General features: G+C 72.9%; 52 protein-coding genes (1 of these 52 running past the window's edge). 21 read left to right on the forward strand and 31 right to left on the reverse strand.

The features are described 5' to 3' along the window. The coding region (locus tag VMF51_RS16790) for an integrase core domain-containing protein (protein WP_325475602.1) at positions 1–274 on the forward strand (274 nt) is incomplete at its 5' end. Here VMF51_RS16790 and VMF51_RS16795 read toward each other — a convergent pair. The 9 genes from VMF51_RS16795 to VMF51_RS16835 are packed head-to-tail and all read right to left on the reverse strand — an operon-like array spanning position 271 to position 9,499. Further along, positions 271–2,007 (reverse strand): N-acyl-D-amino-acid deacylase family protein, encoded by a 1,737-nt coding sequence (locus VMF51_RS16795; protein WP_325475603.1) that lies wholly within the window; start codon positions 2,005–2,007, stop codon positions 271–273. The genes VMF51_RS16790 and VMF51_RS16795 overlap by 4 nt on opposite strands. Next, on the reverse strand, positions 1,994–2,434 hold the full coding sequence (locus VMF51_RS16800) for a Zn-ribbon domain-containing OB-fold protein (RefSeq protein ID WP_325475604.1): 441 nt from the start codon (positions 2,432–2,434) through the stop codon (positions 1,994–1,996). The genes VMF51_RS16795 and VMF51_RS16800 overlap by 14 nt, the downstream gene beginning before the upstream one ends. Position 2,435: 1 nt before the next feature. Continuing rightward, positions 2,436–3,641: a thiolase family protein gene (locus tag VMF51_RS16805; RefSeq protein ID WP_325475605.1), complete on the reverse strand. Its 1,206-nt coding sequence runs from the start codon at positions 3,639–3,641 to the stop codon at positions 2,436–2,438. Further along, positions 3,638–4,111 (reverse strand): MaoC family dehydratase, encoded by a 474-nt coding sequence (locus VMF51_RS16810; protein ID WP_325475606.1) that lies wholly within the window; start codon positions 4,109–4,111, stop codon positions 3,638–3,640. Before VMF51_RS16810 ends, VMF51_RS16805 begins: the two co-directional genes overlap by 4 nt. 10 nt (positions 4,112–4,121) lie before the next feature. Then, the gene (locus VMF51_RS16815; protein WP_325475607.1) at positions 4,122–4,628 is read right to left on the reverse strand and encodes an FAS1-like dehydratase domain-containing protein; all 507 of its coding nucleotides are present in this window, start codon (positions 4,626–4,628) and stop codon (positions 4,122–4,124) included. A gap of 30 nt (positions 4,629–4,658) precedes the next feature. Further along, positions 4,659–5,948, reverse strand: a complete 1,290-nt coding sequence (locus tag VMF51_RS16820) for a CoA transferase (RefSeq protein ID WP_325475608.1) — start codon at positions 5,946–5,948, stop codon at positions 4,659–4,661. After that, the gene (locus tag VMF51_RS16825) at positions 5,945–7,165 is read right to left on the reverse strand and encodes a CoA transferase (RefSeq protein WP_325475609.1); all 1,221 of its coding nucleotides are present in this window, start codon (positions 7,163–7,165) and stop codon (positions 5,945–5,947) included. Before VMF51_RS16825 ends, VMF51_RS16820 begins: the two co-directional genes overlap by 4 nt. Continuing rightward, on the reverse strand, positions 7,158–8,300 hold the full coding sequence (locus VMF51_RS16830) for an acyl-CoA dehydrogenase family protein (protein ID WP_325475610.1): 1,143 nt from the start codon (positions 8,298–8,300) through the stop codon (positions 7,158–7,160). The genes VMF51_RS16825 and VMF51_RS16830 overlap by 8 nt, the downstream gene beginning before the upstream one ends. 8 nt (positions 8,301–8,308) lie before the next feature. After that, positions 8,309–9,499: an acyl-CoA dehydrogenase family protein gene (locus VMF51_RS16835; protein ID WP_325475611.1), complete on the reverse strand. Its 1,191-nt coding sequence runs from the start codon at positions 9,497–9,499 to the stop codon at positions 8,309–8,311. 155 nt (positions 9,500–9,654) lie between these two features. Between VMF51_RS16835 and VMF51_RS16840 the strand changes: the two genes are divergently transcribed. Continuing rightward, entirely contained in the window at positions 9,655–10,479 is an 825-nt protein-coding gene (locus VMF51_RS16840; protein WP_325475612.1) for an IclR family transcriptional regulator, read from the forward strand. A gap of 100 nt (positions 10,480–10,579) precedes the next feature. On the opposite strand, the gene VMF51_RS16845 is transcribed toward VMF51_RS16840, so the two are convergent. The 7 genes from VMF51_RS16845 to VMF51_RS16875 form a co-directional block, all read right to left on the reverse strand. Beyond that, positions 10,580–11,392, reverse strand: coding sequence for an enoyl-CoA hydratase-related protein (locus VMF51_RS16845; protein ID WP_325475613.1), 813 nt, complete (start codon positions 11,390–11,392; stop codon positions 10,580–10,582). 7 nt (positions 11,393–11,399) lie between these two features. Further along, the gene (locus VMF51_RS16850) at positions 11,400–12,905 is read right to left on the reverse strand and encodes an acyl-CoA carboxylase subunit beta (RefSeq protein ID WP_325475614.1); all 1,506 of its coding nucleotides are present in this window, start codon (positions 12,903–12,905) and stop codon (positions 11,400–11,402) included. Between the two features lie 4 nt (positions 12,906–12,909). Further along, positions 12,910–14,547, reverse strand: a complete 1,638-nt coding sequence (locus VMF51_RS16855; RefSeq protein ID WP_325475615.1) for a class I adenylate-forming enzyme family protein — start codon at positions 14,545–14,547, stop codon at positions 12,910–12,912. 16 nt (positions 14,548–14,563) lie between these two features. Further along, a complete protein-coding gene (locus tag VMF51_RS16860; RefSeq protein ID WP_325475616.1) occupies positions 14,564–15,388 on the reverse strand; it encodes an SDR family NAD(P)-dependent oxidoreductase in 825 nt (274 codons plus the stop codon). Beyond that, complete coding sequence (locus VMF51_RS16865) at positions 15,385–16,020, reverse strand: PaaI family thioesterase (protein WP_325475617.1); 636 nt, start codon at positions 16,018–16,020, stop codon at positions 15,385–15,387. The genes VMF51_RS16860 and VMF51_RS16865 overlap by 4 nt, the downstream gene beginning before the upstream one ends. A gap of 1 nt (position 16,021) precedes the next feature. Beyond that, positions 16,022–17,164 (reverse strand): steroid 3-ketoacyl-CoA thiolase, encoded by a 1,143-nt coding sequence (locus tag VMF51_RS16870; protein WP_325475618.1) that lies wholly within the window; start codon positions 17,162–17,164, stop codon positions 16,022–16,024. A gap of 109 nt (positions 17,165–17,273) precedes the next feature. Then, on the reverse strand, positions 17,274–17,984 hold the full coding sequence (locus VMF51_RS16875; protein WP_325475619.1) for a hypothetical protein: 711 nt from the start codon (positions 17,982–17,984) through the stop codon (positions 17,274–17,276). Positions 17,985–18,143: 159 nt separating this feature from the next. Here VMF51_RS16875 and VMF51_RS16880 point away from each other — a divergent pair, with 159 nt between their 5' ends. After that, the gene (locus tag VMF51_RS16880; protein WP_325475620.1) at positions 18,144–20,324 is read left to right on the forward strand and encodes a sensor domain-containing protein; all 2,181 of its coding nucleotides are present in this window, start codon (positions 18,144–18,146) and stop codon (positions 20,322–20,324) included. Positions 20,325–20,330: 6 nt separating this feature from the next. Here the strand turns inward: VMF51_RS16880 and VMF51_RS16885 are convergent, their stop codons facing one another. The 7 genes from VMF51_RS16885 to pilM all read right to left on the reverse strand — a co-directional run bounded on the left by VMF51_RS16885 (position 20,331) and on the right by pilM (position 26,734). Next, entirely contained in the window at positions 20,331–21,599 is a 1,269-nt protein-coding gene (locus VMF51_RS16885; protein ID WP_325475621.1) for a diguanylate cyclase domain-containing protein, read from the reverse strand. A gap of 109 nt (positions 21,600–21,708) precedes the next feature. Beyond that, the gene (locus VMF51_RS16890) at positions 21,709–22,494 is read right to left on the reverse strand and encodes a prepilin peptidase (RefSeq protein ID WP_325475622.1); all 786 of its coding nucleotides are present in this window, start codon (positions 22,492–22,494) and stop codon (positions 21,709–21,711) included. 5 nt (positions 22,495–22,499) lie between these two features. Beyond that, positions 22,500–23,309 carry a hypothetical protein gene (locus tag VMF51_RS16895; protein ID WP_325475623.1) on the reverse strand — a complete coding sequence of 270 codons (810 nt, stop codon included), beginning with the start codon at positions 23,307–23,309 and terminating at the stop codon, positions 22,500–22,502. Further along, entirely contained in the window at positions 23,306–24,196 is an 891-nt protein-coding gene (locus tag VMF51_RS16900) for a hypothetical protein (protein WP_325475624.1), read from the reverse strand. The genes VMF51_RS16895 and VMF51_RS16900 overlap by 4 nt, the downstream gene beginning before the upstream one ends. Before the next feature lie 95 nt (positions 24,197–24,291). Further along, entirely contained in the window at positions 24,292–24,894 is a 603-nt protein-coding gene (locus VMF51_RS16905) for a hypothetical protein (RefSeq protein WP_325475625.1), read from the reverse strand. Next, the gene (locus tag VMF51_RS16910) at positions 24,891–25,631 is read right to left on the reverse strand and encodes a hypothetical protein (RefSeq protein ID WP_325475626.1); all 741 of its coding nucleotides are present in this window, start codon (positions 25,629–25,631) and stop codon (positions 24,891–24,893) included. Before VMF51_RS16910 ends, VMF51_RS16905 begins: the two co-directional genes overlap by 4 nt. Continuing rightward, on the reverse strand, positions 25,628–26,734 hold the full coding sequence (gene pilM / locus VMF51_RS16915) for a type IV pilus assembly protein PilM (protein ID WP_325475627.1): 1,107 nt from the start codon (positions 26,732–26,734) through the stop codon (positions 25,628–25,630). The genes VMF51_RS16910 and pilM overlap by 4 nt, the downstream gene beginning before the upstream one ends. 182 nt (positions 26,735–26,916) lie before the next feature. Between pilM and VMF51_RS16920 the strand changes: the two genes are divergently transcribed. The 7 genes from VMF51_RS16920 (at position 26,917) to VMF51_RS16950 (ending at position 34,108) form a co-directional block, all read left to right on the forward strand. Further along, positions 26,917–28,020, forward strand: coding sequence for a PilT/PilU family type 4a pilus ATPase (locus VMF51_RS16920; RefSeq protein WP_325475628.1), 1,104 nt, complete (start codon positions 26,917–26,919; stop codon positions 28,018–28,020). Further along, positions 28,020–28,544: a hypothetical protein gene (locus VMF51_RS16925; protein WP_325475629.1), complete on the forward strand. Its 525-nt coding sequence runs from the start codon at positions 28,020–28,022 to the stop codon at positions 28,542–28,544. The genes VMF51_RS16920 and VMF51_RS16925 overlap by 1 nt, the downstream gene beginning before the upstream one ends. 2 nt (positions 28,545–28,546) lie before the next feature. Next, the gene (locus tag VMF51_RS16930; RefSeq protein ID WP_325475630.1) at positions 28,547–30,244 is read left to right on the forward strand and encodes a GspE/PulE family protein; all 1,698 of its coding nucleotides are present in this window, start codon (positions 28,547–28,549) and stop codon (positions 30,242–30,244) included. A gap of 73 nt (positions 30,245–30,317) precedes the next feature. Then, positions 30,318–31,595, forward strand: a complete 1,278-nt coding sequence (locus VMF51_RS16935) for a type IV pilus twitching motility protein PilT (protein ID WP_325475631.1) — start codon at positions 30,318–30,320, stop codon at positions 31,593–31,595. Between the two features lie 24 nt (positions 31,596–31,619). Continuing rightward, a complete protein-coding gene (locus VMF51_RS16940; RefSeq protein WP_325475632.1) occupies positions 31,620–32,837 on the forward strand; it encodes a type II secretion system F family protein in 1,218 nt (405 codons plus the stop codon). 139 nt (positions 32,838–32,976) lie between these two features. After that, on the forward strand, positions 32,977–33,399 hold the full coding sequence (locus VMF51_RS16945) for a calcium-binding protein (RefSeq protein WP_325475633.1): 423 nt from the start codon (positions 32,977–32,979) through the stop codon (positions 33,397–33,399). Between the two features lie 274 nt (positions 33,400–33,673). Continuing rightward, positions 33,674–34,108, forward strand: a complete 435-nt coding sequence (locus VMF51_RS16950) for a hypothetical protein (protein WP_325475634.1) — start codon at positions 33,674–33,676, stop codon at positions 34,106–34,108. Positions 34,109–34,154: 46 nt separating this feature from the next. Here the strand turns inward: VMF51_RS16950 and VMF51_RS16955 are convergent, their stop codons facing one another. The 3 genes from VMF51_RS16955 to VMF51_RS16965 form a co-directional block, all read right to left on the reverse strand. After that, the gene (locus VMF51_RS16955; RefSeq protein WP_325475635.1) at positions 34,155–34,457 is read right to left on the reverse strand and encodes a hypothetical protein; all 303 of its coding nucleotides are present in this window, start codon (positions 34,455–34,457) and stop codon (positions 34,155–34,157) included. A gap of 1,033 nt (positions 34,458–35,490) precedes the next feature. Then, complete coding sequence (locus tag VMF51_RS16960; protein WP_325475636.1) at positions 35,491–36,819, reverse strand: HNH endonuclease signature motif containing protein; 1,329 nt, start codon at positions 36,817–36,819, stop codon at positions 35,491–35,493. Positions 36,820–36,982: 163 nt separating this feature from the next. Continuing rightward, complete coding sequence (locus tag VMF51_RS16965; protein ID WP_325475637.1) at positions 36,983–37,402, reverse strand: hypothetical protein; 420 nt, start codon at positions 37,400–37,402, stop codon at positions 36,983–36,985. A gap of 35 nt (positions 37,403–37,437) precedes the next feature. Between VMF51_RS16965 and VMF51_RS16970 the strand changes: the two genes are divergently transcribed. The 3 genes from VMF51_RS16970 (at position 37,438) to VMF51_RS16980 (ending at position 41,368) form a co-directional block, all read left to right on the forward strand. Beyond that, positions 37,438–37,977 (forward strand): GNAT family protein, encoded by a 540-nt coding sequence (locus VMF51_RS16970; RefSeq protein ID WP_325475638.1) that lies wholly within the window; start codon positions 37,438–37,440, stop codon positions 37,975–37,977. A 101-nt stretch (positions 37,978–38,078) separates the two neighbouring features. After that, positions 38,079–38,765: a response regulator transcription factor gene (locus VMF51_RS16975; protein ID WP_325475639.1), complete on the forward strand. Its 687-nt coding sequence runs from the start codon at positions 38,079–38,081 to the stop codon at positions 38,763–38,765. Then, a complete protein-coding gene (locus VMF51_RS16980) occupies positions 38,762–41,368 on the forward strand; it encodes a DUF4153 domain-containing protein (protein WP_325475640.1) in 2,607 nt (868 codons plus the stop codon). Before VMF51_RS16975 ends, VMF51_RS16980 begins: the two co-directional genes overlap by 4 nt. A 79-nt stretch (positions 41,369–41,447) precedes the next feature. Here VMF51_RS16980 and VMF51_RS16985 read toward each other — a convergent pair whose 3' ends face one another. Continuing rightward, positions 41,448–44,834 (reverse strand): Ig-like domain-containing protein, encoded by a 3,387-nt coding sequence (locus VMF51_RS16985; RefSeq protein ID WP_325475641.1) that lies wholly within the window; start codon positions 44,832–44,834, stop codon positions 41,448–41,450. 1,104 nt (positions 44,835–45,938) lie between these two features. Between VMF51_RS16985 and VMF51_RS16990 the strand changes: the two genes are divergently transcribed. Beyond that, positions 45,939–46,454: a hypothetical protein gene (locus VMF51_RS16990; RefSeq protein WP_325475642.1), complete on the forward strand. Its 516-nt coding sequence runs from the start codon at positions 45,939–45,941 to the stop codon at positions 46,452–46,454. Between the two features lie 88 nt (positions 46,455–46,542). Further along, a complete protein-coding gene (locus tag VMF51_RS16995) occupies positions 46,543–46,950 on the forward strand; it encodes a hypothetical protein (RefSeq protein ID WP_325475643.1) in 408 nt (135 codons plus the stop codon). Between the two features lie 105 nt (positions 46,951–47,055). On the opposite strand, the gene VMF51_RS17000 is transcribed toward VMF51_RS16995, so the two are convergent. Next, positions 47,056–47,976 (reverse strand): methylenetetrahydrofolate reductase, encoded by a 921-nt coding sequence (locus tag VMF51_RS17000; RefSeq protein ID WP_325475644.1) that lies wholly within the window; start codon positions 47,974–47,976, stop codon positions 47,056–47,058. 39 nt (positions 47,977–48,015) lie between these two features. Between VMF51_RS17000 and VMF51_RS17005 the strand changes: the two genes are divergently transcribed. Continuing rightward, entirely contained in the window at positions 48,016–48,819 is an 804-nt protein-coding gene (locus VMF51_RS17005; protein ID WP_325475645.1) for an aminoglycoside 3'-phosphotransferase, read from the forward strand. Positions 48,820–48,889: 70 nt separating this feature from the next. On the opposite strand, the gene VMF51_RS17010 is transcribed toward VMF51_RS17005, so the two are convergent. From VMF51_RS17010 to VMF51_RS17020, 3 genes are read right to left on the reverse strand one after another with little or no spacing between them, the layout of a single operon-like run. Continuing rightward, positions 48,890–50,599, reverse strand: coding sequence for a pilus assembly PilX N-terminal domain-containing protein (locus tag VMF51_RS17010; protein WP_325475646.1), 1,710 nt, complete (start codon positions 50,597–50,599; stop codon positions 48,890–48,892). After that, on the reverse strand, positions 50,599–51,318 hold the full coding sequence (locus tag VMF51_RS17015) for a prepilin-type N-terminal cleavage/methylation domain-containing protein (RefSeq protein WP_325475647.1): 720 nt from the start codon (positions 51,316–51,318) through the stop codon (positions 50,599–50,601). The genes VMF51_RS17010 and VMF51_RS17015 overlap by 1 nt, the downstream gene beginning before the upstream one ends. Further along, entirely contained in the window at positions 51,315–52,622 is a 1,308-nt protein-coding gene (locus tag VMF51_RS17020) for a prepilin-type N-terminal cleavage/methylation domain-containing protein (RefSeq protein ID WP_325475648.1), read from the reverse strand. The genes VMF51_RS17015 and VMF51_RS17020 overlap by 4 nt, the downstream gene beginning before the upstream one ends. A gap of 225 nt (positions 52,623–52,847) precedes the next feature. Between VMF51_RS17020 and VMF51_RS17025 the strand changes: the two genes are divergently transcribed. The 5 genes from VMF51_RS17025 to VMF51_RS17045 form a co-directional block, all read left to right on the forward strand. Then, positions 52,848–53,297, forward strand: a complete 450-nt coding sequence (locus tag VMF51_RS17025) for a prepilin-type N-terminal cleavage/methylation domain-containing protein (RefSeq protein ID WP_325475649.1) — start codon at positions 52,848–52,850, stop codon at positions 53,295–53,297. Positions 53,298–53,375: 78 nt separating this feature from the next. Then, the gene (locus tag VMF51_RS17030; RefSeq protein WP_325475650.1) at positions 53,376–53,795 is read left to right on the forward strand and encodes a hypothetical protein; all 420 of its coding nucleotides are present in this window, start codon (positions 53,376–53,378) and stop codon (positions 53,793–53,795) included. After that, entirely contained in the window at positions 53,792–54,247 is a 456-nt protein-coding gene (locus VMF51_RS17035; RefSeq protein WP_325475651.1) for a hypothetical protein, read from the forward strand. Before VMF51_RS17030 ends, VMF51_RS17035 begins: the two co-directional genes overlap by 4 nt. A 78-nt stretch (positions 54,248–54,325) precedes the next feature. Then, positions 54,326–55,060, forward strand: coding sequence for a FliA/WhiG family RNA polymerase sigma factor (locus tag VMF51_RS17040; protein WP_325475652.1), 735 nt, complete (start codon positions 54,326–54,328; stop codon positions 55,058–55,060). A 93-nt stretch (positions 55,061–55,153) separates the two neighbouring features. Then, positions 55,154–56,885, forward strand: the 5' portion of a protein-coding gene (locus VMF51_RS17045) for an Ig-like domain repeat protein (RefSeq protein WP_325475653.1). 1,604 nt of this gene lie beyond the right edge of the window; 1,732 of the gene's 3,336 nt are visible here — the first part of the coding sequence; the start codon lies at positions 55,154–55,156; its stop codon lies beyond the right edge, outside the window.

The following is a 56,885-nucleotide window of genomic DNA, read 5'->3' on the forward strand; positions in this document are numbered from 1 at the left end:
CCGCTCCTACCTGTGGCGCGACACCTGCGCCGAGCTCGGCATCACCCCCAAGCGCACCCGGCCCTACCGGCCGCAGACCAACGGCAAGATCGAACGCTTCCACCGGACCCTGGTCGAGGGCTGGGCCTTCAAGAAGTTCTACAACTCCGAATCCGCACGAATAGCCGCTCTGCCAGCATGGGTCCACGAGTACAACCACCACCGGCCCCACTCGGCCATCGGCAAGCGCTCACCCATCACCAGGTTGGACAACCTGGCTGGGCATTACAACTAGGCGACCGTGCCCCCGGCCGGCCCCGCCTGCGGGCCGCGCACGAGGCGTCCGGGCAGCTCACCGGTGGCCTCGCCGTCGACGTACGTCTCGACCCCGGAGACGAACGTGTGCCGGTAGCCGTCGGCGCGCTGGAGCAGCCGCCGGCCGCCGGCGGGTAGGTCGTGGTGCATCTCCGGCTTGTGCAGGTGCATCCCGTCGAGGTCGACGACGAGCAGGTCGGCCTTGTGGCCCGGTGTGAGCAGCCCGCGGTCCAGCAGTCCCACGGCCTCGGCGGTCGCGCGGGCCTGCCGCGCGACCATCATCTCGACGGGGAACGTGCCGCGGTCGCGCACCCAGTGCTGCAGGAGCGTCGTCGGGAACGAGCCGTCGCAGATGGTGCCGACGTGCGCGCCTCCGTCGGAGAGCCCGGGGATGGTGAACTCGTGGCCCAGCATCTCGGCGCACCCGTCGAGCGAGCCGTCGACGTAGTTGGTGAACGGCAGGTAGAACATGCCGCGGCCCTCGTCCGAGAGCAGGATCTCGTAGGCCAGCTCCAGCGGGGTGATCCCGCGCGCGGCCGCGCGGTTGGCGATCGTCGAGGCGGGGTCCGGCTCGTAGTCCGGCGGGTCGGTGAGCTCGAACATGATCTCGAAGCGGTCCAGCAGGGCGCCGCCGATGACGTTCGCGGCGTCCACGATCCCCAGGTCGAGGATCTCCCGGCGCAGGGCCGGGTCCTGCATCGCGCGCGCCTGCTCGGCGACCGGCAGGTGCGAGATCCGCAGCCAGGCCGGGTTGGCGGCGAACGGGTTGAGCGTGCAGTCCAGGCCCATCAGGATGCCGATGCCGCGCGCCGCGACCTGGGCCCGCAGCCGCAGGCCGTCGGCGTTCGCCCGCACCAGGAAGGCCAGGGACTTCCGGAAGCGGTCGGGGTACGCCGGGCTCTGCGCCAGCGAGAACGACATCGGCCGGCCGGCCGCCGCGGCCATCGACGCGATCAGGTCGAAGTCGGTCTCGATCGTGTCGTCGTCCCAGTCGGTGACCAGCTGCAGCACGCCCTGGCCGGTCGCGCCGATGGCGCGGGAGATGGCGACCAGCTCGTCCCGCCCGGCGGCGTACGACGGGGTCAGCTCGCCGGCCCGGGTCTTGTGGTTGAGCGTCCGCGACGTGGTGAAACCGAGGGCGCCGGCCTCGATCGCCTCCGCGGCGAGCTTGGCCATCAGCGCGATCTCCTCCTCGGAGGCCTGCGCGTGCGCGGCGGCCCGCTCCCCCATGGCCCGCACCCGCAGGGCGGCGTGCGGCACCTGGGCGGCGAAGTCGAGGTCGTGCGGCCGGCGCTCCAGCGCGTCGAGGTACTCGGGGAAGGACTGCCAGTCCCAGGCCAGCCCCTCGGTGAGGGCGACGCCCGGGATGTCCTCGACACCCTCCATCAGCGCGATCAGCCGGTCGTGGTCCCGCGGGACCGCCGGGGCGAAGCCCACGCCGCAGTTGCCCATGACCACGGTGGTGACCCCGTGCCACGACGACGGCTGCAGCCGGCTGTCCCAGGTCGCCTGCCCGTCGTAGTGGGTGTGCACGTCGACGAATCCCGGGGTGACGAGTGCCCCGTCGGCGTCCAGCTCGCGGTGCCCGCGCCCGGAGACCCGGCCGACCTCGACCACCACCCCGTCGCGCACCGCCACGTCCGCGGACCGGGGCGGTGCGCCGGTCCCGTCGACGAGGGTGCCGCCCCGCACCACCAGGTCATGCTCGGCCATCGTGATCACCCTCCGGTCGGTAGCGCAGCAGCGTGGTGCCGCTGTCGGGGTCGTCGTCGAAGACGGGGACGACGCGCATGCCCACGCGCAGGTCGGCGGGGTCGACGCCGACCAGCTCGGTGCTCACCCGGGGCCCCTCGTCCCACTCGACGACGGCGAGCAGCTGCGGCAGGGCGTCGGACCAGGGCGGCGCGGTCGGGCGCTCGGCCACCGTGAAAGTGTGCAGCGTCCCGCGGCCCGAGATCTCCCGCCACTCCAGGTCGTCGGCGAGGGTGCCGGGGGCCAGCAGCCGCGGGTAGAACACCCACTGCCGCCCCGACGGGGACCACTGGATCCGGATCCGGCGCTCGCGCAGGCCGTCCCAGAACGGCTGGGAGACCGGCGTGGGCTCGGGCAGCGGCCGGGGCTCGACGGGTGACGGGGTCATCTCACGCTCCCTGCAGGAGCAGGGCGACCTGCTCGCTCATGATGCCGCCGTTACCGGTGACGAACGCCGTGTGGCAGTCGGCGACCTGCGCCTGCCCGGCGCGGCCCATGACCTGGCGTGCGGCGTCGACGACGTGGTGCATACCGCCCGCCATCCCCGCCTGGCCGAAGGACAGCTGCCCACCGGCGGTGTTGACCGGGAAGTCGCCGCGGAAGGTCAGGTCGCGCTCGGTCACCCACTGCATCGCCGTGCCCTTGGTGCAGAAGCCCGCGTCCTCCAGGCTCATCAGCACGGTGATCGTGTAGCAGTCGTAGATCGAGGCCATGTCGACGTCCTCGCGGTCGAGGCCGGCCATCGCGAAGGCGCGGTCCGCGGCCCGGGCGATCGGCGTACGCACCAGGTCCTCGGCGTACGTCGGGGTCTTGAACGCCACGTGCTCGCCGAAGCCGGCGATCCGCACCGGGCGGTGCCGCGAGCGGCGGGCCAGGTCGGCGTTGGCGACCAGCACCGCGGCGCCGCCCTGGACCCGCATGACGACCTCGAGCAGGTGGATGGGGTCCGCGATGACGGGGCTGGCCAGCACGTCCTCGACGGTCAGCGGCTTCCCGTGGAAGACCGCGTCCGGATGGGCGCAGGCGTTGGTGCGCTGGTCGACGGCGATCTTGGCCGTGGCCCGCGGGTCGTAGCCGAACTCGGCGGCGTACCGCCGTGCGATCTGGGCGTACGGCGCGTTCTGCCCGACGTTGCCGTACGGGATCTCGAACTCCGCCTGGGGCGAGCCGTACTTGCCGCTGGAGGCGCCGTACCAGGGCGGCGTCGCGGGCGCGGCGGCGCGGGACGAGCGCGGGAGCATCAGCGAGCCGGGGACGACGCAGAGCACGGCGTCGCAGATGCCGAGCTCCACGGCCGCCGCCGCGCGCCAGACCATGCCGGCCGAGGTGGCACCACCGAGGTCGACCCGCTCGCCGAAGTCCAGCGGCAGGCCGAGGTACTCCGACAGCGTCGCCGGCGCGAACATGTCGGACTCCTGGACACCGTGCGTGACCAGGCCGTTGACGACGGACGCCGGGAGCCCGGCGTCGTCGAGGACCAGCTTCGCCAGCCGGGCGTACTGGTCGAGGGTGAACATCGGCGGCCCGCACTGCTTCTTCTCCGCCGGCAGCTCGGCGATCCCGACGATCGCGGCCTCGCCGCGCAGCCCGGTCACGCGGCTCCCCCGGCTCCGCCGGCAGGCCGGCGCAGCGGCAGGGACACGGTGGCGCTGCCCGGCATCAGTACGTCGTCGCCGCGGCGGCCCGCGATCTCGAGGTCGACGAGGCCGCGGCCGTCCTCGACCCGGACCGCGGTGACCCGGCCGCCGAACGTCAGCGGCTGGCCGGGGAACGCCACGGCGCGGTTCTGGGCGGAGAACGAGACCAGCCGGCCGGCGCCGCCGATCCAGTCCGTCACGGCCCGCGCGAGCAGGGCCGACTGCAGCGGCCCCTGGACGAGCACGTCGTCGTAGCCCTCGCGGTCGCGCGCCCACTCCTTGTCGTAGTGGATGCGGTGGCCGTTGTAGGTCGCGGCGCTGAAGAAGAACATCTGGGTCTCGTCGACGACGACCTCCAGGTCCGGCAGCTCGTCGCCGACGGCGACGTCCTCGAGGTGCAGCTGCTCGGTCTCGACGGCGGTGCTCACAGGCCTCTCCTCACGGGCGCGCGATCATCGAGGTGGTGGCCTCGGCCACCAGCTCGTCGCGCTGGTCGGTGTACGTCGTGCGCCAGGTGACGAGCACGAACGGGCCGCTGCGACCCTGCTTCTGCACGATCGACTCCACCCGGCGCTCCATGGTCACGACGTCGCCGTGCCCGCAGTAGCGGTGGAAGGTGGTGCTCTCGCCGCCGGCCATCCGGCGGGGTGCGTCGGGGAAGGCCAGGTCGCCGGACACGGCCCCCGAGGAGCCGTCGGCGCGGAGCGTGTCGAGCGGCGTCACGCCGAGGACGGCGTACTGCAGGTAGAGCGGCGGGGCGACCACGTCGTCGTACCCCTGGGCGCGGGCGTGCTCGACGTCGAACCACAGCGGGTTCCGGTCGCCGACGGCGACGGCCCACCGCTGCCACTCGCGCCGGAGGACGTCCCCGGTCGCCGTGGCCACGAGCGCCCCCACCTGGGCGGCGGCCGCCTCCGGGACCAGGTCCTGCGTCTGCTGGGTCATCACTTCCCTCTCAGGCCGTCTCAGGCCGTCTCAGGCCAGCTGGTGGTCGGTCACGAGACCGCGCGCCACCAGGTCGTCGTACTCCTCCCGGGACCAGCCCAGGACGGTCAGGTACACGTGCTCGTTGTCCTCGCCGAATCCCGGGACCGGGCGGCCGAAGGCGAGGTCCAGGTCGTCGCTGCGCCACGGGTGCCCGGGGTAGCGGTGGGTGCCGATCGCGGGGTGGCTGCGCTCGCGCCACCAGCCGCGCGCCGCGAGGTGCTCGTCGTCGAGCAGCTGCGGCTCGCTGACCACCTCGGCAGCGGGTACGCCGGCGCGCTGCAGCGCCTCGACCACGTCCTCGGCCTCCTGGTCCGCGCACCACTCGGCGAGCGCGGCGCAGATCTCCGCGCTCCGGCTGCGGCGTACGTCGTCGCCCGCGTCCGGCCCGGGCAGCCGCGGGTCGCTCCCGAGGTCCGGGACGGTGTGCAGGCCGCGCCAGTCGCGGTCGTCGCGCACGGTGACGGCGACCCACCGGTCCTCGCCGGCGACCGGGACCACGTCCTGGACCACCCACGGGTCGGCGTTGCCGAGCACCGGCGGGTCCCGGTGGTTGAGCTGGTGGTCGAGGAAGAGCTCGCCGACCTCGGCCATCACGTTCTCCGCCTGCGCGAACTCCACGAGCCCGCCGCCCCCGGTCTCCTCCCGGTCCCACAGCGCGGCCAGGACGGCGAACCCGACGCCCGCCGGCGCCGCCTCGTCCATGTGGTAGTTCTCGCCGGCCGAGTCGGGGTCCTCGCCCTCGTAGCCGTCCATGGCCGCGATCCCGACCAGGCTGTTGAAGTTCGGCCCGTAGCCGAGGTAGTCGCTCATCCGCCCGGTCATGCCGAGCGGGGGCATCCGGACGACGACCAGGCGCGGGTTGACCTCGAGCAGCCGCTCGTGTCCGATGCCGAGCTTCTCCAGCACGCCGTTGGAGTTGTTCTCGACCAGCACGTCGCTCACCCGGACCAGGTCCAGGAAGGCGCGGTGGCCCTCCGGGGTGTCGAGGTTCATGGAGGCCGACAGCTTGTTGCGGGCGTGCCAGTTGAACAGCGCGGAACGGTCGTAGGGGCGCTCGCCCGGGTCCTTCTCGGGGTAGGTGCCACCGTGGTAGCCGGTCTTCTCGAATGACGCCTTGGTGACCTTCGACGACACCTGGCGGCTGAGCCGGTCGTTGCCCTCCACCCGGATCACCTCGGCGCCGAGGTCGCCCAGCAGGGCGGTCGCCCCCGGCCCGGACCAGACGACGGTCAGGTCGATGACCCGGATGCCCGACAGCGGCAGGTCCGCCGTGCTCATGCCGTCGCCTCCTCGGTCTCGCGGGCGGTCTGACGTGCGGCTTCACGGCGCACGTGGGCGCCGTGCTGGTCGAGCAGCGGCGCGGTGGCCCGGAGCCGGTAGCCGCGCTCCATCCGCCACGGCGGGCCGGCGTACTCCAGCCGCCCGGCGCGGGGGTGCTCGGCGGCGACGAAGGCGCCGCGCTCGCGGAAGTGCGGATGAGCCAGCACCTCGGAGACCGACAGGTAGGCGGTGACCGGGATCCGGGCCGCCTCGGCCGCCTCCATGACCTCGACCTTGGGCCGGGCGAGGATCCAGTCCGCGACGTGCGCGAGGAAGTCCTCGCGGTCCTGCCCCGCCACCGTCTGCCGGTCCAGGAACCGCTCCCGGAAGGTCTGGTCCTCGGCGCCGACGAGGTGCACGAAGCGGTTCCAGAACGCCTGGTTGGTCACGTAGACCATCACGAACCCGTCGGCCGCGCGGAACGGGCCGGTGAAGGTGGCACCGTGCCGGTGCGGGCTGCGGGCGCCGCGCGGCGCGGTGATGCCGGAGTACGACGCCGAGAGCAGGTACGACGCCCGGCGGTCGGCCCCGGCGAGCAGCACCTCCTGCCCGGAGACGTCGATGGTCGCGCCGCGCCCGGTCCGGCGGGCGCCGAGCACCGCGGCCAGCGTGGCCTGCCCCGCGCTGCGGCCGACGGTGTAGTGCTCCAGCAGGCCGGGCTTGCGCAGGGGTGCCCGGTGCGCCTGCCCGGTGGCGTGCATCGGCCCGCCGGCCGCCTGCAGCACCAGGCCGCTGGCCTCGTGGTCGCGGCGCGGGCCGGTCTGGCCGAAGGCGCTGATCCGGGTCACCACCAGCCGCTGGTTGAGCGCCCGCAGCACGTCGGGGCCGAGCCCGAGCCGTTCGAGGTGGCCGGGCCGGAAGGACTCGACCACCGCGTGCGCGTCGCGGACCAGCCCGAGCAGGAGCTCACGATCGGCCTGGTCCGTCAGGTCGAGCGCGACGGAGCGCTTGTTGGTGTTGAGGTGCAGGAAGAGCGCGCTGCGCTCGGGGTCCGGCACGTCGTCGGGGAACGGACCCCAGCGCCGGGTCAGGCTGCCCTCGCCCGGCTTCTCCACCTTGACCACGTCGGCGCCGAAGTCGGCGAAGAGCTTGGTGGCGTACTCCCCCGCGACCCAGCGCGACAGGTCGAGCACCCGCACCCCGGACAAGACCTGGTGGGATTCGTGGTCAGCCACGGCCGTTCGCCTCCTCCAGCCAGCGGCCGGCGACGTCGGGACCGCCGCCGAGGGAGCCGAGCAGGCGCGCCCGCTCCGACCACAGGTGCAGGTCGGTCTCGACGACGTAGCCCATGCCGCCGTGCAGCTGGTGCCCGTCGAGCGTCGCCCGGCGGTACGCCGTCGCCGCGTGCAGCACCGCGATCGCCGTCTCGCGCAGCGCGGGCCGGCCGCGCCCGTGCCAGAAGACCGCGCTGCGGGCCGCCAGCCGCGCGCCCTGCACGGCGATGTGGATGTCGGCGACCAGGTGCTGGGCGGCCTGGAAGGACGCGATGGGCCGGCCGAACTGCTCGCGGCCCCGGGTGTGGGCCACGGTCCGGTCGAGCACGGCCCCGGCCCCGCCGACCATGTCGACGCACTGCAGGGCGCGGACCAGCAGGGCCGCGCGGCGTACCCGCTCGAGCGAGAGGCCGGCGCCGCCGGGACCGGCGAGCACGTCGTCCGCCGGGACGCTCACGAGGTCCAGGTCGACCTGCTGGAGCCGGTCGCCGTCGCTCGTGGGCAGCGCGGTCAGCGCGACGCCGTCGGCCCGCGGGTCGATCAGCAGCCCGACGAGTCGGTCCGGCTCGCCGTACGTCCGGAGCGCGGCGGTCGCCAGCACCCGGTGGGCCAGGTCGGCGTCGAGGACGTGGTCGAGGCGTCCGCTCACGGAGACGGTGCCGTCGGCCATCCGCTCGGCGCGCAGCGCGGGCCGCACGTCGGCGGCGTCGTACGGGCTGGCCAGGGCGACCGCCCCGCGGAGCTCGCCGCGGCACAGCGCCGGAAGCACCCGTCCGCGCTGCTCGTCCGTCCCGAGGGCGTCGACCGCCAGACCGAGGTGGAGCGTGCTGAGCACGATCGTGGGACACAGCGCCCGGCCGGCCTCCGCGTACGCCGCCGCCAGGTCGTCGAGCGTCCCGCCGGCGCCGCCGACGTCCTCGGCGAACGGCAGGGCCAGCACCTCGGCCGCGACGAGCGAGGCCCAGAGCTTCTCGGGGAAAGGGTCGGCGCCGGGCGCGCGCAGCGAGCGGACCAGCTCCGGCGGGCAGTGCGTGGTGAACAGGTCGCGGAGGCTGGCGACGAGGTCGCGCTCCTCCGCGGTGACGACGAGCTTCACAGGTCTCCTCAGCGTCCGTAGGACGGCATGGCGTGGCCGCGTTGGGCGATGACGTCGCGCAGCACCTCGTTGGTGCCGGCGCCGAAGCGCAGCAGGGGCGCGATCCGGTAGAGCCGCTCGAAGCGGCCGTCGTCGGGCGCGGCCGGCGTGCGGTGACCCAGCAGCCCGTCCGGCCCGAGCAGGTCGAGCGCGACCTCGGCGATGCGCTGGCGCAGCTCGCTGGTGAAGATCTTCTCGGTGCTGACCTCGACGCTCGGGATCACGCCGTCGGCGAGCAGCGAGGCGGCCTCGAAGCCCATCAGCGTGGCGACCTCGACGTCGGCGTCCAGCTGCGCGAGGCGGCGGCGTACGGCGGGGTCGTGGGCGGGCACCTGCCCGTCGCGGCGGGGCCGGTCGGCCAGCGCGACCAGGTCGTCGACCGCCCGGCGCAGGTCGCCGGCGTTGGTGAGCGCGCCGCGCTCGAGGTCGAGGGCGCCGGTGATGTAGCGCCAGCCCCGGTCGACCTCGCCGACCAGGTTCGTCGCGGGCACCCGCACGTCGTCGAAGAACGCCTCGTTGGTGCGGTAGCCCGACCACGCGGTGAGCGGCCGGATGGTCACGCCCGGGTGGTCGATGGGCACGATGATGACGGAGATGCCGCGGTGCTTCGGGGCGTCGGGGTCGGTGCGGACGCAGAGCCACTCGTGGGTGGAGCGCTGGGCGCCGCTGTTCCAGGTCTTGGCCCCGTTGATCACCCACTCGCCGTCCTCCATCGTGCCCTCGAGGACGGCGCGGGTGCGCAGGCTGGCCAGGTCGGTGCCGGCTCCGGGCTCGGAGTAGCCGACGGCGCAGACCATCTCGCCGCGCGCGATCGGGGGCAGGAACTCGGCCTTGTTCCGCTCGGTGCCGTGCCGCATGATCATCGGCGCCACCGAGGTGACCGTCAGGTCCGGGCCGGGGACGCCCCAGTACTCGAACTCGCTGACCAGCAGGTGCTGGTGGACCGGGCCGAGACCGAGGCCGCCGTGCTCGACGGGCCAGTTCAGGCCGAACCAGCCCTTCTCGCCGATCCGGCGGCGGAACGCCGCCAGCTCGCCGTCCCGCTTCTCCAGGTCGTGCTCGGCCAGCTCGGCGCGCAGCGCCGGGGTGACGTGCTCGCGCAGGAACGCCCGGACCTCCTCCCGCCACGCGCGCTGATCGGCGTCGAGCTCGAAGTCCACCGGCGAATCCGCCTCCTCGTCAGTACGATCCGAACTATGTCTAATCGGCATATACAGTCAAGAGCACGGCGCAGACCCTGTCAACGGGGGTCTTACCGTGGCAGAGTGACCAAGCACTTGCTAGGTTTGCGGGGACGACGAACGGGAGGTGCGGCATGACCCTGGTCCAGGAGCGCGTCGGTACGACGGAGGATCTGGACGGCCCGCGCACGTCCGTGGTGGCCCGGGTGACCCGGATCCTCGACGTGTTCGCGCAGGCCCCGGGGCACCTGCTGCTGGAGGACGTCACGGCGATCGCCGGGCTCCCCCGCTCGACCACCTTCCGGATCATGGCCCAGCTCGTCGAGCAGGGCTGGCTGGCGCACGGCTCCCGCGGCTACCGGCTCGGCCCCCGCGCGCAGGGCATCGCGGCATCCGGCGAGCAGGACCACGGCCGCCTGCGCCAGGCCGCGGCCGGCGTACTCAACGACCTGCAGCTCGCGACCGGCTCCGTCATCCACCTCGGCGTCCTCGAGGGCGGCATGCTGGTCTACCTCGACAAGCTCGGCGGAGCGGCGCTGCAGACGGTGCCGTCCCAGATCGGCGGCCGGGTCCCCGCGGACACCACCCCCATGGGCCGCGCGATGCTCGCGACCCTGAGCCCCGAGCACGTCGACGCCCTGCTCTCCGCCACCGCCGACCTCCCCCGCCGCCGGCCCCTCGACCTGGACGACCTGCACACCCGGCTGCACGCCTGCCGCCGCCGCGCCGGGATCGACGTGGTGCTGCAGGCCGACCGCCGCAACATCGCCGCCCTCGGCGCGCCTGTGTCCGGCGAGAACGGCCTGCTCGCCTCCATCGGCATCGCCTCCCGCGGCGGCCGGGTGGTCCCCGAGAAGATGGCCCCCCTGCTGCTCTCCGCCGCCCGCCGGCTCACGCACGAGCTCGGCGGCGCGCCCCGGGGTGTCGCCCGACGATCGGCCACGCGCCGCCCGGCGTAGGCGCGGACCCTGGCCGCGGCACGCGCGCCGTACCGCCGCAATTGCGGCTGTAGGACAGGTCCGCGACGCCAGAGTGTGTCCAACGGCTGCAATTGCGGCCTCAGGACGGCCCGAGCAACCCCTCCGCCGGCGGCAGGTCGCTGACGCGACCGGTCCAGCGCGGCGGCCTGCGCTCCAGGTGCGCGCGGACGCCCTCGCGGACGTCGTCGTGGTCCATGAGCCGGCGGTGCCAGGCGGTCTCGAGGCGCTCGACCTCCGCCGCGTCGAGGCCGAAGGACGCCCAGAGCAGCTCCTTGCTGGCGGCGACGGACATCGGGGCGGTGTGGGTCGCCACGTCGCGTGCCCACTCCTGGGCGGCGGGGAGAACCTCGTCGGCGGGCAGCACCCGGCCGGCGAGGCCCAGCTCGTGGGCGCGGTGGCCGTCGAAGGTCGCGCCGGAGAGCAGCACCTCGGCCGCACGGGAGACCCCGATCATCCGGGGCAGGACCCAGTGCGACCAGGCGTCGCCGAGCACGCCGCGGCGTACCTGCACCACGCCGTACGACGCGTCGGCCGCGACGAAGCGGACGTCGCACTGCAGGGCCAGGGTCAGCCCGATCCCCAGGGCATGTCCGTTGACCGCGGCGATCACCGGCTTGCGGACCGCGAAGGCCGGGAAGCGCACGCCCGCGGCGCTGAAGTCCGCGTCGGTCCCGGCGAAGGTGGACTCCCCCGCGCTCAGGTCGGCGCCGGAGCAGAACGCGGGCGGGGTGCCCGTGAGCACGACCGCACGGATGTCGTCGTCGGCGTCGCAGCGCTCGTACGCCGCCGCGAGCTCCCGCCCCGTGGCGGCGCCGAAGGCGTTGCGCTTCTCCGGGCCGTGCAGCGTCAGGGTCGCGACGCCGTCGGCCACCTCGACCAGGACGGTGCTCACCGGAGGCTCACGGCAGGTACCCCGTGTGCACGACGGGCTCGGGCCGCGCCGGCTCGCCTGCCAGACGGAGGCCGGCCAGCAGCGCGTTGCGCAGCTCGCGCGGGTCGATGACCTCGTCGTACGTCGCGCTCGCGGCGAGCCGCCACGGTCCGGCCGCCTCGTTGGCAACCAGCGCCTCGCGGGTCTCCGCGTCGGCCCCCGAGGTCGCGCCGCCGACTGCCGCCGGGATCCCGCCGAGCATCGCGCCGGGGAAGGCCAGCGAGAGGGTCTGCCCTCCGAAGGCGTTCTGCCCCATCACCGAGCTGCCGAAGCCGAAGGCCTTGCGCACCGTCACGTGCAGCTTCGGCACCCGCGCCCGGTGCTGGGCGGCGAACAGCCGGGCGGCGGAGCGCAGGATGCCGGCCCGCTCGGACGCGCTGCCGGCGAGCACCCCGGGGTTGTCGGCGAGCTGCACGATCGGCAGGTGGAAGGCCGCGGCCCGCTCCACGAACCGCGCACCCTTCTCCGCCGCGGCGACGTCGACGGCCCCGGCCAGCACCTCCGGCTGGTTCGCGAGTACGGCGACCGGCCGCCCGCCGAGGCGCGCGAGGGCGGTGATCAGCGAACGCCCGTGCCGGGCCTGGACCTCCAGCAGCGAGCCGCGGTCGACGAGCTCCTCGAGCAGCAGGTGCATGTCGTAGGGCCGGCGGGGATTCGGCGGCACCACCTCGAGCACCCGCTCCAGCAGCCGCTCACCGGTGTCCGGGCCGGGCGCGGACGGCGGGTTCGACCAGGCGTTCGGCGGCAGGTAGGACAGCCAGCGGCGGACCGCCCGGAGCGCGTGGTGCACGTCGGGCGCGACCTCGTGGACCAGCCCGCTGACCTCGGCGTGCACGGCGCTGCCGCCGAGCTCCTCCTTGGTGACGACCTCACCGGTCGACGCCTTGACCAGCGGCGGCCCGGCGGTGAAGAGCGACCCGTCGCCGTCCACGAGGACGACGTGGTCGGCGAGCGGCGCCGCGAGGGCTCCGTGCCCGGCCGACGGGCCGGTCACCACGACGGCGGTCGGGACCAGCCCGGCCAGCTCGACCAGGGCCTGCAGGTCGTTGGGGGCCGGGCGGTGGACGGCGAGCGCGTTGGTCGCGCGGTGGCCGGCCCCCTCCAGGACCAGCACCAGCGGCACCCGCTCCTGGCGGGCCAGCGCGGCCAGCCGGGCCCGCTTGGTGGCGCCCGCCGTACCGATCGAGCCACCGGCGACGGTGAAGTCCTCGACGCCGACCAACACGGGTCGGCCGTCGACGAGCCCCGAGCCCGCCACGAAGGCGTCCGCCGGCGTCGACCCGTCACCGGCCAGCGTCCCGAGCTCGGCGAAGGTGCCCGGGTCGAGCAGTGCCGCCACCCGGGCGCGGGCGTCGAGGCGACCCGCGTCCCGCACCTTCGCCAGCTTCTCCGGGCCACCCATCGCCCGGGCCGCGGCCCGCCGACGCTCCAGGTCGGCCAGCAACGGCTCCCACTCCTCGCGATGCCCGGTCATCGCGTCACGACACCCGGACGGCGCGGCGCATGACCTTGCCGGTGGCGTTGCGGGGCAGCGCCTCCGAGGTCAGCGTCCAGCGGGTGGGCACCTTGTAGCGCGCGATCCGCGCCTGCACGTGCTCGCGCAGCTCCTCCGCGGTCGTCGTCGCGTCCGGCCGCAGCACCACGACGGCGGCGACCTCCTCACCCAGGTCGGGGTGCGCGACGCCGAGCACGATGCTCTCCCGGACGTCGGGGTGGGTGTCCAGGGCGTTCTCCACCTCGGCCGGGTAGACGTTCTCCGCCCCGCGCAGGATCAGGTCGGAACGGCGGCTGGAGATCCGCAGCTGGCCGCCCTCCATGGTGCCCAGGTCGCCGGTGCGGAAGAAGCCGTCCGGCGTGGTCACCGCGGCCGTCGCCTCCGGGTCGCGCCAGTAGCCGGTCATCACCAGCGGCCCCCGCAGGCAGATCTCGCCCTCGACGCCGTCCGGCACCCGGCTGTTCTCCGCGTCGCGCACCTCGACCTCCATGGTCGGCACCGGCCGGCCCACGGTGTGCGGGTTCGCCGCGAGGTCGGCGGGACCGGCGAGGGTCGCCGCGCTGGAGGACTCCGTGAGGCCGTACGTCGTCCCCAGGGCGCGGGCGGCGCCCGGCAGCACCTCGCGGATCCTCTGCTTGAGCGTGGGCGCCGACGGCGCGCTGTTCACCGTGAAGGTGCGCAGCGACGAGAGGTCGTAGCCGTCCAGTCCCTGCTGCTCCGCGTGCTCGACCAGGCGGCTCGCCATGGTGGGTACCGCCCCCCAGTTCGTGACCCGCTCCGCCTCGACCAGGCGCAGCACCCGGTCGATGTCGAACTTGCCGAGGTGGAGCACCGCGGTGTCGCCGACGACCAGCCGGATCACCGCGATGTTGTGCAGCGCGGCGATGTGGAACAGCGGGGTGGCCAGCAGCCCCCGGCGCGGCGGCGGCGCCATCCCGAGCTCCGTGGCGACCGCGTCGTTGAGCAGGTGGAACCAGACCGCGGCGATCACGTTGCGGTGCGAGTGGGTGGCCCCCTTCGGCCGGCCGCTGGTGCCGCTGGTGAACAGCACGACCGCCGGGTCGTCCTCGTCGACGACCGTGTCGAGGTCCGCGGGCAGCGCTGCGCCGGCGTACCGCTCGAGGAGCGCGGGAAGGTCCTCCTCGACGGAGAGCACCGGGATCCCGGGGTCGTCGAGGAGCGCCCGGCGGGGCGCGTCGGCCACCAGGATGGTCGGCTCGGTCCGCCCGAGGGCGTAGGCCATCTCGGGGCCGGCCCACATGGAGTTCATCCCCACGACGACCGCGCCGAGTGCCTGGGCGGCCCAGAACGTGACGATCCACTCCGGGCAGTTCGCCGCGCAGATCGCGACCCGGTCCCCGCGACCGACGCCGTACTCGGTGCGCAGGGCGGCGGCGAGAGCGGCCACGGCGTCCAGGTGCTCGGCGAAGGTGAGCCGGGAACGCTCGGTGACCAGGTACTCACCGTCCCCGTGCCGCGCGGAGTCGGCGAGCAGCCGGCCGAGGCTGCGCTGGCGGTGGGCGAAGACCTGCAGCTGCTGTCCGCGGACGTCCTCGACCCGGATCTCGAACGGCCGGCCGGGCGCGGTCAGTCGCGCCACGGCCTCGTCTCGGGTGGTCATGCGTGCACTCCTCGGCTCATCGGATGGTCAGCTGTCCGCCGTCGACGTTCCAGGCCTGGCCGGTGACCCAGGCCGCCTGGTCGCTCGTCAGGAAGACCACGGTCTGGGCGACCTCGCGCGGGGTCCCGGCACGCTGCAGCGGCACGGTGGTGCGGACGTAGGCGTCCCAGGCGTCGGCGTCCCGGTCGTCGAGCCGCGAGGTCTCGACCACGCCGGGGCAGATCGCGTTGACCCGGATCCCGGCGGGGCCGAGCTCCTTGGCCATCGACGAGGTGAGCGCCTGGACGCCCGCCTTCGACGCGGAGTACGCCGCGGTCCCCGGCCCGGCGAGCTTGCCCCCGATCGAGGACACGTTGACGATCGCGCCCGACTGCTCGGCGGCCCGGCAGTGGCGGGCGAAGGCCCGGCTCATCAGGAAGGTGCCGCGCAGGTTCACGGCGACCACGGTGTCCCAGGCGCCGGGATCGAGCTCCGTGACCGGGACCCGGTCCTCGCCGCGGGCCGCGGCCGCGTTGTTGACGAGTACGTCGACGCGCCCGAGCTCCGCGAGCACGCGCTCGTACAGCGCCGCCACCCCCTCCTCGGAGGAGACGTCGGCGACCAGCGGGAGCGCCCGGCGGCCGAGGGCCCGGACCTCCTCGGCGACGGACTCGACGTCGCGCCAGCCGGCCGCCTGCTCGTCCGCCGGATAGCGCTCGGGCGAGCGCCCGGTCCCGGTGACGACCACGTCGCAGCCCGCCCGGGCGAGCTCGACGGCGACCGCCCGCCCGATCGAGCGCATCCGGCCGGCGCCGGTGACGACGGCGACCTTCCCGTCCAGCCCGGTCAGCTCGTAGCTCATGCGCGCCGGGTCCGGTCGACCGCGACGAAGAGTCCGGTGGCCTCCAGGGTGCGCCGGCCGTCGTGCTCGATCCAGCCCTCGATCCAGGTCTTGCGGCCCTCCCGGCGGGCGACCCGCGCGTGCAGCGTCAACGGCTCGTCGAGCGGGGTGCGCGCCCGGTAGTCGATCTCCAGCCGCGCGGTGACCGCCGGCTGGTCCTGCGCCTGCATGATCAGGCCGAGCATGGTGTCCATCAGCCACGCCCCGACGCCGCCGTGCACGGAGTCCATCGGCCCCTCGTGCAGCGCGTTCGCCACCAGCGTCGCGTGCGCCTCGTCGGTGCCGAACTCGACCTCCAGCGGCACGCCCCAGGGGTTCATCGCGCAGATCCGGTACGGCAGGCCGGCCGCCCGCGCGATCCCGGGCGCCTCGAAGCCCACGCGCACCACCCGGTCCCGGCGGCGCTCGCCGAGCTCGGTCGCGAGGTCGTCGAGCACCGTCCGGGCCCGGAGCAGGGTCGCCTCGTCCAGGTCGGTGGTGGCGACGGCGAGGTTGAGCCGGTGCGTCGCGTCCACCAGGTCGAGGACGGCGGCGCGGTGCCCGGCGTCCAGGTCGACGGCGTACCGGGTCGGCGCGGTGGGGGTGGACGTCATCTCAGAGCCTCTCGATGATGGCGCCGGTCGCCATCGCCCCGCCGGTGCAGATGGCGACGAGGGCGAGGGTGCCGTCGGTGCGCTCCAGCTCGTCGATCGCGGTGGCGATCAGCCGGATGCCGGTCGAGCCGACCGGGTGGCCGAGGGCGATGGCGCCGCCGTTGACGTTGAGCCGCTCCGGGTCGACGCCGTGCACCTGCGCGAAGGACATCGGTACGGCGGCGAACGCCTCGTTGACCTCGACCACGTCGATGTCGCCGATGCTCATCCCGGTCCGCTCCAGCAGCCGCTCGCCGGCGCGCACCGGCCCGTCGAGGAGGTACGTCGGCTCCGCACCGATCAGCACCTGCGCCCGGATCCGCGCCCGCGGGCGCAGGCCGAGCGCCCGCGCCCGGTCGGCGTCCATCACCAGCGCGGCGGTGGCGCCGTCGGAGATCTGCGAAGCGGTGCCGGCGGTGTGGATGCCGCCCTCGCGGATCGGGGCGAGCCCGGCCAGGGCCTCGGTGCTGGTCTCGCGCAGGCCCTCGTCGCGGCTGAAGGTGCTGCCGTCGGGCAGGGTCACGGGCAGGATCTGCCGGTCCAGCCGGCCCTCGCTCCAGGCCCGGGCCGCCCGCTGCTGGGACTGGAGGCCGAACGCGTCGACCTGTTCGCGGGTGAAGCCGCGCCGTGCGGCGATCCGGTCGGCGGCCTCGTACTGGGCCGGCAGGTCGACGCTCCATCCGGGCGGGCGCGGGACGCCGTACGGGCGCTCCTCGCCGGCCAGGTTGGCCAGCAGCGGCACCCGGGACATCACCTCGACGCCGCAGGCGAGGCCGGCGTCGATCTCGCCGGCGGCCACCTGGGCGGCCAGCAGGTGCACGGCCAGCTGCGCGGAGCCGCACTGCGCGTCGATCGTGGTCGCGCCGGTCTCCTCGGGCAGTCCGGCATGCAGCCAGGCCATCCGCGACACGTTGCCGGACTGCTCCCCGGCCTGGGTCACGCAGCCGCCGACGACCTGGTCGACGAGCGCGGGGTCCACGCCGTTCCGGTCGAGCAGGCCGTGCTGGGTGCGGGCGAGCAGCTCCACGGCGTGGAGGCCGGCCAGGGCCTTGCCGCGACGGCCGTAGGGCGTGCGAGCGGCGTCGACGATGACGGGGGTCGGCATGGTGGTGGCTCCCAGGGACGGGTCGGACGGTCGGGACTCCCGGACGCTAATCGCGCGTCCGGCCGCCGGACCGGAGATTCCCGCTCAACGAAACCCGCCCCGGCCGGGATCAGGCCGCCGGCGGGAACAGCACGACCGCCACCTCCACCGCAACGTCCACCGACGCCTCCACCGCCCGGGCGGCCAGGTCCGCGAGGTCGCCCGCGTCCTCGAAGGAGACCAGGCTCCCCGCTGGGAGTGTGTGGTCGCCCCGCACGAGCGCGCCGGCCAGGATCACGACGTACCCGGCCTGCGCCGGCAGCGCGTCGAGCCGGAGCTCCTCGCCGGCGCCGAGCCGGGCGCCGTACGCCCGGGCGCCGCGGCCGGAGCGGGCCAGCTCGACGAGCCCGGCGCCGGGCTGGAGGCGCTGGTCGAGCGCCACGGTGAAGTGCTCGCCGCGGCCCGCCATCCGGCGCCGCTTCTCCCGCTCCTCGGGCATGTAGTTGAGACCCGTGGTCGGGTCGCGGCGCAGCGTCAGGTACGAGATGCCGACCGCCGGGTCGGTGCGGATCGGCCCGTACGACGTGAAGGCGTCGGTGTAGTGCACGACGCCCCGGCCGGCGGCGTCCCGGCCGATCGAGCCCGCGCCGCCGACGACGACCTGGAACTGGTCGACCTCGTGGAAGTGCGCGCGCAGCTCCGCCGCCTCCTGCTGGACGAGGTAGGCCTGCTCCCCGGGAGCCACGGCCGTGTGGCTGCCCAGGTAGTCGGTCATCACGTAGCGGGCTCCGGCGTGGCCCCGAACCACGGGGCTGGTCTCGGCGGGGGTGACGGTGCGCATGCTCCTGTGTGGCACACCCCACCCCCGCCGCGGAGGCCGTTCCCGTCCACCGGGACCGCCTCGGCGTGCTCAGCCGGTGGACTGGACAACCCCCTATTTGGGGTACGTCGCGCCCCTCCAGCCCCTATGGTCCCAACAGTCTGCTCGGAGGTGACCGGTGTGACGACAGGACCATTCGCGACGACACGACAGTCCCAGACCGCTGGCGGCCCGGGCCGTGATCACCTGCCCACCCAGCGCCGCAGCTCGATGCGCGGTCGCCGTCAGCGCCAGCGTCGCCAGGAGCAGTTCTTCGAGTCCGTCTCGCAGCGCAGCAACGACCTCGCGGTGGTCCTCGACAAGCCGGGCCAGATCGTCTACGTCTCCCCCAGCCTCACCGGCATGCTCGGCTACAGCGTCACCGAGGTGCTCGGCGCCGAGGCGGCGACCTTCGTCCACCCCGACGACCAGGTCGGCCTCGAGAGCTGCCTGCGCAAGGTCGCGTCCGGAGGCGGCGCCGGCACCCGCCTTCGGCTGCGGGACCGCGGCGGCGCGTGGCGCTGGTTCGAGGGCGTCGTCAGCAACATGTTCGACAGCGCCGTCGGCGGCCTCGTCTTCAACCTGCGCGACGTGACCGACCGGGTGGCGGCCGAGCGCGCCGTCCGCGCGTCCGAGGAGCTGCACCGGGCGATCGCGGACCGGTCCACCGAGGGCATGTGGGTGGTGCTCGCCGACGGCACGACCTGCTACGCGAACGACCGGCTCACCGACATCCTCGGGATCGACGCGGCGGGCCTGGACGAGACCCTGCTCGGTGTCCTGCTCGGCGACGTGCCCGTGCCGCTGCGCTCCGCCGGCCGGGACGGCGGCGCGGACGTGCCGCGCGCACGCCGCGAGACGACGTACCGGCTCCCCGACGCCACGGAGCGCGTGCTCCGCGTGGCCGTGACCACCATGGAGCAGGTGGCCGGCGTCGGCGGGCCGGCCTTCCTCATCCTCGTCGACGACGTCACCGACGCCCGGCGTCTCGAGCTGCAGATGCAGCGGGCCGTGCTGCACGACACCCTGACCGGGCTGCCGAACCAGGCGCTGCTGCTGGACCGCCTCCAACGGGCCCTGGCGCGCAACCCGTCCGACACCGCGGCCCTCTTCGTCGACCTCGACGACTTCACCGTCTTCAACGAGGCCTGCGGGCACGCCGTCGGCGACCAGCTGCTGGTGGCCGTCGCCGAGCGGCTGCGCGGCTGCGTGCCGTCGACCGACACGGTGGCCCGCTTCAACGGCGACTCCTTCGTGTTCGTGTGCGAGCCCGCCGACGAGGCCCGTGCGACCACCCTGGCCGCCGCCGTCGCGTCCGCGCTGAACGAGCCGTTCCGGATCGACGACCACGTCCTGCACGTCACCGCCTCCATCGGCGTCGCCGTCTCCCCCGCCCCCTCGGCCCCGCACCTGCTCCGCGACGCCGGCGCCGCGATGCGCGCGGCGAAGGCCGCCGGCCCCGGCAGCGTGCGGTTCTCCGACGCGGAGCTGACCAGCCAGGCGCAGGAGGCGTTCGAGATCGGCTCCGATCTCTACCACGCCCTCACCGAGGAGGCCCTGCACCTGCACTACCAGCCGATCGTGGACCTCGGCACGGGCCTGGTGGTCGGCGTCGAGGCGTTGGCCCGGTGGGACCACCCGACGCACGGCAGCATCCCGCCGAGCCGCTTCGTGGCCGTGGCCGAGCGCACCGGGCTCGCGCCGGACCTCGACCGGTGGGCGATCCGTACGGCGCTGATGGACGCCCACCGGCTGCGCCAGCTGGGCGCCCTGCCCCGCTCGGCGTACGTCGCGGTCAACCTGTCGGCGCGCAGCCTCACGTCGCCGGGCCTGGAGTCCTACCTGACCACGTGCACGAGCTCGAGCGGGATCGACCCGAGCGGCGTCGTCCTGGAGGTGACCGAAGGAAGCGTGATGACCGCGCCGGAGGCGGCCCGGGCGACCCTCGCCGGCCTGCGCGAGCGGGGGTTCCAGGTCGCGCTCGACGACTTCGGCACGGGGCACAGCTCGCTGGCCCACCTGCGCAACCTGCCCATCTCCATCCTCAAGATCGACCGCAGCTTCGTGGCCGGCATCGCCGACGACCACCAGGACCTCGCCATCGCCCGGACGATCGTGAAGCTGGCCCGGACCGTCGGCCTGACCGTGGTGGCCGAGGGCGTCGAGACGATCGCGCACGCCCGCCAGCTCGCCGTGATCGGATGCGCGACCGGTCAGGGCTGGCTGTGGAGCCCGGCGATCTCGCCCGAGGAGGCGGCGGAGTCCGGCGTCTTCACGGGCAGCTACGGCGGCTGGCAGAGCCGCCGGCGACGTACCGGCTGAGCGGCCTCAGCCGCGCAGCACCCGCGCCCCCGGTGCGTCGTTCGTCCCGGCCATCGACGTCATCCCGGAGCCCGTCTGCTTGGCGGCGTACATCGCCGCGTCCGCCTGGCGCAGCAGGTCGGCGACGTCGTGCGGCGGGGAGAGCGCCACCCCGATGCTCGCCCGCACGACGAGCCCGCCGCTGGACAGGTGGATCGGCTCCTCCAGTCCTTCGTGGATGCGGGCCGCCACCCGCAGCAGGGCGACCTCGTCGGCCTGCTCGCACACGATCGTGAACTCGTCGCCGCCGAAGCGGCCCACGGTGTCGGTGGACCGCACCGCCCGGCGCAGCCGCCGCGCGACCTCCACCAGCACCGAGTCGCCCACGGCGTGGCCCTGGGTGTCGTTGATCGTCTTGAACCCGTCGAGGTCGAGGAAGAGCACCCCCACCCAGCCGCTCGCGGCCCGCCGCTGGCGCGCGGCCGCCATCCGGAGCCGGTCGTGGACGAGCTGCCGGTTCGGCAGGCCGGTGAGCGGGTCGTGGAGCGCCAGGCGGCGCAGCTCGTCCTCGGTGCGCCGGGCATCGGTCACGTCCGCGACCCGCAGCAGCCAGCGCGGCTCGCCGCTGGCGTGGAGCGAGGTGCGGGTCGTGTGCAGGAGCCGGATCGAGCCCGCCGGATGCCGGTAGCTCGTCTGCTGGTGCTGGGGGCCGGGCTCGAAGTCGCTCGGCACGGGACCGAGGCCGAGCAGGGCGTGCAGATCGGTGCGGTCGAGCTCCGCCGGCGCGCGACCGAGCAGCTCGGCCAGGCGCGCGTTGGACATCACGGCGGTGCCGCTCGTCCCGGTGACCGCGATGCCCTCGCCGGCCGCCTCGACGATCGCCTTGTAGACCGCACCGTCGATGCCCCGCACCTGCGGTGTCTTCTCGGGCGGCGGCGCGGGAGCGGGGGCCTCGCCGCTGTCCGCCCGGACGATCACGGTCAGGCCCACGACCTCCCGACGGGTGCTGCGCATGGCCCGCAGTGACACGGCAGCGTTGACGACGGATCCGTCCCGCCGGCGGCGACGGGTGACGTAGCTGGGCACGTCCTCCCCCGCGAGGACCCGGGTCACCGGCGAACCCCCCGGTCCGTCCACGAAGTCGGGGAGCAGCTCGAAGATCGACCGGGACACCAGGTCGCTGGGCGTCCAGCCGAGCACCGACTCGGCGGCCGCGCTGGCGTAGACGATGTCCCGGGCCGGGTCCACCAGCAGGAAGCAGTCGGGCGTCGCGATCATCGTGTCGCCTGGCGACATCCGGTCCCCCTCCCAGACCCCCGAGCTCCCCTACCCTCGCGCGGCCATCGCGCGGTGCGTCCCGACACGGTAGCGATTCAGACCACCCGGTCGGGGGCGATCGGCCACATCACAGCCCCGCCAGCGACAGGTAGGCGTGCCAGAGCGGCTCACCGGCGAACATACCGAGCGCCGCACCGCTGAGCAGGAACGGGCCGTGCGGGACCTGCGCCCGCCGCCCGACCCGCCCGACGGCGATCAGCGCGATCCCCACGATCCCGCCCACCGCGAAGCCGGCGCCCAGCCCCACGAGGCTCGGCCCCCACCCCAGCCAGCCCAGCGCGAGACCGAGGACGGGGGCGAGCGCGACGTCCCCGAGACCCATCCCGCGGCCGGCGGTGACCAGCCAGATGCCGCCGTACACCGCGAGCCAGACGACGGCGGACGCCAGTGCCGGGACCACGAGGTCCGGTCCGCGCAGCATGACGTCGAGCCCCAGCGTGAGCAGCACCCCCACCGCCGCCGCGGCGGTGATCGAGAACGGCAGCCGCCGGTGGTCGAGGTCGATGAGGACCAGCGCGACCCCGCTCGCGACGACGACTAGCGCGCCGGCGGTGTACGTCGTGAGCCCGAAGGACCAGCCGGTGACGACGAACAGCACCGCGGTCGCCAGCTCGACGAGCGGGTAGCGCGCCGAGATCGGTACGGCGCACGAGCGGCACCGCCCGCGCAGCGCCAGCCAGGAGAGCACGGGCACGTTGTCGAGCGGGCGCACCGGGTCGCCGCACGCGGGACAGGCCGAACCGGGCGAGACCACCGAGAGGCCCGCGGGCACCCGGTGGACGACGACGTTGAGGAAGGACCCGATCAGCAGTCCGAGGACGGCGAGCAGGCTCAGCAGGGGGACGGTGAGCACGGGGCTCACTCGCCGGGCGGGGTCTCGAAGGTCTGGGCCAGCACGCTCTGCTCCGCCGACCCGAGCAGCGCGAGCAGCTCGCGGCGCTGGTCGGCGACCGCGGCCGCGACGCCCGCGACACCGTCCACGGCGTCGGCGCCGCCCGGGACCAGGTCGCGCGCGAGGTCCCAGCGCAGCTGGACCGAACCGAGCTCGTCGTCGCCGGCCAACGACGCGGCCGCCACCAGGAAGGCCTCGAAGGTGGCCACGTCCGCCTGGCGGGCCATCCGGACCGCGGCGTCGTGCTCCTCCTCCACGACCAGCTCCCGCGCGACCGCCATGCAGTCGCCGGCAGCGCCGAGCAGCTCGACGACCAGCTGCTCGGCGGTGCGCTCCTCGAGCCGCTCGGCCGCGTGCCCGTTGCGGCGGCCCTGCGAGGGCTCCGCCTCGATCAGGTGGTCCAGCCGGAAGAACCCGTCGAGGACGACCTCGTGCAGGGAGTCGTCGAGGGCACCGATCATCGCCTCCCGGGCCAGGTGCACGACCCCGTCGGGCGCCAGGTCGAGCTCGACCTGGTCGGCGATCGCCTCGACGGCCCGTGCGACGGCCTCACCGATCGCGGCCATCTCCGCGTGCGGGTCGGCCGCGAGCTGGAGCCCGCTCTCCCACGCGACCTCCTCCAGGCGGTGCATCTCCACCGCCCAGGTGGTCAGCAGCGCGGACCACACCTCGCCGCGCCCGGCGTACCGGCGGGCCAGGTCGTCGAGGCGCTCGCGCACCGGCGCGGACTCGCCGGCACCGGGGATCGTCGTGGTGGCGGTGACGGCGGTCGTCATGAACGGCTCCCGGAGACGTGGTCGCGGCGGGACCAGCGGCTGGTACGGCGAGGGCCGACGCCGATCGGGGCGACGGGGCGGATCGGCTCGACGACCGGGAGGTCGGCCGTCGGCGGGCGGGGACCGGCGGAGACGGGGACCGGCTCGGGCTCGGGCTCACGGTCGGACTTCGGGTCGGGCTCGACGGCCGGCGCGGGTGCGGCGACCGGGGCGGCGACCGGAGCGGCGACCGGGGCAACAGCGGGGGGCGCGGCGACCGGGGCCGCGGCGGCCAGCTCGGCCGGGCGAGCCGGACCCTCCAGCACCGTGCCGGCCGGGACCGCGGGCAGCACCGGACGGTCGACGGAGCCGGCGGAGTCCAGCCGCTCGATCGCCGCGACGACCCGCGACATGGTGCGTTCGGGGGCCTCGTCGGCACCGGTCCGCCCGGCGAGACCCCGCAGGGTCGCGGCCACCTGGCGCCGGTAGCGCTGGCCGCCCGGCGCGGCGACGTCCGGACCGGCAGCGGCGTGGGTGGGTCGCCGCGGGGCGGGCATCTCGGCCGGCACGTCGTTCATCCGCTCCAGGGCCTGCTCGAGCGTGCGCACCTGGGCGCGCAGCGACCGGACCTCGACGGGGTCGGGGCCGTCCCGGTCGACGACCGCGCCCTCCAGCGGCGCCGGCTCGGCCGGCGCGACCACCGCGACGGGCTCGCTCGCCGTCGGCTGCGGCGCAGCGGTCGGCTCCGGGGCGGAGGCGGGGGCCTCCACCTCGGGCGCCGCCTCGGGCGCCACCTCGCCCGCCACCTCGTCCGCCGCCCTACGACGGCGCCGCAGCACCGCGAGCACGAACAGCAGTACGACGGCGGCGCCCGCGAGCAGTCCGCGCAGAAGCAGGTCGTTGTCCATCGGATCCTCCGGTCAGCCGGTCTCGCTGTTACTTCGGTCGGCCCGACCCGGCACTGAAGCCCGGACGGCCTGGTTCGTCGTTCGAGGTGCGCCGCTCAGGGCTCGGGCACCGGCTGGATGACGAACATGCTCCCGAGCACCGTGGTCGTGTAGGTCCCCTCCTGCCCGGTGAGGCTCACCGAGGTGACCAGGTAGGCCCGGTCCATGTGCTCGAGGTTCTTCAGGAACCGGACGGTCTGGTCGAAGTCGCCGGACACGCTGACGGTGACCTCCTGGCGGCCCAGCTGGTTCGTCGCCGCGGCGGGACTCGCGCTCACCGCGCCCGTCTTCGGGTCGGGGCCGCCCAGGGTCGGAGCGGTCGGCGACAGGGCGGTCACGCCGTCGGAGCCGATGCCGGCCTCGACCGCCGCCGCGGTCACGGCGGTGAACAGCCCGGGCTGGTCGGCGGTCGGCGGGATCTGCCGGGCCAGCAGGCGGGCGGCCTTGCGGGTGGCACCGAGGTCGTCGGCCTGCCGGCGCAGCCGGGCCAGCTCGACGGCGAGGGTGTCGTTCTGGTCCTGGACCTCCGCGACCTCGGCGCGGGTCTCGCTCAGCTGGTCGGTCCGCGGACCGATGACCAGCAGCCAGCCCACGGCAACGAGGAGCAGCAGGGCGACGGCACCGATCAGCTTCGTGGCCGCCGGACTCCGGGTGTTCACTGGTCCTCCTCGGGGAAGAGCTCGGCCGCGAGGCCGGCGTACCGGCCGCTGAAGACCTTCTCGGACAGGCCGACCGAGCCGCTGAACGCGACCTGGGTGGAGTCCGCGACCGTCGTGGTGGTGATGAACGGCTCCACGAACAGGCCGTCCTTCGACAGGGCGACGACGAACTCGCCGACGCCCGCGCGGCTCTCCGCCGTGCCGGCGATGGCCACGCAGCCCGCCACCACGAGGGTGTTGAACGGGTCGGGTCCGGGACAGGCCGAGGCCGTCACCAGGACCTTCTCGGTCGCCGCGGCGGGGTCCTTCGCACCGTCCGCCGCGACCGGCTCGCTCAGGGCGACCGTGAGCGTGTCCAGCTCGGCACCGGGCGGCAGCGCCCGCTCGACACCGGACAGCACCTCGGAGAAGAAGATCTCGCTCATCATCGTCTCCTGCGCGGTGCCCACCTGCGCGCGCACGCCGGCGACGTAGGTCTGCACGGGCTTCAGGTCCGCGACCGAGGAGCTCAGCTGTCGCGTCTGCTGCGAGGCCGCCTCGACGTCGCGCTCGGCGGTGCGGATCCGCAGCTGCTGCACCACGGCGACGGCGACGACCAGGGCCAGGACGCCGATGCCTGCGACGACGAACGTCCGGCGCAGGCGGCGTACCTCCAGCAGCTCGAACGCGGCCGGGGAGAGGAGGTTGACCCCGGGCAGCCCCGGAGCCGGGTGCTGGGACGACCGGCGGCCCATCATCGGGCGGACCCCACGCACAGGCCGGTGGGCACGGCGAGCGCCGACACCTGCTGCGCGTCGAGCTCGGCGCGTCCGACCCGCAGGTGCTCGCGCACGTCCAGCGACGAGACCGCGAGGCCGAGCCGGTCGCCGAGCAGGCCGTCCAGCCCGCCCAGGCGGGACCCGGAGCCGCTGAGCAGCAGCCGGTCGATCGACACCGTCTCCATCGCGCCGTCCAGGTCCGCGGTCGAGGTGCGGTAGTAGTCCAGCGTCGCCTCGATCTCGGCGACCAGCTGCTCCGCGGCGGCGGCGATGGTCGCCTGCGCCGGGTGTGGACCCTCGACGGCCGCGAAGGGGTCGGCGGGGACCGCGGGCCGCCCCTCGAGGCCGAGCGCGACCTTGGTGCTCTCGGCGTCGTCCCAGCTCCAGTCGTAGCGCTGCTGGACCGCGTGGGTGATGGTGTCGCCGCCCAGGCCGGCGATCATCCGGACGAAGCGCGGTACTCCCCCGGCATGCACGACGACCGAGGTGAGATCGGCTCCGATGTCGACGATGGCCTCGACGGGCCCGGCGGGCGTGAGGCCGTCCGGCGTCCGCGCCCGGACGAGGGCGAAGGGCATCAGGTCGACGGCGTCCACCTGCAGGCGGGCCGCCCGCACCGCCGTCACCAGCGAGTCCACGACGTCGCGGGCGGCCGCCACGAGCAGCACCCGCGCCTTGCGGTGCAGCACCCCCTGGGCGTCGGGGACCTCGGGCTCGCCCAGCAGGTAGTAGTCGAGGTTCGCGTCCTCCACCGGGAACGGCAGCACGTCCTGGACCTGGTAGCGCAGCGCCCTGCGGAAGTCCTCGGGCGGCATCCACTCCAGGTCCACCTGGCGCACCAGCACGCCGGCGTTGGCGATGCCCAGCACGACCCGCCTGCTGCCGAAGCGTCCCTCCGACCACAGCTCGCGCAGGGACTCCGCCAGCGCGTCGGGGTCGACGACGGCACCGGCCCGGACCACCCCGCGGGGCAGCGGGACCTCGGCGAACCGCTTCACGGCGAACGTACGGCGCTTCGGGACCAGCTCGGCGGCGCGTACGCCGGAGGTACCGACGTCGAGCCCGATCAGGGTGGGTGGCATGGCGTGTCCTCAGGTGGCGGGAGTGGCGGCCTCGTCGAGGTGCTACTCCGGTGTTCGGTGCCGCGGGCGCCCCGCTTGAGCCCGGCTCCAGGACCCGGGCGGAGGGCGCGGTCTCAAGTCGGCGCGGCGCGGACCCGATGCAGAAGACGCTGTCCATCCCCCCATGTCCGAGGAGCATCCGGGTGAGTCCACAGATCACTCCGTACCTACGTGCCGTCGTGCTGAACGGCGGCTCCGACCTGCACATCAAGCCGTCGCGGCCGCCTCGGGTCCGCATCGGCGGGTCGCTGGTGCCGCTCGAGGTCGAGGCGATGTCCCCCGCCGCCGTCGACGTCCTGATCCGCGAGACCATGACCGCCGAGATGGCGGCCCACTTCGCCGTGCACCACGAGGCGGACTACGCCCTGGTGGTCGAGGGCGTGGGCCGCTTCCGGGTCAACGTCTTCCAGGCCCGCGGCGAGGTCGGCGCGGTGCTGCGGCTGATCGGCGAGTCGCCCACCCCGTTGCACGAGCTCGGCATGCCCGACGTCGTACGCCGCCTGGCGCTGGAGCCGCGGGGGCTGGTCCTGGTCACCGGCCCGACGGGCTCGGGCAAGTCGACGACGCTGGCCGGGATGGTCGACGCCGTCAACGAGAGCAAGCCGGTGCACGTGCTGACCCTCGAGGACCCGATCGAGACGATCCACGAGGACAAGATGGCCAGCGTGACCCAGCGCGAGGTGGGCACCGACACCGGCGACTGGTCGACCGCCCTGCGGGCCGCGATGCGCCAGGACCCCGACGTCATCCTGATCGGCGAGATGCGCGACGCCGAGACCGTGCGCAGCGCGCTCTCCGCGGCCGAGACCGGGCACCTGGTGCTGTCCACGCTGCACACCAAGGACGCCCAGGAGACGGTCGGGCGCATCATCGAGTTCTTCCCGGCCGCCGACCACCAGCAGATCAGGCACGCCCTCGCCTCCTCCCTGCGCGGCATCGTCTGCCAGCGCCTGGTCACCCGCAGCGACGGCACCGGACGCATCGCGGTCATGGAGATCGCGGTCAACACGCCGCGTCTCGCCGAGGCCATCGCCACGCCGGACCGCACCGAGCTGATCCCGGAGATCGTCGCGGACGGCGGCTTCTCCGACATGCAGACCTTCGACCAGCACCTGGTCGACCTGGTGCGTCAGGGCGTGGTGAGCCTGGAGGTCGCGACCGCCAGCAGCAGCCGGCCGCACGACTTCTCCGTGATGCTCAAGCGCGCCGGCGGCGAGCCGGCCCGACCTGGTGCCAGGGTGTCGTGATGGCCGAACGGACGACGAAGAAGGCGGGACCGGTCCGGCGCGCGAGCCTGACGCCGACGGTCCCGAGCGCGGACCTGGTCGAGCTCGATCTCGCCCAGCTGCGCGCCTACCGGCTCCAGCTGGAGGCCGAGGAGGAGAAGGTGTCCTACTGGCGCCGGCTCGTGCACGCGCGCACCGACGTCCTGCAGGCGCAGTCGCAGTCCGGGCACTCCCTCTCCCTGGACGACCTGGCCCGCGCCCTCGGCGACACGGCGACCGGCCGGGTCCGCCGGGTGCTCCTGACCGTGAAACCCGCCGACCCGCTCCCGGAGCTGCCCGAGCTCGCCGAGATGTGGGTCGCCCGGGTCGACCCCGACGACCGCGAGGGGCTCGCCGACGCGTTGGCGCGCCTGGAGCTGGCCGAGCAGCAGCTCACGGCGTACCGCCGGGCGCTCCACGAGCGCATCGACGAGGCGACCGGGGAGCTCATCCTGCGCTACCGCGAGGACCCACGAGCCGCCCTGGCTCTCATCCCACAGGAGTGACCATGACCGCACCCGCACTCGCCGGCGAGACCACCCGCATCCTGCTCGACCACGGCCTGATCACCGAGGACGAGCTGGGCCGGGCGACGGAGCAGGCGGAGCACGAGCACCGCCCCGTCGTCGAGGTGCTGCTCGACCAGGGGTGCGTCGACCGGGCCGACCTGCTGCGCACGACCGCGGCGGCCGCGGGGCTGGGGTACGTCGACCTCACCGACTACACGGTCGAGGGCAGTGCGGCGGCGCTGCTGCCGCCGGACTACGCGCACCGGTGCGCGGTGCTGCCGCTGCGGCGCGAGGACGGCGAGCTGCTGGTGGCCGTGTCGGTGCGGCAGGTGGGCAACATCGAGCTCAAGGACGACCTGAGCCGGATCACCCGCAGCCCGATCCGCTTCGTGATCGCCAACCGCTCCGACATCGTCACGAAGATCGGCCAGGTCTACCGCGCCGAGGGCGAGCTGCAGGACCTCACCTCGGGCCTGGCCACCGACGAGGTCAGCCAGGAGGGCTCGCTCGCCGACCTGACCGAGGTCTCGGACGAGGCGCCCGTGGTGCGCTTCGTGAACCTGCTCATCGACCAGGCGATCAACGACCGCGCCTCCGACATCCACATCGAGCCGGCCGAGAGCGAGCTGCGGGTCCGCTACCGCATCGACGGGGTGCTCGTCGACGCCCACCGCTCCCCCAAGAACATCCAGAACGGCGTCATCTCGCGGCTGAAGATCATGGCCGAGATGAACATCGCCGAGCGGCGGGTGCCGCAGGACGGCCGGATGTCGATCAACCACCGCGGGCGCCGCATCGACCTGCGGGTCGCGTCGCTGCCGACGGTGTGGGGCGAGAAGATCGTGGCGCGGATCCTGGACAACAGCAACACCCGGCTCGGGCTGGAGGACCTCGGCTTCAGCCGCGGCAACTTCGAGCGCTACCAGGCGTCGTACTCCAAGCCCTACGGGATGCTCCTGGCCACCGGCCCCACCGGGTCGGGCAAGTCGACGACGCTCTACGCCACGCTGAACCAGCTCAGCCGGCCCGAGGTCAACGTGATCACCGTCGAGGACCCGGTGGAGTATCGGCTCCCGGGCATCAACCAGGTCCAGGTCAACCAGAAGGCGGGGCTGACCTTCGCGAGCGCGCTGCGCTCGATCCTGCGCTCGGACCCCGACATCGTGCTGATCGGCGAGATCCGCGACCACGAGACCGCGCAGATCGCGGTCGAGGCCGCGCTCACCGGCCACCTGGTGCTCTCGACGCTCCACACGAACGACGCGCCCTCCGCCGTCACGCGCCTGGTGGAGATGGGCATCGAGCCGTTCCTGGTCGGCTCGGCGATGGACGCGGTGGTGGCCCAGCGGCTGTGCCGCACGCTGTGCCCGCACTGCAAGGAGGGCTACCGGCCGGAGCCGGCCGAGCTGGCCCGCGTCGGGTTTCCGCTCGCCGAGGACGGCACGATCCCGACGCTGTTCCGGCCGGTGGGCTGCGCACGCTGTGCCCGGACTGGCTACCGCGGCCGGATGGCGCTGCACGAGGTGATGACGGTGAGCGAGGAGATCGCCTCGCTCGCGGTCGCCCGGGCCTCCACCGACGCGATCGCGCGGGCGGCGTACGACGGCGGCATGGTGGGTCTCAAGCAGGACGGCTGGGCCAAGGTCGCCGAGGGGCGCACCTCGATCGAGGAGGTCCTGCGCGTCGTCGTCATCTGACGACGCTCTCAAGTGGTCGTCCTCCGGCACCGAAGACGCAGGTGGTAGAACCCCATCGCCCGCCGGAGGAATCGTGTCCGACCTGATCCGGAGCCGTTTCGGCCTCCCCACGACCCTGCCGCGCACCGTGGCGCCGACCGCGGCCCCCGCTCCGGCCCCGATCCGCACCATGCCGACGCGGCCGCTGACCACCGCGACCGTGCCGGGCGCCGTCGCCACGCTCGACCCGCTTCCGCCGATGGAGGCATCGGCCGGCACCCCGGTCGTCCTCGACGACCTGCTGCTCGCGCTGATGAGCGCGGGCGGCTCGGACCTGCACCTGACCCAGCACGCGCCGCCGACGATCCGCCTGCGCGGCGACATGGTCGCGCTGCACGGCTACGCGCCGATGAGCGCGACCGACCTGCAGGACCTGCTGTACGGCGTACTCACGGAGCGTCAGCGCAAGGAGTTCGAGGAGGAGCTGGAGCTCGACTTCGCCTACGCGATCCCCGGCTGCGCGCGGTTCCGGGTCAACATCTTCCAGCAGCGTGAGGCGATCGGCGCGGTGATGCGGCTGATCCCCTGGGAGATCAAGGCTCTCGACGAGCTGGGGATGCCTCCCGTGATCGCCTCCTTCACCGAGCTGCGACGCGGGCTGGTGCTGGTGACCGGCGCGACCGGCTCCGGCAAGTCGACCACGCTGGCCGCGATGATCGACCGGATCAACCGGACCACGAGCGGGCACATCGTCACCATCGAGGACCCCATCGAGTTCCTGCACGAGCACCAGCGCTGCGTCGTCAACCAGCGCGAGGTCGGCGAGGACACCCACGGCTTCCAGTCCGCTCTCAAGCACGTGCTGCGCCAGGACCCCGACGTGATCCTGGTCGGCGAGCTGCGCGACCTGGAGACCATCCAGGTCGCCCTGACCGCCGCCGAGACCGGGCACCTGGTCTTCGCCACCCTGCACACCCAGTCCGCGCAGGACACGATCTCCCGGGTGGTCGACGTCTTCCCCGCCGGTCAGCAGCAGCAGATCCGCACCCAGCTGGCCGCCACGCTCCAGGGCGTCGTGTGCCAGAACCTCGTCAAGACCGCCGACGGCATGGGCCGGGCGGCGGCGGTCGAGGTGATGGTCTGCAACCCCGGCATCCGGGCGATGATCCGCGACGACAAGCTGAACCAGATCCAGGGCTCGCTCCAGGCCGGCGCCAAGGAGGGCATGCAGACCCTCAACGCGCACCTCGCGGCCCTCGTGAAGGCCGGGCGGATCACCTTCGAGGCGGGCCTGGAGGCCTGCTCGGACCGCCACGACTTCGAGACCCTCGCCCGGTCGGCCGCGGTGCGGCCGACGCCCGGTTGGTCCTGACCCCTTCGACATCAGGAGGCCGTGATGGCAACCAGCTCCACGACGTACGCCTACAAGGTCCGCGACCAGCGCGGGAAGCTGGTCGAGGGCCGGGTCGAGGCGCCCAACGAGAGCGCCGTCGCCGAGAAGCTGATGTCGATGGGGTACGCCCCGCTCGAGGTCCGGCTCGCCAACAGCGGCCTGCAGCGCGAGATCTCCTTCGGCCGGCCCAAGCGGATCCGGCTCAAGGACCTCGCGGTCTTCTCCCGGCAGTTCTCGACCATGATCAACGCCGGCCTGACCATGCTGCGCGCGCTCACGATCCTCTCCGAGCAGGTCGACAACGTCGAGCTGCGCAAGGTGCTGCGGGCGGTGAAGCAGGACGTCGAGGCCGGCTCCAGCCTCTCCGGCGCGATGGGCCGGCACACCGCCTTCCCGCCGATCATGGTCAACCTCGCGAGGGCCGGCGAGGCCGGCGGCTTCCTCGACCGCGCGCTGAACCAGGTGGCCGAGAACTTCGAGAAGGAGGTCAAGCTGCGCGCCAAGATCAAGTCGGCCATGACCTACCCGGTCGTCGTCTTCGTGATGGCGATCGTGATGTGCGCGGCGATGATGGTCTTCGTCGTGCCGACCTTCGAGGGCATCTTCACCAGCCTGGGCGGCCAGCTCCCGTTCCCGACGCGGATCCTGCTCGCGGTGGCGGACGCGATGAAGTACGTCGTCCCGGCCGTCGTCGTCGCCATCGTCGCCGCCGTGGCGTGGTGGCGCCGGTACAACCGGAGCGAGCGCGTCCGCAACGTCTGGGACCCGCTCAAGCTGCGGATGCCGGTCTTCGGCGGCCTGGTGCAGAAGCTGGCGCTGGCCCGCTTCGCCCGCAACCTCGGCACCCTGCTCGGCTCCGGCGTACCGATCCTGCAGTCCCTCGACGTCGTCGCCGACACCACGGGCTCCATCGTCGTCACCCACGCCCTGGCCGACGTCCGCGACTCCGTACGCCGCGGCGAGAGCCTCGCCGGCCCGCTCGCCGAGCACCCGATCTTCCCGACCATGGTCCAGCAGATGATCGCCTCCGGCGAGGAGTCCGGCGCCATCGACGAGATGCTGCACAAGGTCGCCGACTTCTACGACTCCGAGGTCGAGGCCACCACCGAGCAGCTCAGCGCCATGGTCGAACCCCTGATGATCGCCTTCCTCGGCGTCGTCGTCGGCAGCATGCTCGTCGCGCTGTACCTGCCGATCTTCAACGTCGGCAACCTGCTCTGACGATTGCCGTCGGCGTCTGTGCCGGCCGGGCCGGCTGATCCATCCGCCCGGAAGGTGCACATACCTCAACCTGGCCATTGTCGCCCGCGGGCAGCACGAGGAGCATTGGGGTTGCTCATCCTCGAGCTAGGAGGGCGCGATGTGCCGCAGGACGACGGTCGGAGTTCTCGTCGCTGCCTGCCTCCTCGCAACGCCATCGGCTGACGCCGACATCATCGGGAGCGACGGTGCCGACGCCATCGTCGGCACCGACCGTTCCGACGAGCTCGTGGGCCGCGGAGGGCGCGACCTGATCCGGGGGCTGCGTGGCGGCGACTCCCTCCGGGGCGGAGCAGGCGCCGATTCGATCGCCGCAGGTCCCGGCGCGGACTACGTACGCGGTGGGCAGGGGCGGGACTACCTCGAAGGTGGAAAGGGATCTGACCTGCTCTACGGGGGCAGGCAGGCTGACAGTGTCGCGGGAGGCACCGGCAACGACCTGATAGCGGCGGGCGTGCCGGAGATGAGCTCACACCAGGGAGCGGTCGGGACGTCGTCCGCGCCGACAGCGGAAGGGACTTGATCTTCGTGGACATCGACGGAGCCGTCGACCGGATCTCGTGCGGAGCCGGGGATGACGTCGTTGTCTATGACTGGGTAGGCGACGGGTCGCTCGGGGAGTCGGTTGACCCCGCTGACGTCCTCTGCGACTGCGAGACCGTCTATATCGACCCGAGCTGAGGTCACGCCCTGTCTCGTCGACGAGCGTCGCCCGTCGGCATGGTCGGTCACACGAGATCAGCACTCTCATGCCGATGAGCGGGCGGTCGCCCGGCACCGCTGGCAGACTCGCGCCCATGACTTCTTGGCGCGATTCCACGCCTGAGCACGTTCAGGCTCAGTTCGACGGGCTCTTCGGGCTGGGTCTCGACGCTGCGCTCGACATGCTGGCGAAGCGCAAGGAGTTCTATCCGTTCGGAATCGAGGCGCGCGGCGGTGAAGCTGTGATGGTCGGGAGCGAGCCTGGCCTCGGTGACGACCCCGAATCGCAGGCGGTGCTGGACCTTCTTTACGAAGGCGGCCGCCGTCGCAGCGCTGACATGGACGCTGTGGCGTATGTCTGCGACGTCCGTCTTCGCGAGCCTGACTCAGACGCCGTGCGTATAGATCTGGAGCACCGCGATGGCCACGCTCTGCAGATCGTCACGCCCTATCGCATCAAGAGGTTCGGCCGCGGCGTGGAGTCCGGACAGATGTCAGTGTCTAGCGGAGTCCGACGGATCTGGGGTTGACCCCAGCGCGAACCGATCGTTCGTGCCGATGAGCGTGCGGAGTCCATCATTCGGCGAGCTCCGCCACGACCGCGTCCCAGTCTGGCGCACAGACGACGGATGGCCACTGCGGGTCGCTCTCCCCGCGTCCGGTCAGGTGGACGTACGCCCATTGCCCGACCGCAGGAAGCCAGAAGACGACATCCTTCAGGTGGCGGCGCACCGCGACCGCGCGGACGTTCACCCCGTGCAAGAGGTGCCCATCCGGCAATTCACGCCTCAGCGCGTGTTCAATCTCTACCGCGTCGGATGACTCGACCTCCCACCATTCACCCGGTAGGCGGGCGAGATCGAATGGAGGAACGGCCACGAGGCGATCCTGGCACGCGCGCTGTCTACTGGGTCCCGCACGACTCTGCCGAGAGTCGGGCACGCTGAGCGGAAGTCTGGCCCACCGTTTTCGGGGTGACCGCCCGCGAAGGACGGTCACCCCTGGCGGCTGGCCCGACTCAAACGGTGCCGTCCCCCTTGGGTTCAGTGACGCTCGGAACCAGCGCCGAGCGTTGAGCAGCCTGGCTGCCCAGCCTACGCGAAGCTCGCTCGCAAGTGCCGCCCGATAGGAAGCGCGGTCATGCCGATGAGCGGAGACGTAACAGCGCGGACCTCTGGCGGCCACGCCCGAACCGGAGCACACTGACGCATGCGCACCCTCACACGTCGCCTCGCTCCGCACTCCCGCACTGCGTGGCTCACGTTCACCGCGGTCGCGGTGGTGGCATTGGTCGTCGCGGTCTCGACTGTCGTGCTGAACCACGGTGGCCGGACGGCTGTCGTCGCAACCGCGGCCACATGGCTGGTGGCAATGGTCGTCCTGGCCGCCTTCCTCGACGCCGTCCTAGTGCCAGCTAACCCCGACGCACGCCGTCGCGCCGGCCACACTGCCGGCTGGAGCGGCACTCTCGGTGCTGCGGGCTGGTCGGACGGCGGTGGCCATGGTGGCTCTGGCGACAGCGGTACATCCTGCAGCTGACCTGTTCCGGTCAAGTCGTGAGTCGGTCAACTGCGCCATCGGGCGATCCGTCGCCATGCCGACCTGCGTGGTGACGTCATCCAGACGCCGAGGGGTTTCGTCCCCTCGGCGAGGACGAAACCGGCGGTCACGTCATCGTGCGCCTTCGTAGAACACAAGAGAGTGCCCGAAGATCCCGATCCGCACTTCCCCGTGGAGCAGCCGTTTCCTTCCGCCGCCACACGTAACTTCCGCGTGCTCGCACGCCTGCAGCAGACGAGTCCGCGGACGCTGGGACTGTTCGCACCACGGCCTGGACGCCGACCCGACCGCGAGTGCGGATTGCAGATTGCGGATTGCGGCACTCTGCCGGTAGATGCCCGACACCACCGACCTACGTTCGTCGGTGAAATCTGACGCCGCCCTCGGGGATGCGTTCGGTGGCGTAGGTCGGGTCGTGTGCCCGGTGGTGATGGTGGGAGCAGAGCAGCATCCCGTCGGCGAGGTCGGTGCGGCCGCCGGCGGCCCAGGGGGTGCCGGCGTGGTGGGCTTCGCACCACGGTGCCGGGATGTGACAACCCTCGGCGCGGCATTCGCCGTCGCGGATGGCGAGGGCGCGGCGCTGGGCGCGATTGAAGAAGCGTTGACTGCGGCCGAGGTCGAGGACCTCGCTCTTCCCGCCGAGGACCGCCGGGACGATCCCTCCCGTGCAGGCCAGGCGGCGGGCCTCGGCGGCGGTGATCCGGTCGTGGGAGTCGCCCGGAGCGGGGTTGCCGAGGGTCGCGGTGGCGAGGTCTGCTCTAAGCGAGTCCAGGGACATGGTCACGACCAACGTCGTCGCATCGCCGCCGTGGATCGGGAGGCGGGTGGGGTCGAGGGTCTCCAGGAGGTGGCAGAACGCCTGGGCTGTCTTGCGGCCGTAGGGCACGGGGTTGCTGGTTGGCTCACTGGGTTTCGAGGCTCGCTTCGCTCGCACCTCAACCAGCGTTGAGTCGGCGTTCGGTCCCTCCTCAACCAGCGACGGGTCAGCCGGCGGGGTGGTGTCGTCGCGGCGGGGGTTGGTGAAGGCGTGCAGGTAGGTCGCGAGGCGGGCCGCGGAGGCGTCGGGGATCAGGCCACTGATCCTCGTGGTGCCGTCCCCGAGGGCGCGCAGGCCCAGGCGCATGCGGTGGTGGGCGGAGGCTTCGAGGTCGGCGAGGTGGCGGGCCTCGACGGCTTCGGCGATCTCCGGGGCGATGACGTCGAGGATGCGACGGCCCAGACGGGCCAGCTCGGTGGGGTCGAAGCGGTCAGCGTACCCCACCAGGGCGGCCTCGGCCTCGTCGACCACGGACGAGGACACCTCGGCCGGCAGCTTGGCCAGGGCGGAGGCGATGACGCGCGCTTGGTCGAGGTTCACCCGCCCCTCCCGCAACGCCGCCGCCAGCACCGGCCGCTCCCCCAGCGCCGAGGCCAACCGCAGGTCGGCCGCGCAGTCGCCCCGGCGGCGGTGCGTCGCGGACGCCGTCCAGGCGCCTGCGTCGCGGGCGCCGGTCTCCTCGGCGACGTCAGCGGCGTCGGCGGTGACCCGGAGACGGAGCTCGGCGACCCGTGCCTCGACCGCGGCCAGCTCGACCAATGCCGCCGCCTTGTCGGGCGCGGTCATGAAGGCGGGGTTCACGTCGGCGACTGACTTCAGCGCACCGGCGATCTCAGCCGCGGCCTGGCGGATCGGGTGGGCCATGCGAGCCTCCGAGAGCTCTACGAGATGACCATCCCAGTATGGTCGAACGCACGTTCGATCGCAACCGAGTTTCCACAATCCGAGGAACCGTTCGCTGCTGGTCCGCTCGAACTTTCCCGTTGTCCTCCCGTGCCCGTCCCCGACAGATCGCCGACCGCCGGGGTCACCACCCCCGCCGCAGTGCCCGCGCCCACGAGCCGAGCACCGCGACCCCCAGGAGGGGCGCCAGGACGGCAGCCGTCGCCACACCCTGCACGGAGGTGAGCAGCGACAGCACGAGAACGAACACGGGCAGTGGAAGGACGGTCATCACCGCTGACGCCCCCAGGAGCAGGACGCTCTGTGCGTCCGGCCGCCGTGGCGCGAGGACGAACGCCGCGGCGACCGCGGCGACCAGGGCGCCGACCACCCAGAGCCACCAGGCCTGACGCCACCGCTCAGGATCCTCCAGCGTGCCGCACGGGGCCTTCTGACAGGCGCCGCCCGAGTGGAACAGCTCCGGCTGCAGGGGCGCCGAGGCGCCGGCGACGACCATCACGACCAACCCCACCGCCCCCAGCAGCAGCCAGCCCCTCGACATCATGGCGTCCATCCTGCCCACTCCACGAGGATGTGCGGATGAAGTGGCCGCTGGATCTCGGCGCCGGGATCGGCGAAGGTGATCTGTCGCTGCGCCCCTACTCCTCTGACGACGCTTCGTCGCTCTTCGCCGCCCTGGCGGATGGGCGAGCCTGGGAGCACATCCCCCGCGTGATCCCGACCGACGCGGACGCCCTGGACGCGATGATCCGGGCCAAGCTGGTCGACGGCCGTCGCACGACCTTGGTCATCCGTCTCGATGGACGCATCGTCGGTATGACCTCGGTGCTCTTCGATCCCGCCGACCCGGCCGGCGTCGAGGTCGGCGGCACCCAGGTCGACCCGAACAAGTGGGGCACCGGTGTCAATCACCAGGCCAAACGCCTGCTCCTCGCGGCCTTGTTCAGCCACGGAGCTCGTTGGGTCCAGCTCCGCACGGACGAGCGCAACGAGCGGTCGGCGGCCGCGATCCGCAAGCTCGGCGCGCGCGATCTGGGGACGCACCAGGATGTCCGGGTCCGACGAGACGGTACGCAGCGGCGCAGCCTGCTGTTCCGTATCGATCGGCCCCCGAGCTAGAGGCGGCACGCGAGCGCGAGCTCCACCTGCGTCCACATCTGCACAGAACCTCCACACGTCGTCCCCCAGTCCTGCGCGCCCGCGCGCCTAGCCTTCGGGACATGCGCAGCACGAGCCGCCGGGTCCTCGTCGTCGAGGACGATCCGGTCATCAACCAGGCCGTCTCCGACCGCCTCGAGTCCGAGGGGTACGACGTCGTCCGGGCCTGGGACGGTCCCGGCGCCGTGGCCGCGGACGCCGAGCACCGTCCCGACGTGGTCGTGCTCGACGTGATGCTGCCCGGCTACGACGGTCACGAGGTCTGTCGCCGCATCCAGGCCGCGCGACCGGTGCCCGTCCTCATGCTCACCGCCCGCACCGACGAGGCCGACGTGCTGGTCGGCCTCGGGGTCGGCGCCGACGACTACCTCACCAAGCCGTTCCGGATGCGCGAGCTGGTCGCGCGGGTCGGCGTACTCCTGCGGCGGGTCGCGCGGGCCACCGAGCTCGCCGGTCGCCAGGCGCTCGAGCTCGGTGACCTGCGCGTGGACGCGCCGGCCCGGCGGGTGTGGTGTGGCGCGGAGGAGGTGCGGCTGACGCCCACCGAGTTCGACCTGCTGCTCTGCCTGGCGGCGACGCCGGGCGCGGTGGTCACCCGCGACAAGCTGCTCGCCGACGTGTGGGGCTGGGACGGCGCCACCGGCACCCGCACCGTCGACAGCCACGTCAAGGGCCTGCGCGCCAAGGTCGGCGCGGACCTGATCCGCACCGTGCACGGCGTCGGGTACGCCTTGGAGCTGCCGGCGTGAGCGGGCCGACGTCCCCGCGGGCCGAGCCCCTGGCCCGGGTCGCCTCGGTCAAGGTGAAGCTCGGCCTGCTCGTCGCCGTCAGCGTCACCGTCGCGGCCGTGATCGCCTCCGTCGGCCGCGCCGCCGGGGTCGCGGCCTGGCTCAGCATCCCCGTGACCGTCGCGCTCGCACTCGGCGTCACCCAGCTGCTCGCGGTGGGGATGACCTCGCCACTGCGCCAGATGACCGCTGCCGCGCAGCGGATGGCCAAGGGCGACTACGACGTCCGGGTCACCGACACCTCCAGCGACGAGGTCGGGGAGCTGGCCCGCGCGTTCAACCGGATGGCCCGCGACCTCGCCACCGTCGACCGGCAGCGCCGCGACCTGGTGGCCAACGTGAGCCACGAGCTGCGCACTCCCCTGGCAGGTCTGGTCGCGGTCCTGGAGAACGTGGTGGACGGCGTCGCCCCGCGCGACCCGGACACGCTGGCGGCCGCGCTCGCGCAGGCGGAACGCATGAGCGGCCTGGTCGAGGACCTGCTCGACCTCGCCCGGGTCGACGCCGGCAGGGCGCCGCTCACGCCGGCGCCGGTCTCGATCGGCGCACTGCTCGAGGCCGCTGTCGCGGAGGCGCGGGTCCTCGGACGCCAGGTGGAGTACGACGTCCGCGTCGACCCCGACGACCTCGTGGTCCAGGCGGACCCCGCCCGGCTCCGGCAGCTGGTCGCCAACCTGCTCGACAACGCCTCCCGGCACAGTCCCGCCGGCGGGACGGTCGTGGTGTCAGCGACACGGACGGGAGAGCGCTACCGGATCGAGGTCCACGACCAGGGGCCGGGCATCGCCGCCACCGACCGGGAGCGGGTCTTCGAGCCGTTCGGAACGCTGCGCGCGGTGGCCGTCTCCCCCGATGGCGGCACCACGGGCAGCACCGGGCTGGGCCTGGCCATCGCCCGCTGGGTCAGCGACCTGCACGGCGGGTCGATCCGGTTCCTGGATCCCGAGCCCGGTGCCGGCGGTGCGCGGGTGCGGGTGGACCTGCCCCTCGCGCCGCCGGACCGCCCGATCGACGACCCCGAGGAGCTCCCGGTGCCCGCACCACCTGCCGCGCCGTCGGCGACCACCCCCCTCCCCCCGACCTCGGTCGTGGAAGACCTGCTCGGCGGCTTCTGGCCCGAGCGGGGCGTCCCGGCACGGCTCGGCCTGCTGCTCGGCGCGCTGGCCACCGGCGTCCTCGGCAGCCTGGTCCTGCCCGAGCGCAGCCTCGGTATCGGCACCTTCCTGCTGCTGCTCGCCGCCGGCGGCGTGGTGCTCGCCGCCTGCCAGGACCCGCGCGACCGGTTCACCCGGCTCTGCGCCGGCCTGTGCGTGCTGCTCGCCGCCGTCCCGGCACTCCGGGCGGCGGAATGGATCGCCGTATTGTGCCTACTCGCCGGTGGGGTCACCTGCGTCGTCGGCGTGACCCGGGGTCGCACGGTGCCCGGGTTCGTGCTGAGCGGGCTGGCCTGGCCGCTCGCCGGACTCCGGGGACTTCCGTGGCTCGGCCGCACCCTCGGCGTGCTCCCCGGACTGGCGCAGGGCGCCGCCCTGCTGCGGACGGTGATCTGGTCGGCACTGGTGCTCGTCGTCTTCGGCGCACTGCTCGTCTCCGCGGACGCGTTGCTGGCCGAGTGGGTGGGCGCACTGCTGCCGGACCTGACCGTCGACACCGTCGTGCTGCGGATCTTCGTCACGATCGCGGTCGGTGGCGCGGTCCTCGCGGCGGCGTACCTCGCACTCAACCCGCCCCGCGTCGAGCGTCGGGACGCGACGCCGCGCCCGGTCGGCAACCGCTATGAATGGCTGGCGCCGGTCGCCGTGGTGATCGTGGTGTTCGCGGCGTTCCTGATCGCCCAGGCCACCGTGGTGTTCGGCGGTCACGACTACCTGCGCGAGACAACCGGCCTCACCTACGCCGACTACGTCCACCAGGGTTTCGGTCAGCTCACCGTCGCCACTGCGCTGACCCTGCTGGTGATCTGGATGGCGTCGCGCAAGGCGCCGCGGACCACGCCGCAGGACAGGCTCTGGCTGCGGGTCGCGGTGGGACTGCTCTGCCTCGAGACCCTGGTCGTCGTGGCATCGGCGCTCTACCGGATGCACGTCTACCAGGAGGCCTACGGCTTCACCCGGTTGCGCCTGCTGGTCGACGTCTTCGAGGGCTGGCTCGGGCTGCTCGTGCTCGCCGTGCTGGCGAGCGGAATCGCGCTGAGGGGCGCGTGGCTGCCGCGGTTCGCCCTCGTCTCAGGCGTCGCGGCGCTGCTCGGCCTGGCCGCGCTCAACCCCGACGCGTGGATCGCGCGGCACAACATCGACCGCCTGGAGGAGACCGGCAAGGTCGACTGGTCCTACCTCCAGGAGCTCTCCGACGACGCCGTCCCCGTCCTCGCCGAGCTCCCGGACGACCGAGCCGCCTGCGCCCTCACCGGCTGGGAGGAGAGCGACGACGACTGGCTGGAATGGAACCTCGGCCGGGCGCGCGCCGCCGACGCCGTGGTCGAGCACCTCGAAGGCGTCCTGATCCCCGGTACCTGGAGGTACGTCGAGGTCCGCTGCCCCGAGGCCGCCGTCGGAGACCGGTGACGGGGCATCCGGGCCCGACTGGCTGCCGTCGACGATGCTGACCGACGAGGGCACCTGGCCTAGGGACGCTGCCGAGGGGCTACCGCCGGCCGACCGAGTCGCTGCCCGGGCCGCCGGCGATCCGGTCACGACCAGGTCCGCCCACGAGCCGGTCACGACCAGGCCCGCCCAGGAGCCGGTCGTAGCCCGCGCCTCCCATCAGGACGTCGTGGCCCCCGCGGCCGGCGAGCACGTCGTGTCCCGCGCCACCGAGGATGCGGTCGTCCCCGGCGCCCCCGCGCAGCACGTCGTTGCCACCCAGACCCCGGATGATGTCGTCGCCGGCGCCGGCGCAGATCACGTCGCGGCCGGGGGTCCCGACGAGGACGTCGTCGCCGGGGGTGCCCTGGATGGTGCAGGGGCGGCCGCGCAGCACGGTCAGGGTGAAACTGGCGCTGGCGCGCGCGCCGGTCGCGTCGGCGACGGTGACCGTGATCTCGGCGGTGCCCCAGCGGCCGGCCGGCAACTCGAGGCCGAGCCGGCGCTCAGCACCGGTGCCGCTCACGGTGAGCGCCGAGCGTGGGACCAATCGGGTGTCGTCGGAGACGGCCCTGACCCGCAGGTCGGCGGCCGGCGTGACGTCGTCGTCCACCGTGAACGCGATGCTGCCGAGCCGGCCGCCGTCCTGCACGACCTGGTCGGAGAGGCCGCTGATGCTCGGGGCCTCGTTGCGGGCCGTCACGGCAAGGGTCACCGTCACGGGCGTCGAGCCCGCCGAGCCGTCGTGCGCCCGGTAGGTGAACGAGTCCGACCCGGCGTAGCCGGTGGCCGAGGTGTAGGTGAACGTGCCGTCGGGGCGCAGGGTGAGCGTGCCGTGCGCCGGCTCCGTCACGAGTACGGCGGTGAGCGCGTCGCCCTCGGCATCGGTGTCGTTGAGCGTCACGCGCGCCCCAGCGGCGACGGTCAGCGTGGTGTCCTTGGCGGTGGTGTAGGCGTCGGGCGCCGCGACCGGCGCGTCGTTGACCGGGGTGATGGTCAGTGCGACGGTCGTGGTGGCGGAGGTCGCCGTACCGTCGGAGGCGCGGTAGGTGAACGAGTCGCTCGTGGTCTCCCCGCCGTCGTGGACGTAGGAGAACGTGCCGTCCTCGTCGAGCGACAGGGTGCCGTGGGCGGGACCGGTGACCACGGCCGCGGACAGCGGGTCGTCGTCGGCGTCGGTGTCGTTGGCCAGCACGCTCGTGGCGCCGCCGACCAGGGCCGTCGCCGTGCCGCCCTCGGCCACCGACGCCGCGTCGGCCACGGCGACCGGCGCGTCGTTGACCGCCGTGACGGTCAGCGCGACCGCGGCGGGGACGGAGGTCGTCGTACCGTCGGAGACGCGGTAGGTGAAGGCGTCGGGGCCGGAGTATCCGGCGTCGGGGGTGTAGGCGAAGCTGCCGTCGGAGTTCAGGACGAGCCGGCCATGGGCCACGTCGCTCACGAGCGCGACGGTCAGTACGGCGCCCTCCGCGTCGGTGTCGTTGCCTCGGACCCCGGGCGCGGCGACAGTCAGCGTGGCGTCCTCGGCGACCGTGTAGGCGTCGGGGACGGCCACCGGGGCGTCGTCGACCGGGTTGACGGTGATCGAGACGGTGACGGTGTTCGAGGATCGGTCGCCGTCGCTCGCCCGGTAGGTGAACGAGTCGGTCGGGGTCTCGCCGCCGTCATGGGTGTACCTGAAGGTGCCGTCGGGGTTCAGCGTCAGCGTGCCGCGCGAGGGACCGGTGACCAGGACCGCGGTCAGGGACTGCTCCTCGGCGTCGGTGTCGTTGTCCAGGACGCTGGTGACGGCACCGCTGAGCGTGGCGGCCGTGCCACCCTCGGCCACGGTCATGCTGTCGCCCACGGCCACCGGGGCGTCGTTGACCGGCGTGACGGTGATCGTCACGGTCACGGTGTTCGAGGACCGGTCGCCGTCGCTGACACGGTAGGTGAACGAGTCCGAGGTGGTCTCGCTGCCGTCGTGCACGTAGGTCAAGGTGCCGTTGGCGTTCAGCGTCAGCGTGCCGCGGGTGACGTCACTGACCAGCTGCGCGGTCAGGGTGTCGCCGTCGGCGTCGGTGTCGTTGGCCAGCAGGCTGGTGGCGCCACCCGTGAGCGTCGTCGCGGTGCCACCCTCCGCCACGCTCAGCGCGTCGGCCGTGGCCACCGGGGCCGCATTGCCCGGCGTCACGGTGATGCTGACCTCGGCCGGTGCGGACTGGGCGTTTCCGTCGGAGGCCCGGTAGGCGAACGAGTCGGACCCGGAGTAGTCGGCGCTCGGCGTGTAGCGGAAAGTGCCGTTGGCGTTCAGCGTCAGCGAGCCGTGAGCGGGGTTCCGGGTGACCACGGCCGAGAGCGGAGTGTTCTCCGCGTCCGTGTCGTTCGCGAGCACGCTGGTGGCTCCCCCGACCAGCGCCGTCGCCGACCCGTCCTCGCCCACCTCGATGCTGTCGGCGACCGCCACCGGGGCGTCGTTGACGGGATCGATCGTGATGGTCACGGTCGCGGTGTTGGAGGAGCGGTCGCCGTCGCTGACGCGGTAGGTGAACGAGTCCGTGGTGGTCTCGCTGCCGTCGTGGGTGTAGGTGAACGTGCCGTCCGACTGCAGCGACAGGACGCCGCGGGCGGGGTTGCTCACCCGCTGGGCGGTGAGTACGCCGTTCTCCGGGTCGAAGTCGTTGGCCAGGACGCTCGTGGACCAGTTCGCCAGGTTCGTCGCGGTGGCGCCCTCGTTGAGCCGGATGCTGTCGGCGACGGCCACCGGCGCGTCGTTGACCGGGGTCACGGTGATCGTCACCGTCGCGACGTTGGACAGCGCGAAGCCGTCCGAGGACTGGTAGGTGAACGTCACCGGCCCGGCGTACTCAGCGGCGGGCAGGTAGGTGAAGGTGCCGTTCGCGTTCAGCGTCAGGCTGCCGGAGTCCGGGCTGGTCACGAGCAGCACCGTCAGCGCGTCGCTCTCGGCATCGGTGTCGTTGAGGGTGATCCGGTTCGCCGCGGTCACGGTCAGGACGGTGTCCTCCGGGACCGTGTAGGCGTCGTCGACCGCCACGGGGGCGTCGTTCACCGGCGTCACGGTCACGGTGACCACGGCGGCCGGCGAGAGCGACGTGCCGTCGCTGGCGCGGTAGGCGAAGGAGTCGGTCCGCACCTCGCCGCCGTCGTGGTCGTAGCGGAAGGTGCCGTCCGGGTTCAGCGTGAGCGTGCCGTGATCGGGCAGGCTCGTCAGTACGGCGACCAGCGGGTCGTCCTCCGGGTCGGTGTCGTTGGCGAGCACGCTCGCGAGCGGGACTCCGGCGAGCGTGGTCGCCGTGCCGCCCTCGGCCACCACGATGCCGTCGTCGTTCGCCACCGGCGCGGCACCGGACGCCGCCGCGGGGGCGGCGATCGCGACGGAGGCGGCGACGAGCCCCGCCGTCGTCGTGAGCAGCAGGGCACGGACACGTCGGGGAATCAGGTGCAGCACCCGCACAGCCTTGCTCCTCACGCGGTGCCGCGGGCGGGAATGCGCGAAGTGGCACGACCGGCCATCCCACGAACCGCCTCGGCTCCGATGTCCCGTGACCATCCTCACGCCGGCGCGTGACCTCCGTCCCGTCGTCGGCGTCCTGCCTGGCATGGCTGATCGTGGACAACGTTCCGCCGCATCGGGTCGGTGAGGGCGACGTCATCGTCGTCACCTAGGGCGCCGGGAGGTCGCCTATTTGCACGTCGAGGCCATGGACCCTGTCGTCTGAGCAACGCACTCATCTGCCGCTTCCCGAGGGGCGTTCGTGAGTGACGCAAACTGCCATCACCGACTGTGATGTCGTGGCACGATCCGGGCCGTGAGAGAACTTGGGCCGGCCGTGACCGGAGTCTTGTTGTTGTTTATTGCCGGGTTCTTGCGCGCAGGTGAAAGAAACAGTGCGGATCCAGAACTGGTCCTAGGAGCGTTCTATGCACTCGCCGGGCTGGGCATCATGGCGCTGATGGCTGCGGGAGTCTCCCTAGGAATCCGCCTCTCTCGCGATTGACCGCGAATGCGCGCTCGCCCGCATCTGCCGCCAAGCGCGGTCTTGCCGAGGAGCGGAGGCACAAGCAGCTCGGACCTCTGGCGGCCACGCCCGAACCGGAGCACACTGACGCATGCGCACCCTCACACGTCGCCTCGCTCCGCACTCCCGCACTGCGTGGCTCACCTTCACCGCGGTCGCGGTGGTGGCGTTGGTCGTCGCGGTCTCGGCTGTCGTGCTGAACCACGGTGGCCGGACGGCTGTCGTCGCAACCGCGGCCACATGGCTGGTGGCAATGGTCGTCCTGGCCGCCTTCCTCGACGCCGTCCTAGTGCCAGCTAACCCCGACGTACGCCGTCGCGCCGGCCACACTGCCGGCTGGAGCGGCACTCTCGGTGCTGCGGGCTGGTCGGACGGCGGTGGCCATGGTGGCTCCGGCGACGGCGGTACTTCCTGCAGCTGACCTGTTCCGGTCAATTCGTGAGTCGGTCAACTGCGCCGTCGGGCGCTCCTCTCGATCTGATCGGCACGAGACTTCGCTCCTCGGCGATTCGCGCGCTGGCATCATGCGCGTCGTGAACACCGCCTTGAAAGCGCGGGTCAGGAAGCGGCCACAACGCCGTTGGCCCCGACGAAGCTTGATCGCGCTCGTGGTGGTCGGGCTCGCCGCCTCCGCCGGAGCCCTCGGTCTGCGCTTCCTCGGACAGAACCGGGTGATCGAGGCCGGCAACATCGTCGTCGCCGTCGAGGGCCGCCACGTCGACTACTCCCGCCCCCTCCAGGCACACGACCCCGAAGAGATCGGCACCGGTTCTGCCGGCCGCATCGGCTTGGTCGGCGGTCGATGCGTCGGCTTCGTCGGCGACCCCGCCCGCCCCGGGCAACGAGATCTGGTGATCGTGTGGCCGTACGGGACAACGGTGAGCGGCAAGGACGAGGACGTGGTGATCGAGTCGGAGGGAGCGACCATCCGCCTGGGTGACTGGGTCGAAGGTGGACGCGGGCTGGGCCACGACTTCAGCGGAATCACGGAGAAGCTTCCCGTGGACTGTCGCCCTGACAAGCTCGACCAGTTCAGCGCAGGAGGTTGAAGGCACTCGCACTGGCATGCCATCCAGAACTCTGGTCGAGCGCACAGGTGTGCTGTTGGGAGGACGGCGGCTGTGGTGAGATCAGGACGTGTCGAGCCGTGAGGATGCGCGTCCACCGAGGCACCTCGGCGACTATCCGGATGGTGCGTACTGGTCGGCGGGACCCCATCCTCATGATGAGGACGGGGTCGACGAGCACACGGTCCAGGGATCGGTGATCCGCTTCATGTGGGACTACGGCGTGCAGGTCCCGTTATGGGATGCCGAAGGGTTGCTGCCTGAGGACCCCGAGTGGCTGCGGAGGTCCCTGGGAGTGAGCGATCCGCTCATCGAGGACCTCGCACGGTGGGGCGACGAGATGGATGCTCTCGACGCCGACCCGCGTCGTCGGACGAGCGAGGCGTACGACGCTCTCGATGCGCGCGCACGAGATCTCGTGCAGCGGCTCCGGACAGAGCTCGGCTCCCGGTTCAGCATTTCCTACCGACCTTGGTGACAGCCGCCTGGTCGCAGGCGAACTGTGTGGTCGCGATGACCGCGATCCACCTGGCGGGACTCGGCGTGCTCCTCTTTCGCAAGCGCTGAGCCACCCGCGCCGTACCTACGCGCGAGCGTGCGCGGTCAGCTGCGCCGCGAGCTCGACCGACGCCTCGATCTCCTCGCGCCGGATCGAGACGCTCTCCACGTTGAGGCCGAACGGTACGTCGAGCCGACGGCAGAAGTCGATGAGCTCGGAGGCGGTCGCCGCCGCCTGCTCCAGGGACGCCCGTAGCGGGTTCGTCGCGTGCCGCAGGTCGTTCTCGATCCATCGCGGGACGTCGACCCCGAGCCAACGGAGGAACTCCAGGGTCTTCATCGAGCCGCACACCGAGAAGGTGAAGACGATCGGCACCGGGACGAGCCCGGCGGACGCGCAGGCGTACCGGTAGTCGGAGACGAGGTTCTTGGCGGCGTTGAGGTCGTAGACGACCTGGGTGACGAAGAACCGGCACCCCGCCTGCTGCTTCGCGATCAGGCGCAGGTGCTCGTTCTCGCGGCGGCTGTGCCGCTCCGGGATCGCCACTCCCCCGAGCAGGAGTTCGGGATTCAGCTCGGCGCACAGGCCCTGCGCGTCGGCGAGGGACACCGGCGGGGTGGTGCCGCTGGAGGCGGCGCCGACCATCACGGTCAGGGTACGGCGGGGATCCTGCGCGGACAGCCAGGTACCGAGAGTCTCAGGCTGGTACTTGCCGACCGCGCGGTAGACGACGACCGGCGTGCGCCACGCCTGGAGGTGCTCCGCCCGGTACGTCGACGGGTCGACCGTCGGACTGAACGGGAACGGACGCTCGACCGGGTTGCGGGAGCTCTCGTCATCGATGTCGTAGAGGACCAGTCCGTCGAGGTCGAGGTGGTCCAGTCGCTCGATGGTCGCGCGGGCGATGTCGGGCAGCCGGTCGGCCGGGGTCGACTGCCGGGGCGGCGTGACGGCGAAGAGGACGAAGTCGCCCCGCCCCTCCCTGATGCGCGCTGCGACGTCCACGGCGGCAGGGTAGACGGCAGCACCCGTAGCCTCCATCGGGTGAGACCCACAGCACCGGACCTGGCCCGCCTGGGTGTGCCCGACGACGGCTGGACGCCGGTCGACGTGGGCGAGTCCTCGGCCCTGGTCCTCGTGCACGACGACGGCGACCGGTACGCCAAGGTGGTGGCCGCCGACGAAGTCGCCGAGCTCGCCCGGGAGCGCGACCGGTTGGTCTGGGCCGCGGCCCACGGCATCGCGGTCGCGGAGGTGCTGCACTGGTCGTCCGACGACGCCGGGGCCTGCCTGACGACGAGTGCCGTGGCGGGCATCCCCGCCGACCGGCTCGAGCCCCACCGCGTCGGGGCGGCCTGGCCGCACATCGTGCGCGCCGTGCGCGACCTGCACGAGACGCCGACGTCGGGGTGCCCCTTCGACCGGGGCCTGCGGCTCATGTTCGGCCTCGCCACGGACGTCGTGGCACGTGATGCGGTGAACCCGGAGTTCCTGCGTCCCGAGCAGGAGGGTCAGGACCCGGGTGAGCTGCTGGCGGGCCTCGCCACCGAGCTGCCTCCCCGTCTGGAGCAGGAGGACGGCGACCTCGTCGTCTGCCACGGCGACCTCTGCCTGCCGAACATCGTGCTGGATCCCGAGTCGCTCGAGGTCGTCGGGTACGTCGACCTCGGCAGGCTCGGCCTGGCCGACCGCCATGCCGACCTGTCGCTCCTGCTCGCCAACGCCCAGGACACCTGGCCCGAGCACGCCGCGCTGCTCGGCGCCGGCCTGGCATCCCACTACGGGCATCCGGTCGACGCGGAGCGACTCCGCTTCCACCTGCTCCTGGATCCCCTCACCTGGGGATAGCGCGCGGGCGCCCGCCCCCGGACGGCCAGATCGTCCGGGGGCGGGCGGTTCGGTGCCGACCCGAGCGGGGTCAGTAGGCGGCTGCGACCTCGCCGTACGCCTTGATCCCCCACGCCGAGCGCACCGGGTCGAGGAAGTACGGCGGGGGCGCGAAGCGCAGCCGGGTGTCGTACTCGTAGTTCTTGTCGTAGCCCGTACCCGATGTGGTCGCGACGGGTCCGCGGTAGCGCTGGGCGAAGGAGCCGAAGAGGCTCAGCGTGCCCAGACCGCTGGTCGAGCCCTTGTCCCAGGCCTGGACGTTGAAGCTGTGCATGAGCGTCAGGATCGAGGCCTGCACGACGGCGTTCTGGAACTTGCCCTTGCTCTCCGGGCGGTCCATGTCGGAGAACGTGCCCGAGCTGGATCTCTTCACCGGGTGGTAGACCTTCACCGAGTTGCCGGCGATCAGCCCGAGCGCCTCGGTGCCGGTCTTGCCGCCGTGGTACTTCAGGTGGTCGGTGATGATGATGTTGTTGTCCGCGACCAGCGTCATCCGGCCCTTGAGGGTGCCCTCGACGTACAGCGTGCCGTAGCGGCAGTTGGCGTCGGGCAGGGTCTCGTTCCAGTCGTCGGTCTGCGGGAAGCTGCTGATCGTGGCCGCCTTGCAGGAGCCGTTGCTGTTCGTCTGCGGGGTCGGACCGCCGGCAGGGATGTCGCGCACGATGATCAGCCGGTTGTGCGGGATCGTCAGCGTCTGCGCGACGGTCGGGCGGTCCTTGAACTCCGTCGCGTTGCCGCAGCCGGTGTTCAGCGCCGTCTGGGAGTAGGGGCTCCACACCTGCATGGTCGAGTACGCCGCCGTGGTGGCCACCAGCTTGATCCGGGTCGGTCCGGTGTAGAGGCACCCGGGCTCCTCGGTCTTCGTGGCGTCGACGTAGGGGCGCAGGTCGCCGACCGTGGTCGGGAGCTCGATCTCGGGCCGGTAGCTGATGCCCTTCTCGAAGATCGGGTTCGCGGTGGAGCCCGCCTTCGCGTAGCACTGCTTGCCCGTGGGCTTGTCGCAGTCCGGCCACGACGTCGTGGTGGTGCCCTTGAAGCGGACGGCGCCACCCGTGAGGATCCGGTCGTTGGTGTGCATCGGGCCGTTGATGACGTCGCCGCCCGCGAACTGGATGTTGACGCAGTCGGAGTTGCGGGGGCTGGTGGTGGGCCACCAGTAGCGCACGCAGTTGGCCGCGGCCCAGGTCGTGGTCCTGCGCCCGCTCGCTCCGTCGTAGGTGGACGTGTTCGCCGGGTCCACCTCCTCGTACATCGTGTAGTAGAGGAACTCACCGAAGCCGCCGCGCCGCAGCACGGTCTGGACCGAGCGGGTCACTTCGCCGACGCGGCCGGTGGACGTCAGCCTGACGGTGCCGTTGACAGGCGTGCTGGTGGTCTCGGCCTCGTAGTGGTACTCCGCCCGGTCGGCGCCGGGCACCGGCACCCAGCCGACGGGCTTGTCCGCGCCCCACGAGCAGGAGCTCACGTTCGGGCGCTGCATCGCGAGGTTGCTGCAGTCGGTCGCCGTGCGCCAGTAGAGGTCGTTCTTGTTCAGCCGGGCCAGGTAGTCGTCGACACCGGCCTCGGCAGCGGCGAGTGCCTGGTTCCAGTCGCCGGAGTGCCGCGCGACCCGGTTCGTGCTCATGGCCGCGGTGGCGGCGACGGTGGCCAGGATGATCAGCACCATCGTCGTCCCGAGCACCACGATCAGCGCCGAGCCCTGGTCACGGGAGCTCGTGCCGTGGCGATACCTCTGCGTCATCATTCGTTCTCCAGGACCTTGATCTCGGCGTTGGGCAGCCGGATCCGCTTGTAGACGGTCGCGGCCCGGTAGCGGTCGTTCCCGCGCACGGTCTGCACCCGCAGCGCCACCTCGACCGTGGTCACCAGCGGCAGGTCGGTGCTGCCGACGGAGGCGTCCGGGATCAGCCCGCCGTCGGAGTTGTAGTAGAAGAGGGTGTCGACGAGCGGCCAGGCCAGGCCCCGCGCCAGCACCCGGCTCTGCACCGGACAGGTCGGCGAGGTCGGGTCGCAGTAGCTGTACGACTGGGCCGAGGTGTTCACGATCGGCTGCTGGGTGCGCTGCACCAGCCGCGCGGACGCCCGAGCCGCGTGCGGGTCCCGCTCGAGCTCGATGGTCACCAGCAGCGGGGCGGAGCCCACCGTGTTCAGGTTCGCGTAGAAGCGCACCCGGGTCCGGCTGGCCTGCACCAGGGCGGTCTCCGCACAGGTCGGGCAGGCCAGGTCGGTCGCCTGCACGGGCAGCACCGCCGTACGCAGCACCTTGCTGACCCCGTCGACGGCGACCTGGCTCTGGGTCGAGTTGTCCAGCCGGTTCTCCAGCGCCGAGCTGGTCCGGATGACGAGTACGGCGGTGGCGCCGACGCCGGTCAGCAGGATGGTGAACACCGCCATGGCCACCAGCAGCTCGGCGAGCGTCATCCCCGCGTCCCGGGGTGGCCGGCTCTCCGCGCCGCTCACGTCAGCGCCACCGTGATCGGGTAGGTCCCCGTCCAGGCCAGGGTCCGTTCGCTGTTCTTGCCGTTCGCGGAGATCCTCCACCGCCCGTGCGGAAGGCTGGTCTTCAGCGAGCCGGCGGTGTTGGTCTTGCCGAGCGTGATGCTCGCTCCGCCGGGACACTCGGCGTCGTCGACCCGGGTGGCGGTCACGTCCTTGTTGCCCCGGCCGCTCCCGCTGAGGGTGACCTCGACCGCGGCCAGCGGGAGCGTCACGGTGCTGGTCCCGCCGGGGGCGGCCGCGACGAGCTCGCGGGCCAGGTCGCTCTGGTACGGGTCGCTGTCGGTGCACGCCCCGGCCCAGACCTCGTACCCCGCCGGGTAGGGCCACAGGCTCTCCAGCGTCTGCTTCGCGTCGGTGCTGCTCACCGCTCCCGTGCGGACCACCGTGCCGTTCGGGAGCAGCGCGCTGTTCGCCAGCGTCACCGGGAAGCCGGTCGCGCCCTTCGGCTCGTAGCCGGCGACGGTCCGGTAGCTGACGACCAGCCGGTTCGCCAGGGCGTACTCCACGATGGTGCGGACGAGCTGTCCGGCCCGCACCTGGACGACCTTCGACGTCGTCCCGTCCCGGTTGATGTGCCCCGGCAGGTCGGCGGTGATCGTGTACGCCCCCTCCTGCAGGAAGGCGAACACGGCACAGCCGTCGGACGCCGTCAGTCCGCTGAAGGAGCCGCTGGGTCCGGAGACGGTCACCGACCGGCCCTCCATCGGTACGCCGTCCGCGTCCAGCAGCCGTACGCCGATGTGGCCGGTGTTCTGCGCGTAGGTGCCCTTGGGCGGCGTCATCACCGTGTCCGTGGACACCGGCGGCCGGTCGCCCAGGCCGGGCCAGGTGACCTCCACCCGCACGCGCAGGAAGGCCAGCTCGACGTCGCTCCCGTCGTCGCACGTGGACGCGGCCGTGGAGCCCACCTGTGCCCACTGGGCCGTGCGGGTCACGGTGTACGGCACGTTGTCGACGACCAGCGGCTCGTCCGCCGTACCGCCCGGCAGCGGATTCGGGTTGACCACCCGGTTGGTCGTGATCGACGTGGGTCCGCGGCTGCGGGAGACGAACGCGTCTCGGGTGATCTCCAGCTCGCGGGTGGCCAGGCTGGTCGCCACCATCCGGTAGCGGTCCTCTTTGGCCAGCCGGATCGCGCCGCCCAGCAGGCTCAGCACCGCGCCGGCGACGACCAGGAACAGGCCGAGCGCGACGACGACCTCGACCAGGGTCATCCCGTCGTCGCGGCGCGCCACCTGGCGCCCCGTGCGTGCGGACGACGGCATGCCGACTCCCTCCCTCGCCTGTGCTCCAACCGAGAGGACTGATCGGTCGGGCGCCCCGCCGGACTTGAGCGGAGGGGCGCGCGGACCAGACCGGCCCGAGTTTCTTCCGGCGGCTCTCAAGCGGCGTTCCGGCGGGGCCGACAAGTCCCATCGACAAGAGCACCTGACCCCGGGGAGGGGCGCAGGGCGCAGCAATCACCCACACCTCCGCAAAGGGGAAACACCATGCTCGCTCGTCTGCAGAAGTCGATGAAGGAGAAGGACCAGGGCTTCACCCTGATCGAGCTCCTCGTCGTCATCATCATCATCGGCATCCTGGCCGCGATCGCCATCCCGGCGTTCCTCAACCAGCGCCAGAAGGGCGTCGACGCCTCGTTGAAGTCGGACGTCAAGAACGCCGCAACCATCGTCGAGACCTGGATGACCGACAACCCGTCCGCGGACGTCACCGCTCAGACCGTGACCGATGGCGGCGCGGGCACCGACGACACCGAGCTCGACGGCTTCAAGGCCAGCGACGGCAACGACGTGGCCCTCGTAGCGGGTTCGGTGACCGGCACCTACTGCCTCTTCGCTTCCAACGACGGGGCGAGCGAGTCGGCCGAGTACATCGCCTACTTCTCCGACGCCGGCGGCCTGCAGCCCGACTGGGTGGCCGCGACCACCTGCGCCTGACCCGACGGGCGGGGTGGGCCGCGTGCCGGCCCACCCCGCTCCCGCAGTGAACCGATCGACGATGCCGGGGGGCAAGCCGTGTCCGCAGTCCGCAGGTGCCTGGTCCTGATCTCGCTGGCCGTCGTCGGCCTGCTGGCCGTCGACGGCGGCTCCGTGCTGCTGACCCGGCTCGCGACACCCGACGAGCTCGAGAGCGCGGGACAGAAGGCCGCCGCCGTCGTGGCGCACCGCAGCGAGGGCGTCCCCACGCCGCAGACCGCGATGGCGGCGCTCGAGGCCGCCCGGGCCGAGGCCGGCGAGCACGAGATCACCCTGTCGGAGGACGACTTCCTCGTGTACGCCGACGACAGCGTCGAGCTCACGGGGGTGGCGACCGCGCCGACCCTCCTCCTCCAGCGGGTCCCCTTCCTGGCGGACCTGGCCGAGGTGACCACCACCATGACCGTCGAGCCCCGCACGATCGACAGCAGCGGCCCCATCTCAGGGAGCACCCGATGACCTCGTCCCCCAGCCTGCACCCCTTCCTCGACGACCCGCTCACGGCACCCCAGCCGACCGCCGCCGCCGAGACGACGCTCGATCCGGCCACCGTCCGCGACACGCTCCGCTCGATGGCCGCGCTCACCCGGGTCGTCCTCGGCGTCGCGCTGCAGGCCCCGGCAGACCCGGCCGGCTCGGCCGGCTCCGAGACCTCCGACGCCGACCCCACCCTGGCCCCCGAGCCGGCGCCGCCGCCCGACTCGATCGCGCTGCCCGCCGACCTGCTCGCCGAGACGGCCCGCCCGCTCAACGTCGTACCCCCGGCGGTCCCGGCGCCGTCCCCGCTCGACGACGACTGGACCCCCACCCTCTCCGCGGTCCCCCGGCTCGCCGTGGTGGAGACGGCCGCTCCTCTTCCCGAGCGGCAGAACCTCGGTCTACTCCAGGAGATCGCCTTCCTCGACGACTGATCCGAGTTCCCGAACTCCCGGGCCGAGGCCGCGCGCAGCCATTACTGTGGCCGCGCACGGCCTCGGGAGGGGGACGGGATGCCGACACCGGCCGACGAGCTCGACGATCTCTGGCGACGGTTCAAGGACACGGGTGACCCCGAGGCGCGGGACCAGCTGGTCCTGCGCTTCGCGCCGCTCGTGAAGTACGTCGTCGGCCGGCTCCGCTCCGGGCTGCCGGCCAACGTCGACAGCAACGACCTCACCTCCGACGGCGTCCTGGGCCTGCTGGACGCCGTCACCAAGTTCGACCCGGACCGCGGCCTGCAGTTCCAGACGTACGCCGTCGCCCGGATCCGCGGCGCGATCGTCGACGGCCTGCGCTCGACCGACTGGGTGCCCCGGTCGGTGCGCGAGAAGATCCGCGACATCAACGCCGCCCAGGCCACCCTCGAGCGCCGGCTCGGCCGGGGTCCCGAGGACCGGGAGGTGGCCGAGGAGATGGGCATCACCGTCGCCGAGCTGCAGCACCTCTACGCCGAGACCAGCTACACGAACCTGCTCAGTCTCGAGGCGGCCACCGCTGGCGAGGACGACGCCGTCCGCGTCGACCTCGACCTCCCCGACGCCGAGGACCTTCCCGAGGGATTCCTGCGCGCGGTCCGCGAGCTGCCCGAGCGCGACCAGATCGTGATCGCCCTCTACTACTGGGACCGGCTCACCCTCGCCGAGATCGGCCAGGTCCTCGGCGTCACGGAGTCGCGGGTGAGCCAGCTGCACAGCCGGGCGACCCTGACCCTGCGGCGCAAGCTCGCCGAGCAGCGGCAGGACTGAGGCGGGCCGGGGGTCAAGTCGGACCTGCCGGGGACCGACGACTCAGGTGCGCCCGCGACCGCGGGTGCCGTGTCGTGCCCCGGGAGTCGCCCCATGTTCCGCAGCCGTGCCGTGCCCCTGCTCCTGGCGCTCGTGCTGGCGCTCGCCGGTACCGGCGCCGTGGTCAGCGCTCCGACCGCCCAGGCCGCGCCGCCGGAGACGCCGAGCGGACTCAGCCCCGGCGGTGGTGCGGTCGTCGACGGGTCGGTCGACCTGGGCTGGGACCGCGTGCCCGGTGCGGCGTCGTACGACGTCCAGGTGGCCGCGACCTCCGACTTCGCCGCCCCGCTGGAGTCGGTCACCGGCACGGTCAACCTCCGGTACGTGCCCAAGGTCCAGCTGCCCGAGGGCGAGGTGTGGTGGCGGGTGCGCTCGGTTGCCGGCGCCGAGAGGAGCCCGTGGAGCAGCGCAGCGTTCGGCTACGAGGCCCAGCCCGCGCCCGACCCCGTGCGGCCCGCCGCCGGGACGGTGATCCAGCCGCCGGTCGACACCCCCCGGTTCGCGTGGGAGCCGGTGGCCGGCGCGACGTCGTACACCGTGCAGGTGAGCCCGGACCCCGAGTTCACGGACCCGGCCCTGATCATCACCAGCACCCAGCGGACGACGGCCGCCGTGCTCACCGGCTACCAGGTGGCGGGCACCTACCACTGGCGGGTCCGGGCGACGCTGGGCACCGGCTACGCCACCCGCTGGTCGACCGTCCGCGACTATCTCGTCCGCGGCCTCCCTGCCGCACGGCTCACCGCTCCTGCCGACAGCTTCGCGACGCCGGTGCGCGACGTCGTGCTCGACTGGGAGCCGGTGCCGGGTGCGGTCACCTACGAGGTGCAGGTCAGCACGGACGACGGCTTCCTGAGCGTGGCCCACAGCGTCACCGGGGTCGTCGGGACGAACTACGCCCCTCCGACGCTCGACAACGACGAGTACTACTGGCGGGTGCGCCCCGTCGACGCCTCCAACAACAAGGCGCCCTGGCCCGCCGAGCCCTGGCGGTTCCGGCGCGCCTGGGCCGACCAGCCGACGCTGGTCTACCCGCGCGGCGCGAACGAGCCCGGAATCCCGCTCTTCTACGAGTGGACCGCGATCGAGCGGGCGAGCAAGTACACGCTCTACCTGTACGACGACGACGGCGGCCAGCCGGTGTGCAGCGCGGAGACCGTGCACACCACCCTCGCCAACGCGTGCAAGCCGACCGCGGCGGGGCGCTACTCGTGGCTGGTGCGGGCCACCGATGACGGTGCCGGGAAGACCCCGGTGACCGACATCCTTGCCCAGGAGCCAGCGACCTTCGACTACTCCCCGCCGACAATGGGGGCCGACCCGGCCACCGAGCCGGCCGCCGCGATCAGCGGCACTGCGGCGTATGGCGTGGGGGGCGTCGAGCGTGAGGTCTGCACGACGGCGCTGCCGGGCACCTGCGTCGACCTCCGGCAGACCCCGGTGTTGACCTGGCCGGCCGTGCCCGGGGCCAGCAGCTACCGCCTGATCCTGTCTCGCGACCGCGAGCTGACGAACGTCGTCGAGACCTTCACTGTCTCGTCGACCATGTGGACCCCTGTCAAGACACTGCCCGACAGCCAGGCCGGTTCGGCGTACTTCTGGGTCGTCGACCCGTGCTTCGGTGCCTGCCCCGGCCTGGTCCGATACGCCGAGAACTCGTTCGCCAAGAAGACCGTCGGACCTGCCCTGCAGAGCCCGGCACCGGACGCGATCGTGGCCGACGACGTGACCCTCACCTGGGGCTCGGCGCTCGACGCAGTGCGCGACCCCGCCGCGGCGACCGGCT

It is taken from the genome of Nocardioides sp. (assembly GCF_035503875.1).
Taxonomy (GTDB): domain Bacteria; phylum Actinomycetota; class Actinomycetes; order Propionibacteriales; family Nocardioidaceae; genus Nocardioides.

Coding starts and splice junctions, on each gene's coding strand:
- VMF51_RS16875 (WP_325475619.1), bottom strand. CDS start 17,984: ATGCGCACCGTCACCCCCGCCGAGACCAGCCCCGTGGTTCGGGGCCAC.
- VMF51_RS16795 (WP_325475603.1), bottom strand. CDS start 2,007: ATGGCCGAGCATGACCTGGTGGTGCGGGGCGGCACCCTCGTCGACGGG.
- VMF51_RS16800 (WP_325475604.1), bottom strand. CDS start 2,434: ATGACCCCGTCACCCGTCGAGCCCCGGCCGCTGCCCGAGCCCACGCCG.
- VMF51_RS17020 (WP_325475648.1), bottom strand. CDS start 52,622: ATGCCGTCGTCCGCACGCACGGGGCGCCAGGTGGCGCGCCGCGACGAC.
- VMF51_RS16885 (WP_325475621.1), bottom strand. CDS start 21,599: ATGTCGCCAGGCGACACGATGATCGCGACGCCCGACTGCTTCCTGCTG.
- VMF51_RS16930 (WP_325475630.1), top strand. CDS start 28,547: ATGACCGCACCCGCACTCGCCGGCGAGACCACCCGCATCCTGCTCGAC.
- VMF51_RS16870 (WP_325475618.1), bottom strand. CDS start 17,164: ATGCCGACCCCCGTCATCGTCGACGCCGCTCGCACGCCCTACGGCCGT.
- VMF51_RS16850 (WP_325475614.1), bottom strand. CDS start 12,905: ATGACCGGGCATCGCGAGGAGTGGGAGCCGTTGCTGGCCGACCTGGAG.
- VMF51_RS16840 (WP_325475612.1), top strand. CDS start 9,655: ATGACCCTGGTCCAGGAGCGCGTCGGTACGACGGAGGATCTGGACGGC.
- VMF51_RS16940 (WP_325475632.1), top strand. CDS start 31,620: ATGGCAACCAGCTCCACGACGTACGCCTACAAGGTCCGCGACCAGCGC.
- VMF51_RS16960 (WP_325475636.1), bottom strand. CDS start 36,819: ATGGCCCACCCGATCCGCCAGGCCGCGGCTGAGATCGCCGGTGCGCTG.
- VMF51_RS17035 (WP_325475651.1), top strand. CDS start 53,792: ATGACCTCGTCCCCCAGCCTGCACCCCTTCCTCGACGACCCGCTCACG.
- VMF51_RS16855 (WP_325475615.1), bottom strand. CDS start 14,547: ATGACCACCCGAGACGAGGCCGTGGCGCGACTGACCGCGCCCGGCCGG.
- VMF51_RS16895 (WP_325475623.1), bottom strand. CDS start 23,309: ATGACGACCGCCGTCACCGCCACCACGACGATCCCCGGTGCCGGCGAG.
- VMF51_RS16865 (WP_325475617.1), bottom strand. CDS start 16,020: ATGACGTCCACCCCCACCGCGCCGACCCGGTACGCCGTCGACCTGGAC.
- pilM (WP_325475627.1), bottom strand. CDS start 26,734: ATGCCACCCACCCTGATCGGGCTCGACGTCGGTACCTCCGGCGTACGC.
- VMF51_RS16925 (WP_325475629.1), top strand. CDS start 28,020: ATGGCCGAACGGACGACGAAGAAGGCGGGACCGGTCCGGCGCGCGAGC.
- VMF51_RS16820 (WP_325475608.1), bottom strand. CDS start 5,948: ATGAGCACGGCGGACCTGCCGCTGTCGGGCATCCGGGTCATCGACCTG.
- VMF51_RS17040 (WP_325475652.1), top strand. CDS start 54,326: ATGCCGACACCGGCCGACGAGCTCGACGATCTCTGGCGACGGTTCAAG.
- VMF51_RS16900 (WP_325475624.1), bottom strand. CDS start 24,196: ATGGACAACGACCTGCTTCTGCGCGGACTGCTCGCGGGCGCCGCCGTC.
- VMF51_RS16815 (WP_325475607.1), bottom strand. CDS start 4,628: ATGACCCAGCAGACGCAGGACCTGGTCCCGGAGGCGGCCGCCGCCCAG.
- VMF51_RS16965 (WP_325475637.1), bottom strand. CDS start 37,402: ATGATGTCGAGGGGCTGGCTGCTGCTGGGGGCGGTGGGGTTGGTCGTG.
- VMF51_RS16910 (WP_325475626.1), bottom strand. CDS start 25,631: ATGATGGGCCGCCGGTCGTCCCAGCACCCGGCTCCGGGGCTGCCCGGG.
- VMF51_RS16945 (WP_325475633.1), top strand. CDS start 32,977: ATGTGCCGCAGGACGACGGTCGGAGTTCTCGTCGCTGCCTGCCTCCTC.
- VMF51_RS17010 (WP_325475646.1), bottom strand. CDS start 50,599: ATGACGCAGAGGTATCGCCACGGCACGAGCTCCCGTGACCAGGGCTCG.
- VMF51_RS16950 (WP_325475634.1), top strand. CDS start 33,674: ATGACTTCTTGGCGCGATTCCACGCCTGAGCACGTTCAGGCTCAGTTC.
- VMF51_RS17025 (WP_325475649.1), top strand. CDS start 52,848: ATGCTCGCTCGTCTGCAGAAGTCGATGAAGGAGAAGGACCAGGGCTTC.
- VMF51_RS16970 (WP_325475638.1), top strand. CDS start 37,438: ATGAAGTGGCCGCTGGATCTCGGCGCCGGGATCGGCGAAGGTGATCTG.
- VMF51_RS16975 (WP_325475639.1), top strand. CDS start 38,079: ATGCGCAGCACGAGCCGCCGGGTCCTCGTCGTCGAGGACGATCCGGTC.
- VMF51_RS16860 (WP_325475616.1), bottom strand. CDS start 15,388: ATGAGCTACGAGCTGACCGGGCTGGACGGGAAGGTCGCCGTCGTCACC.